Origin of the sequence: Sinorhizobium sp. CB7 (assembly GCF_041357635.1) — a bacterium.
GTDB lineage: Bacteria > Pseudomonadota > Alphaproteobacteria > Rhizobiales > Rhizobiaceae > Rhizobium.
In genome coordinates this window covers 1-55,701 of sequence record NZ_JAULLL010000029.1, presented here as the reverse complement: position 1 = coordinate 55,701, position 55,701 = coordinate 1, and the positions used below count along the sequence as shown (strand labels likewise).

The 55,701-nt window shown below is 59.7% G+C and carries 53 protein-coding genes and 1 pseudogene (1 of these 54 only partly in view); 28 read left to right on the top strand and 26 right to left on the bottom strand.

The features are described 5' to 3' along the window. Together AAE029_RS33775 and AAE029_RS33770 are read left to right on the top strand one after the other, a co-directional pair. Window positions 1-1,295: the 3' portion of an aldehyde dehydrogenase (NADP(+)) gene (locus tag AAE029_RS33775; protein ID WP_371077301.1), read on the top strand. It extends 289 nt beyond the left edge of the window; 1,295 of the gene's 1,584 nt are visible here — the last part of the coding sequence; the start codon falls outside the window, past its left edge; the stop codon is at window positions 1,293-1,295. Window positions 1,296-1,812: 517 nt separating this feature from the next. Further along, a complete protein-coding gene (locus AAE029_RS33770; RefSeq protein ID WP_371077300.1) occupies window positions 1,813-2,796 on the top strand; it encodes a LacI family DNA-binding transcriptional regulator in 984 nt (327 codons plus the stop codon). A 57-nt stretch (window positions 2,797-2,853) separates the two neighbouring features. Here AAE029_RS33770 and cysN read toward each other — a convergent pair whose 3' ends face one another. From cysN to AAE029_RS33755, 3 genes are all read right to left on the bottom strand, one after another. Next, window positions 2,854-4,338 carry a sulfate adenylyltransferase subunit CysN gene (gene cysN / locus AAE029_RS33765; RefSeq protein WP_371077299.1) on the bottom strand — a complete coding sequence of 495 codons (1,485 nt, stop codon included), beginning with the start codon at window positions 4,336-4,338 and terminating at the stop codon, window positions 2,854-2,856. A 1-nt stretch (window position 4,339) separates the two neighbouring features. Beyond that, window positions 4,340-5,293, bottom strand: coding sequence for a sulfate adenylyltransferase subunit CysD (gene cysD / locus AAE029_RS33760; protein ID WP_371077298.1), 954 nt, complete (start codon window positions 5,291-5,293; stop codon window positions 4,340-4,342). A gap of 127 nt (window positions 5,294-5,420) precedes the next feature. Then, complete coding sequence (locus AAE029_RS33755) at window positions 5,421-6,161, bottom strand: phosphoadenylyl-sulfate reductase (protein ID WP_371077297.1); 741 nt, start codon at window positions 6,159-6,161, stop codon at window positions 5,421-5,423. Window positions 6,162-6,632: 471 nt separating this feature from the next. Here AAE029_RS33755 and AAE029_RS33750 point away from each other — a divergent pair, with 471 nt between their 5' ends. After that, complete coding sequence (locus AAE029_RS33750) at window positions 6,633-7,079, top strand: Rrf2 family transcriptional regulator (protein ID WP_371077296.1); 447 nt, start codon at window positions 6,633-6,635, stop codon at window positions 7,077-7,079. A 32-nt stretch (window positions 7,080-7,111) separates the two neighbouring features. Here the strand turns inward: AAE029_RS33750 and AAE029_RS33745 are convergent, their stop codons facing one another. Then, complete coding sequence (locus AAE029_RS33745; RefSeq protein WP_371077295.1) at window positions 7,112-8,464, bottom strand: chloride channel protein; 1,353 nt, start codon at window positions 8,462-8,464, stop codon at window positions 7,112-7,114. A 175-nt stretch (window positions 8,465-8,639) separates the two neighbouring features. Between AAE029_RS33745 and AAE029_RS33740 the strand changes: the two genes are divergently transcribed. The 4 genes and pseudogenes from AAE029_RS33740 (at window position 8,640) to AAE029_RS33725 (ending at window position 10,125) form a co-directional block, all read left to right on the top strand. Continuing rightward, a complete protein-coding gene (locus tag AAE029_RS33740; RefSeq protein WP_371077294.1) occupies window positions 8,640-9,023 on the top strand; it encodes a DUF6152 family protein in 384 nt (127 codons plus the stop codon). A 10-nt stretch (window positions 9,024-9,033) separates the two neighbouring features. After that, window positions 9,034-9,504, top strand: coding sequence for a DUF6644 family protein (locus AAE029_RS33735; RefSeq protein ID WP_371077293.1), 471 nt, complete (start codon window positions 9,034-9,036; stop codon window positions 9,502-9,504). Window positions 9,505-9,550: 46 nt separating this feature from the next. Further along, window positions 9,551-9,766 (top strand): CopG family transcriptional regulator, encoded by a 216-nt coding sequence (locus AAE029_RS33730; protein WP_371077292.1) that lies wholly within the window; start codon window positions 9,551-9,553, stop codon window positions 9,764-9,766. Further along, window positions 9,760-10,125 (top strand): annotated as a pseudogene (locus AAE029_RS33725) (type II toxin-antitoxin system VapC family toxin). The gene AAE029_RS33730 and the pseudogene AAE029_RS33725 overlap by 7 nt, the downstream one beginning before the upstream one ends. 118 nt (window positions 10,126-10,243) lie before the next feature. On the opposite strand, the gene betA reads toward AAE029_RS33725, so the two are convergent. From betA to betI, 4 genes are all read right to left on the bottom strand, one after another. Beyond that, on the bottom strand, window positions 10,244-11,896 hold the full coding sequence (gene betA / locus AAE029_RS33720) for a choline dehydrogenase (RefSeq protein ID WP_371077291.1): 1,653 nt from the start codon (window positions 11,894-11,896) through the stop codon (window positions 10,244-10,246). Between the two features lie 182 nt (window positions 11,897-12,078). Further along, on the bottom strand, window positions 12,079-13,542 hold the full coding sequence (betB, locus tag AAE029_RS33715) for a betaine-aldehyde dehydrogenase (RefSeq protein WP_371077290.1): 1,464 nt from the start codon (window positions 13,540-13,542) through the stop codon (window positions 12,079-12,081). Between the two features lie 4 nt (window positions 13,543-13,546). Further along, on the bottom strand, window positions 13,547-15,076 hold the full coding sequence (gene betC / locus AAE029_RS33710; protein ID WP_371077289.1) for a choline-sulfatase: 1,530 nt from the start codon (window positions 15,074-15,076) through the stop codon (window positions 13,547-13,549). Beyond that, a complete protein-coding gene (betI, locus tag AAE029_RS33705) occupies window positions 15,073-15,672 on the bottom strand; it encodes a transcriptional regulator BetI (RefSeq protein WP_371077288.1) in 600 nt (199 codons plus the stop codon). The genes betC and betI overlap by 4 nt, the downstream gene beginning before the upstream one ends. A gap of 156 nt (window positions 15,673-15,828) precedes the next feature. Between betI and AAE029_RS33700 the strand changes: the two genes are divergently transcribed. The 6 genes from AAE029_RS33700 (at window position 15,829) to AAE029_RS33675 (ending at window position 21,927) form a co-directional block, all read left to right on the top strand. Further along, entirely contained in the window at window positions 15,829-16,377 is a 549-nt protein-coding gene (locus AAE029_RS33700) for an HdeD family acid-resistance protein (protein ID WP_371077287.1), read from the top strand. Window positions 16,378-16,640: 263 nt separating this feature from the next. Then, window positions 16,641-16,889, top strand: a complete 249-nt coding sequence (locus AAE029_RS33695) for a type II toxin-antitoxin system ParD family antitoxin (protein WP_371077286.1) — start codon at window positions 16,641-16,643, stop codon at window positions 16,887-16,889. A 170-nt stretch (window positions 16,890-17,059) separates the two neighbouring features. Next, window positions 17,060-18,862: a bifunctional diguanylate cyclase/phosphodiesterase gene (locus AAE029_RS33690; protein ID WP_371077306.1), complete on the top strand. Its 1,803-nt coding sequence runs from the start codon at window positions 17,060-17,062 to the stop codon at window positions 18,860-18,862. A gap of 83 nt (window positions 18,863-18,945) precedes the next feature. After that, window positions 18,946-19,944: an NAD(P)H-quinone oxidoreductase gene (locus tag AAE029_RS33685; protein ID WP_371077285.1), complete on the top strand. Its 999-nt coding sequence runs from the start codon at window positions 18,946-18,948 to the stop codon at window positions 19,942-19,944. 192 nt (window positions 19,945-20,136) lie between these two features. Continuing rightward, window positions 20,137-21,144 carry an asparaginase gene (locus AAE029_RS33680; protein WP_371077284.1) on the top strand — a complete coding sequence of 336 codons (1,008 nt, stop codon included), beginning with the start codon at window positions 20,137-20,139 and terminating at the stop codon, window positions 21,142-21,144. A gap of 162 nt (window positions 21,145-21,306) precedes the next feature. Further along, window positions 21,307-21,927, top strand: a complete 621-nt coding sequence (locus tag AAE029_RS33675; RefSeq protein ID WP_371077283.1) for a glutathione S-transferase family protein — start codon at window positions 21,307-21,309, stop codon at window positions 21,925-21,927. A 29-nt stretch (window positions 21,928-21,956) separates the two neighbouring features. Here AAE029_RS33675 and AAE029_RS33670 read toward each other — a convergent pair whose 3' ends face one another. Continuing rightward, window positions 21,957-22,322 carry an MmcQ/YjbR family DNA-binding protein gene (locus AAE029_RS33670; RefSeq protein ID WP_371077282.1) on the bottom strand — a complete coding sequence of 122 codons (366 nt, stop codon included), beginning with the start codon at window positions 22,320-22,322 and terminating at the stop codon, window positions 21,957-21,959. Window positions 22,323-22,401: 79 nt separating this feature from the next. Continuing rightward, window positions 22,402-22,602: a hypothetical protein gene (locus AAE029_RS33665; RefSeq protein ID WP_371077281.1), complete on the bottom strand. Its 201-nt coding sequence runs from the start codon at window positions 22,600-22,602 to the stop codon at window positions 22,402-22,404. A 175-nt stretch (window positions 22,603-22,777) separates the two neighbouring features. Between AAE029_RS33665 and AAE029_RS33660 the strand changes: the two genes are divergently transcribed. Continuing rightward, window positions 22,778-23,695, top strand: coding sequence for a LysR substrate-binding domain-containing protein (locus tag AAE029_RS33660; RefSeq protein ID WP_371077280.1), 918 nt, complete (start codon window positions 22,778-22,780; stop codon window positions 23,693-23,695). A gap of 13 nt (window positions 23,696-23,708) precedes the next feature. On the opposite strand, the gene AAE029_RS33655 is transcribed toward AAE029_RS33660, so the two are convergent. Further along, a complete protein-coding gene (locus tag AAE029_RS33655) occupies window positions 23,709-24,374 on the bottom strand; it encodes a glutathione S-transferase family protein (protein ID WP_371077279.1) in 666 nt (221 codons plus the stop codon). 95 nt (window positions 24,375-24,469) lie between these two features. Further along, entirely contained in the window at window positions 24,470-25,843 is a 1,374-nt protein-coding gene (locus AAE029_RS33650; protein WP_371077278.1) for a TIGR03808 family TAT-translocated repetitive protein, read from the bottom strand. 226 nt (window positions 25,844-26,069) lie between these two features. On the opposite strand from AAE029_RS33650, the gene AAE029_RS33645 reads away from it, so the two are divergent. The 4 genes from AAE029_RS33645 to AAE029_RS33630 all read left to right on the top strand — a co-directional run bounded on the left by AAE029_RS33645 (window position 26,070) and on the right by AAE029_RS33630 (window position 32,493). Further along, a complete protein-coding gene (locus AAE029_RS33645; protein WP_371077277.1) occupies window positions 26,070-28,388 on the top strand; it encodes an EAL domain-containing protein in 2,319 nt (772 codons plus the stop codon). A gap of 184 nt (window positions 28,389-28,572) precedes the next feature. Then, window positions 28,573-29,583, top strand: a complete 1,011-nt coding sequence (locus AAE029_RS33640) for a ligase-associated DNA damage response exonuclease (protein WP_371077276.1) — start codon at window positions 28,573-28,575, stop codon at window positions 29,581-29,583. 256 nt (window positions 29,584-29,839) lie between these two features. Continuing rightward, window positions 29,840-31,480: a cisplatin damage response ATP-dependent DNA ligase gene (locus tag AAE029_RS33635; protein WP_371077275.1), complete on the top strand. Its 1,641-nt coding sequence runs from the start codon at window positions 29,840-29,842 to the stop codon at window positions 31,478-31,480. 92 nt (window positions 31,481-31,572) lie between these two features. After that, the gene (locus tag AAE029_RS33630; RefSeq protein WP_371077274.1) at window positions 31,573-32,493 is read left to right on the top strand and encodes an alpha/beta hydrolase family protein; all 921 of its coding nucleotides are present in this window, start codon (window positions 31,573-31,575) and stop codon (window positions 32,491-32,493) included. 54 nt (window positions 32,494-32,547) lie between these two features. Here AAE029_RS33630 and AAE029_RS33625 read toward each other — a convergent pair whose 3' ends face one another. Then, complete coding sequence (locus AAE029_RS33625) at window positions 32,548-32,970, bottom strand: cupin domain-containing protein (RefSeq protein WP_371077305.1); 423 nt, start codon at window positions 32,968-32,970, stop codon at window positions 32,548-32,550. A gap of 299 nt (window positions 32,971-33,269) precedes the next feature. On the opposite strand from AAE029_RS33625, the gene AAE029_RS33620 reads away from it, so the two are divergent. Then, entirely contained in the window at window positions 33,270-33,491 is a 222-nt protein-coding gene (locus tag AAE029_RS33620) for a hypothetical protein (protein WP_371077273.1), read from the top strand. A gap of 56 nt (window positions 33,492-33,547) precedes the next feature. Here AAE029_RS33620 and scpA read toward each other — a convergent pair whose 3' ends face one another. Next, window positions 33,548-35,692: a methylmalonyl-CoA mutase gene (gene scpA, locus AAE029_RS33615; protein WP_371077272.1), complete on the bottom strand. Its 2,145-nt coding sequence runs from the start codon at window positions 35,690-35,692 to the stop codon at window positions 33,548-33,550. Window positions 35,693-35,747: 55 nt separating this feature from the next. Continuing rightward, window positions 35,748-37,127 carry a methylmalonyl-CoA mutase family protein gene (locus tag AAE029_RS33610; RefSeq protein ID WP_371077271.1) on the bottom strand — a complete coding sequence of 460 codons (1,380 nt, stop codon included), beginning with the start codon at window positions 37,125-37,127 and terminating at the stop codon, window positions 35,748-35,750. A gap of 152 nt (window positions 37,128-37,279) precedes the next feature. Between AAE029_RS33610 and AAE029_RS33605 the strand changes: the two genes are divergently transcribed. Together AAE029_RS33605 and AAE029_RS33600 are read left to right on the top strand one after the other, a co-directional pair. Beyond that, a complete protein-coding gene (locus AAE029_RS33605; protein WP_371077270.1) occupies window positions 37,280-38,092 on the top strand; it encodes a L,D-transpeptidase in 813 nt (270 codons plus the stop codon). Between the two features lie 150 nt (window positions 38,093-38,242). Further along, window positions 38,243-38,989 carry a L,D-transpeptidase gene (locus AAE029_RS33600; RefSeq protein ID WP_371077269.1) on the top strand — a complete coding sequence of 249 codons (747 nt, stop codon included), beginning with the start codon at window positions 38,243-38,245 and terminating at the stop codon, window positions 38,987-38,989. A 167-nt stretch (window positions 38,990-39,156) separates the two neighbouring features. On the opposite strand, the gene AAE029_RS33595 is transcribed toward AAE029_RS33600, so the two are convergent. Further along, a complete protein-coding gene (locus AAE029_RS33595) occupies window positions 39,157-39,609 on the bottom strand; it encodes a MarR family winged helix-turn-helix transcriptional regulator (protein ID WP_371077268.1) in 453 nt (150 codons plus the stop codon). A 143-nt stretch (window positions 39,610-39,752) separates the two neighbouring features. Here AAE029_RS33595 and AAE029_RS33590 point away from each other — a divergent pair, with 143 nt between their 5' ends. Further along, entirely contained in the window at window positions 39,753-40,175 is a 423-nt protein-coding gene (locus tag AAE029_RS33590; protein ID WP_371077267.1) for an organic hydroperoxide resistance protein, read from the top strand. A 155-nt stretch (window positions 40,176-40,330) separates the two neighbouring features. On the opposite strand, the gene AAE029_RS33585 is transcribed toward AAE029_RS33590, so the two are convergent. The 3 genes from AAE029_RS33585 to AAE029_RS33575 all read right to left on the bottom strand — a co-directional run bounded on the left by AAE029_RS33585 (window position 40,331) and on the right by AAE029_RS33575 (window position 42,386). After that, on the bottom strand, window positions 40,331-40,768 hold the full coding sequence (locus tag AAE029_RS33585; RefSeq protein ID WP_371077266.1) for a response regulator: 438 nt from the start codon (window positions 40,766-40,768) through the stop codon (window positions 40,331-40,333). Beyond that, window positions 40,735-41,676 (bottom strand): sensor histidine kinase, encoded by a 942-nt coding sequence (locus AAE029_RS33580; protein WP_371077265.1) that lies wholly within the window; start codon window positions 41,674-41,676, stop codon window positions 40,735-40,737. Before AAE029_RS33580 ends, AAE029_RS33585 begins: the two co-directional genes overlap by 34 nt. A gap of 263 nt (window positions 41,677-41,939) precedes the next feature. Further along, window positions 41,940-42,386, bottom strand: a complete 447-nt coding sequence (locus tag AAE029_RS33575; protein WP_371077264.1) for a MarR family winged helix-turn-helix transcriptional regulator — start codon at window positions 42,384-42,386, stop codon at window positions 41,940-41,942. A gap of 70 nt (window positions 42,387-42,456) precedes the next feature. Between AAE029_RS33575 and AAE029_RS33570 the strand changes: the two genes are divergently transcribed. Genes AAE029_RS33570 through AAE029_RS33560 form a run of 3 tightly spaced genes read left to right on the top strand, consistent with a single transcriptional unit; the run spans window position 42,457 to window position 44,475 of the window. Then, window positions 42,457-43,182, top strand: a complete 726-nt coding sequence (locus tag AAE029_RS33570; RefSeq protein ID WP_371077263.1) for a DUF899 domain-containing protein — start codon at window positions 42,457-42,459, stop codon at window positions 43,180-43,182. A 34-nt stretch (window positions 43,183-43,216) separates the two neighbouring features. Continuing rightward, window positions 43,217-43,684 (top strand): DUF1579 domain-containing protein, encoded by a 468-nt coding sequence (locus AAE029_RS33565; protein ID WP_371077262.1) that lies wholly within the window; start codon window positions 43,217-43,219, stop codon window positions 43,682-43,684. Window positions 43,685-43,698: 14 nt separating this feature from the next. After that, entirely contained in the window at window positions 43,699-44,475 is a 777-nt protein-coding gene (locus AAE029_RS33560; RefSeq protein WP_371077261.1) for a VOC family protein, read from the top strand. 46 nt (window positions 44,476-44,521) lie between these two features. On the opposite strand, the gene AAE029_RS33555 is transcribed toward AAE029_RS33560, so the two are convergent. Further along, entirely contained in the window at window positions 44,522-46,051 is a 1,530-nt protein-coding gene (locus AAE029_RS33555) for an ABC-F family ATP-binding cassette domain-containing protein (RefSeq protein ID WP_371077260.1), read from the bottom strand. A 353-nt stretch (window positions 46,052-46,404) separates the two neighbouring features. Next, window positions 46,405-47,970: a helicase HerA-like C-terminal domain-containing protein gene (locus AAE029_RS33550; RefSeq protein ID WP_371077259.1), complete on the bottom strand. Its 1,566-nt coding sequence runs from the start codon at window positions 47,968-47,970 to the stop codon at window positions 46,405-46,407. A 218-nt stretch (window positions 47,971-48,188) separates the two neighbouring features. Here AAE029_RS33550 and AAE029_RS33545 point away from each other — a divergent pair, with 218 nt between their 5' ends. Further along, window positions 48,189-48,584 (top strand): hypothetical protein, encoded by a 396-nt coding sequence (locus tag AAE029_RS33545; RefSeq protein ID WP_371077258.1) that lies wholly within the window; start codon window positions 48,189-48,191, stop codon window positions 48,582-48,584. Window positions 48,585-48,606: 22 nt separating this feature from the next. Here the strand turns inward: AAE029_RS33545 and zwf are convergent, their stop codons facing one another. The 4 genes from zwf to AAE029_RS33525 all read right to left on the bottom strand — a co-directional run bounded on the left by zwf (window position 48,607) and on the right by AAE029_RS33525 (window position 52,777). Beyond that, a complete protein-coding gene (zwf, locus tag AAE029_RS33540) occupies window positions 48,607-50,109 on the bottom strand; it encodes a glucose-6-phosphate dehydrogenase (RefSeq protein WP_371077257.1) in 1,503 nt (500 codons plus the stop codon). A gap of 116 nt (window positions 50,110-50,225) precedes the next feature. Continuing rightward, complete coding sequence (gene tam, locus AAE029_RS33535; RefSeq protein WP_371077256.1) at window positions 50,226-50,996, bottom strand: trans-aconitate 2-methyltransferase; 771 nt, start codon at window positions 50,994-50,996, stop codon at window positions 50,226-50,228. Window positions 50,997-51,011: 15 nt separating this feature from the next. Then, complete coding sequence (locus AAE029_RS33530; protein ID WP_371077255.1) at window positions 51,012-51,683, bottom strand: haloacid dehalogenase type II; 672 nt, start codon at window positions 51,681-51,683, stop codon at window positions 51,012-51,014. A gap of 53 nt (window positions 51,684-51,736) precedes the next feature. Next, window positions 51,737-52,777, bottom strand: coding sequence for a zinc-dependent alcohol dehydrogenase family protein (locus tag AAE029_RS33525; protein ID WP_371077254.1), 1,041 nt, complete (start codon window positions 52,775-52,777; stop codon window positions 51,737-51,739). 248 nt (window positions 52,778-53,025) lie between these two features. Here AAE029_RS33525 and AAE029_RS33520 point away from each other — a divergent pair, with 248 nt between their 5' ends. Further along, a complete protein-coding gene (locus tag AAE029_RS33520; RefSeq protein ID WP_371077253.1) occupies window positions 53,026-53,907 on the top strand; it encodes a branched-chain amino acid aminotransferase in 882 nt (293 codons plus the stop codon). A gap of 206 nt (window positions 53,908-54,113) precedes the next feature. Here AAE029_RS33520 and AAE029_RS33515 read toward each other — a convergent pair whose 3' ends face one another. After that, window positions 54,114-54,797, bottom strand: coding sequence for a glutathione S-transferase N-terminal domain-containing protein (locus AAE029_RS33515; RefSeq protein WP_371077252.1), 684 nt, complete (start codon window positions 54,795-54,797; stop codon window positions 54,114-54,116). 116 nt (window positions 54,798-54,913) lie between these two features. Between AAE029_RS33515 and AAE029_RS33510 the strand changes: the two genes are divergently transcribed. Then, window positions 54,914-55,534 (top strand): TetR/AcrR family transcriptional regulator, encoded by a 621-nt coding sequence (locus tag AAE029_RS33510; RefSeq protein WP_371077251.1) that lies wholly within the window; start codon window positions 54,914-54,916, stop codon window positions 55,532-55,534. Window positions 55,535-55,701 lie beyond the last annotated feature (167 nt).

Sequence of the window (55,701 nt, the reverse complement as noted above, 5' to 3'; positions counted from 1 at the left end):
TTCCGATCGCGCGCCTCGAAGGCGAGCGCGGCCGTACCGTCGGTCAGCTCCGCCTTTTCGCCCAGGTTGTGCGTGCGGGTGAATGGCTCGACCTGCGCGTCGATCCGGCATTGCCGGAGCGCAAGCCGCTTCCGCGACCGGATTTGCGCCTGCGCCAGATCCCGCTCGGCCCCGTCGCCGTCTTCGGTGCCAGCAACTTCCCGCTTGCCTTCTCGGTTGCCGGCGGCGATACGGCATCGGCGCTTGCGGCCGGTTGCCCGGTCGTCGTCAAGGGTCATCTTGCCCATCCGGGTACTGGCGAACTGGTCGGTCGCGCCATCCGCGCCGCGGTTTCTGCCTGCGGCCTGCCGGAAGGCGTGTTCTCGCTGCTGACCGGTGCCAACGAAACCGGCGCCGCCCTGGTGCGCAATCCGCATATCAAGGCCGTCGGTTTCACGGGCTCGCGTGGTGGCGGCCTTGCGCTCGGCGCGATCGCTGCAGCCCGACCGGAGCCGATCCCGGTCTATGCCGAGATGAGCAGCGTCAATCCGGTCTTTCTCTTCCCCGGTGCGCTGGCTGCGCGCGCCGAGGCGCTCGGCAATGCCTTCGTGGATTCGCTGACGCTTGGCGCCGGCCAGTTCTGCACCAATCCCGGATTGCTGTTTGCGATCGATAGCCCCGATCTTTCAAAATTCATATCGGCTGCGGGCGCCGCATTGGCTGCCCGTGCACCGGCCCCGATGCTGACACCCGGCATCCACGCCGCCTTCGACAAGGGGGTTGCAGAGCTGACCGGACATGATGCCGTGAAGACGGTGGCGCGCGGCCTTGCCCCGGAAGGCGTCAACCGCAGCTCGGGGGTCTTTTTCGAGACTGATGTCGAGCACTTCCTGGCGGATGAGAAACTCTCCCATGAGGTCTTCGGCGCCAGCAGTCTCCTCGTGCGCTGCAAGGATATCGGTGAAATGATCGCGATTGCCGAGAAGCTCGAGGGACAGCTGACGGCGACGTTGCATCTGGAAAGCTCCGATTATGCCACGGCTGCAAAGCTGCTGCCGGTCCTGGAGCGCAAGGTCGGCCGCATCCTCGCCAATGGCTGGCCGACGGGTGTCGAGGTCTGCCATGCGATGGTCCATGGTGGTCCGTTCCCGGCGACCTCCGACAGCCGCACGACCTCGGTCGGAACGCTGGCGATCCGCCGTTTCCTGCGGCCCGTATCTTACCAGGATCTGCCGGAAGGTCTGCTTCCGCCGGAACTGAAGAATGATGGCCTCAAGGATCTGCCGCATCTCATCGACGGCAAACGCAAGAGCTAATGCATCTCGCGCAAAAGTGTGCAGCGGTTTTGCGGCAACGACATGCGTGAAAACAATAGCCTAAAGGCTGTCGCGTGAATCACTTTTCATGCGACAGGCTTTAGCCCCGAAAATCGGCATCGATTTTTGGCAAGATTTATGCGCCGGCTAAAAGCTGGCAGCGCGACTCGGCGCGTCCCGTTGAACGCGTCGATCTCTGCCGAATCTCATCCAAAAGTAGTGTTTATGCGGGGTGACGGCCGCTAAAAGCTGTCTAAAGCATCCTTAAGCGGCCGTTACCGGCTGCATTCTCCGGGCCCTATAGTGCGGATTATTATTCAACGATAGGTTTTTAGATCGATTGAATTGTAACGATTAAAATGTAACGTGTTCCTAAAGATTAGAATCATTCCAGGGCGGGGATGTACTAGAGCAGGAGTAAAGGGCCGAACATTGGCCGCTTCACTCTTCGGATGGGGGCAGGCAATTGGTTGGGCGCCGTTGGAGAAATCGCAGGCCGAGGGTCAGGCTTAGCGATGTGGCTAAGAAGGCGGGCGTCAGCCCCATTACAGTCTCGCGCGCGCTGCGCAATCCGGAGATCGTGTCTGAAGAATTGCGGGAGGTGATCCTGCCGCTCATCGAGGAGATGGGCTATGTGCCGGATCTCGCCGCTCGTGCGCTTGCCAGCCGGCACAGCGGCATCATTGGCGTTGTCGTTCCCGCATTGAACCAGCAAGTATTCATGAACGTCATGCTCGGTATCGAGGAGCGCGTACGCTCGACCGACCTGCATATCCAATACGCCAATACGCTTTACGATCCGAACGAGGAGATTCATCAGCTTAGATCCTTCCTCGCGCAGAAGCCGGCCGGCATCATTCTGGCAGGTGCAGAATCCTATGACGATCTCTCCCCGCTGATCGAGGAGGCTCCCTGCCCAATCGCGCATATCATCGATCTCGCCCAGAAACCGAGCAGGATGGCGGTCGGCCTGAAGCATCATGCCGCCGGTGCTGTTGCAACCCGCTTCATGCTTGAGAGAGGTTACCGGCGCATCGGGCTGTTGAGCGGGCGGATGGATATCCGCTCCAAGCGCCGTCGGGACGGCTATGTCGAAGCAATGCATGAAGCCGGGCTCCTCGATCCGGCACTGATGGTCAGCGAGGAAGTTCCGACGAGTGCCGCTCTTGGCTGCCGATTATTTGCGGCCTTGGTCGAAAGGGCTCCGGACCTTGATTCCGTCTTTTGCCAGAACGACGATCTGGCACTCGGCGTCCTCTTCGAATGTCGGCGGCGCGGCGTTCGCGTGCCGGAGGATTTCGGCATCTGCGGCTTCAACGACCTCGATTTTGCCGAGTTTACTGAGCCGGCGCTGACGACCGTTCACGTGCCTCGTTATGACATTGGCTATCTTGCGGCGGATATGCTCATCCGCGCCGTCCAGGAGGAAAATCTCTCGGACGAAAAGCTCGACCTAGGCTTCACCGTCGTGGAACGAGGAACGACGCGACAGATCGTTTAAGGCCACGAAAAAGGGGCCGGACGGCCCCTTCTTTAGTTCAAGCTGTTCAATAAAAGGTCAGATATCGGCTGATGCGCCAGACCAGAGCTCGGCGGCCTCGGCTGCGGTCATACGGCGCACCTCGGCCTCGTGGCGGCGGCTGGCGAAGAGTTCGCTTGCCATGATCTGATCCGCGAGATCCGCCGGAAGAGACAGGATCACGCGAGCCTCGTCCTTGTGCACGCCACCGATATCCGAACGCTTGCCGGTGACCATGCCGCCCGCGACCGTATTGTTGGTCTCCGGATCGATGAGGATGAAGGAGCCGGTCGAACGGTTCTGCTCATAGGGATCGAAGATCGCCGCTTCGTCGAAGGCAAGGCGAACCTTGCCGATCGCATTCATCGGCAATGCCTGCGCCGCATCCCATCTGCCGCTCTTGAGCTCGAGCTGACTGACCGGCACCGCCTGAACGCGCTGGCGCCGGCTGCCGCTCTTCAGCCAGTAGCGCCTGCCCGGCTCGATACCTTCCGGCTGCAGCGCTACGATCTGCGCGTCGAAGGAAAGGCCGACCTGCGGCTGACTGTCGATTGAGACGATCATGTCGCCGCGCGCGACGTCCACCTGCCTGTCGAGCACCAGGGTGATCGCGTCACCGGCAACAGCGGCATTGCGCACGAGATCAAAGGTGACGATCTTGGAGACGTTTGCAACCATGCCTGACGGCAGGATCATGACGCTGTCGCCCGGTTTAACCGAGCCGCCGGCGACCGTGCCCTGATAGCCGCGGAAACTTTCTCCTGGACGGGAGACGCGCTGGACCGAAAGGCGAAAGCCGACCGTTTGCGACGAGCGCACGGTCGCAAGCTCGAGCGTCTCGACCAGTGTCGGGCCGTTGTACCAGGGCATTGCAGCCTGACCGGAATAGACGACGTTTTCGCCCTTGAGAGCCGACATCGGAATGGCGGTGATCTGCTTGACGCCGAGCGACAGCGCGAACTCCTTGAATTCGTGGGCGATCTTTTCGAAGCCGGCGCGATCGTAATTCGTCAGGTCGATCTTGTTGACGGCAAGCACGAACTGTTTGATCCCGAGCAGCGAAGCGATCGTCGCATGACGGCGGGTCTGTTCCAGAATGCCCATGCGCGCATCGACCAGCAGGACGGCGAGGTCAGCGGTCGAAGCGCCCGTTGCCATGTTGCGGGTGTACTGCTCGTGACCGGGCGTATCCGCGACGATGAAGGAGCGCTTGTCGGTCGAGAAATAGCGGTAGGCGACATCGATGGTGATGCCCTGTTCGCGCTCGGCCTGCAGCCCGTCGAGCAGCAGGGCGAAATCGGGCAGTCCGAGATCGTTCTGCTTGCCGGTGGAATCGCGCTGCAGCGTCGCTGCCTGGTCTTCCTTGACCGCCTTCGTGTCCCAGAGCAGACGGCCGATCAGCGTCGATTTGCCGTCATCAACACTGCCGCAGGTAATGAGGCGCAGCGGTCGCGAATCGCGCGAGGCCTTCAGCGGCTCGGCGGCGGGCAGGGCGACGGCTTGTGCGGTTACGGCTGCATTCATCTCAGAAATATCCTTCACGCTTTTTCTTTTCCATGGAGCCGGACTGGTCGCGGTCGATGGCGCGGCCCTGCCGCTCGGAAACCGTGGCAATTTCCAGCTCCGCAATAATCTCTTCGAGGGTGGTGGCGTTGGAACGGATCGCACCCGTCAATGGGAAGCAGCCGAGGGTGCGGAAACGGATCGTTTCTTCGCGCTTCGTCTCACCGGGCAAAAGCTCCAGACGCGGATCGGATGCCATGATCATCATGCCGTCGCGCTCGACGATCGGACGCTTGGCGGCGAAATAGAGCGGCACGATCGGGATCTCTTCCGCCTGGATGTAGCGCCAGATGTCGACTTCGGTCCAGTTGGACAGCGGGAAAACGCGAACGCTCTCGCCCTTGCGTATCTGGCCGTTATAGATGTTCCAGAGTTCCGGCCGCTGGTTGCGCGGATCCCAGCGGTGGTCGGGCGTGCGGAAGGAATAGATGCGCTCCTTGGCGCGCGAAGCTTCCTCGTCACGGCGCGCGCCGCCAAAGGCCGCATCGAACTGACCGGCGTCGAGCGCCTGGCGGAGCGCCTCGGTCTTCATGATATCGGTATAGCGCGCGGAGCCATGGGTGAATGGCGTGACGTTCTCGGCCTTGCCGCGCGGGTTGATATGCTCGATCAGGTCGAGATCGTATTTCTTTACGATCTCATCACGAAACGCGATCATCTCGGCGAATTTCCAGCCGGTGTTCACGTGCAGCAGCGGAAAGGGCACGCGGCCGGGATAAAAGGCCTTGCGCGCGAGATGCAGCAGAACCGAAGAATCCTTGCCGATCGAATAGAGCATCACCGGGCGCTCGAATTCGGCGGCCACTTCGCGGAAGATGTGGATGGATTCGTTTTCCAGCGCCTTCAAATGCGGGTCGAGCGGCGGCTTGCCACTCTGCGGATTATGCAGTTCCGTATCCGGACGGCTATCGGGCATTTCTAACTCCAGACTTGTCATTCGCGGCGGGAGGCATCCGGAATGAATTCTTTGTGGATTCCCGGAAGGCTGGTGGCGGGTGGGACCGCACCTACATGCCTTGGATCCGGAAACCGATGGGATTGGTTCACTGGGCGGCGATCGCTGAGGCTTCCTCGGCCACGTGCAGGCCGCATTCACGCTTCTCGTCGTTTTCCCACCACCAACGGCCGGCCCGCTCGGGCTCGCCCGGCTTGATGGCGCGGGTGCAGGGCTCACAGCCGATCGAGGGATAGCCCCGGGCATGCAGCGGGTTCACCGGCACGCCGTTGGCGCTCACATAGGCTTTGATTGCATCGATATCCCAGTCGGCGAGCGGATTGACCTTCAGGAGATGGCGCTCGGCGTCATATTCAGCGAAAGGCGTGTCAGCGCGATTGGCCGATTGCCCACGGCGAAGGCCGGTGATCCAGATAGTTGCGCCAGCCAAGGCCCGAGCAAGGGGCTTGAGCTTGCGCACGCCACAACAGGCATGTCTGGCTTCGACGCTCTCGTAGAAGCCGTTCATGCCGTACTTTGCGATATAGGCGTCGATGTCGGCATTCTCCGGTTCATACCGGGCCATGCGGATGTCGTACTGGCTTTCCGTTTCGTCGATCAGCGCCAGCGTCTCGGGAAAGAGACGGCCGGTCTGAAGCGTCACCACGTCGATCGGCAGGCGATGCGTTCCGATTTCGGCGGTGATGACCTGATCTTCAATGCCGAGACTGGTCGTAAAGACCACGCGGCCACCGAGGCCGGCGACCAGCGAAAGACGGCCGGCAAGGTCCAGAGCGGCCAACTGGCTGTTCAGAGACTCGGCATCTCCGATAGAATTGATGGCAGTCATGAAGTGATCCTGTCCTGATGGTGCCCGAAGTATCGCAGCTTGAGGGCAATGCGGACAGAAAAACGGATTTCGAAAGCCGTACTTTGAAGAGCAAATATCTCTCTGAAGGCGCTCCAAGGCAGAAAAGCAGACGCCCGATCAATAATCGGGACGTTTAAGGAGCCGGGTGTCCGATGCTGGCGCCGACATGCCGACGTCGCTTCGATGCTGTATTCTCCATAAAAATAGTAGAGTTACACGGTGGTTGTCAAATGGAAATCTGAAGTGATGGCTGGAAAGCGTGCGAAATGCCAAATTTTGCCCTAAACTGAAAGCAGGTTTGGGGCATGAAAAACAAGGTTGAGTTGCCTGCGTTTTCAACGCTTTTCCCGATCGTTCAAATTACGTTCATATGGGATATGCGATAGAGACGCAGTCACTTCCGAAACGGTGCGCCGGGGCGCATCGGGGTGTGTGTGTAGACGGTTCGAAATGATCACCCAGAAAGCGAAATATGCGCTGCGGGCGCTGACGGCTTTGGCACAGGCCGATCCTGCCGAGCCGATGATGATTTCCGACATTGCCGCGCAACAGAAGATCCCGAAGAAGTTTCTGGAGCAGATCCTTCTCGACCTCAAGCATCAGGGCATTGTCGTCAGCCGACGTGGCAAGCAGGGCGGCTATCTGTTGCTGAAGCCCGCCGACATGATCACCTTTGGTGAGGTCCTGCGGATCATCGATGGGCCGATCGCGCCTCTGCCGTGTCTGTCGATCACGGCCTACCGCAAATGCGACGATTGTGACGGCGAGCAAAATTGCGAAATCCGCCATGTCTTCGCCAAGGTCGCAGATGCGACCCGCAAGGTCCTCTTCTCCACGACCATCGCGGATGCGATCGCCGTGCCGGAAAGCGCACAGGTCCAGCGGCTTCTGGCCTGAGACAAGAACGCCATCCAATCGGATGCGCGGCGCTATCCTTGCGCAGTTGCGTCTTTTTCCATGGACCTCCGCGTGCGGATCGCGGCCGCGATGAAGACGCGTGACAGCCCGTGGTAGAGCGGCTCGCGCGAAAGAATGCGTGACGTCACATAGCCGATCATCGATACTGCCATGATGGAGATGACGGCCTCATGGTCCCCGGTCATTTCGAGAATGATGACGAAGGCTGTCATCGGTGCCTGCACGACGCCGGCAAAATAGCCCGCCATGCCGAGGATCGCGGCAAGCGCAATGCTGCTTCCCGTGAGATATCCCATCGTGCTGCCGAAACCTGCGCCGACGGAAAGAGACGGCGCAAAGATTCCGCCCGGAATGCCGGAAATCATCGACAGGAAACTTGCGAGCAGCTTTTCGAGGAAGAAGAAGAGAGGCAACGGCTCGCCTTCCACCGCGCCCTTGGCCTGCTCGTATCCGGTTCCGAAGGTCAAGCCGCCGGATAAGACTCCGATCAGCGCGATGGCGAGACCGCAGGCTCCGGCAAGCAAAAGCATTCGCTGCAGGGGAGCCGGTTGCGTCCAGCGACGGATATGCTTGCCAAAATGCAGCGCAAAGCCGCTGAAGGCGGCACCCAGCGCACCGCCGCCAATGCCACAGATAAGCACCAGGCCCCAGTCGGCAGCGCTCGCCGGCGCCACCGATGTCGAGCCGAAATAGTTATAGCTGCCGGCAAGCCCGAGGGCCGCAAGGCCGGAAAGAATGACCGCCGTGAGCACCAGTCCGTTGGCACGCGACTCGTAGGTGCGGCTCATCTCTTCGATGGCGAAGACGATGCCGGCAAGCGGCGTGTTGAAGGCGGCGGCGATGCCGGCGGCAGATCCTGCAAGAATTAGGCCGCGCGCCTGTGCCATGCCGCCGATGCGGGCGACCGCAAGCATGATGGATGCACCAACCTGCACGGTCGGTCCTTCGCGGCCGATCGAGGCGCCGCAAAGAAGACCGAGAACGGTCAGCACGATCTTGCCGAAGGCGAGGCGCAGCGAGAGCAACCGTGTGCGGTCTTCCTCGTCGCGCAGATGCCGCGCCGCAATCGCTTGCGGAATGCCGCTTCCCTGTGAATTCGGAAATAGCGTCGAGGCGAGATAGGCCGAGAGCACAAAACCGAGCGGTGTGACGACGAGTGGGAGCAGATAAGTCCATTCGCCTGCGGTGGTCACGCCTGCAAAGGCGCGCTGCGCCAGATCCGCGAGTTTGGCGAAGGCGACGCTGATCGCCCCGATTGCAAGAGCGCCGCACCAGAAAACCAGCCGCGGTCGCCACAACTGCAGTGAGCCCCAGAAGACGCGAGAGCGGCGAAGCAATTTCGATTTCTTAGAGGCAGAGGGCATCGGCGGAATCAGGCTTGGGGGAACTGAAGGCGTCCACGAACAGGCGGGTGCAGTCCCGTTAAACCCCATTCGACCGTGCAGGGCCACTCCTTTCTTCAAGAATCAGTGAAATGCCTTCCAATCCGTCGTTCGCGCTCCAATTGTGGTCTCATTGGCAAAAGGGGGAGATACAACCATGCACGCCATATCAAAACCTGTGCTTGCCGCCGCGGCATTGGTGGCGATCCTTGCAAGCAGCGCTGCCGCCCATCATGGCTGGTCCTGGGCGGAGGCCGAGCAAATCGAGCTCAGGGGTACGATCCAGCGGATTTCCATGGGCGCGCCGCATCCGACGCTCGACGTTGCGACGGCGGACGACGGCGTCTGGCGGGTCGAACTCGGCAATCCGCGACAGACCGAGCGCGCGGGCTTTGTCGAGGGTTCGGCCAAGGCCGGCGATCCCATTATTGCGCTCGGAAACCGTTCGCTTGACCGGAACGAGAAGCGCATGAAGGCGGTGCGGATCACTGTCGGCGAGAAGCGCTACGATATCTACCCAGAACGCATTCAGACCAACTGACCGAAGCGCAATGGAGATTCTGGAGTGGCTGGCCACGTCGCTGGTTGCGGATCATCTGAAGCGGTCCGCGACGCTCTACATGTTTGTCAACGCGGCACATATCCTGGCAATCGGTCTCGTCGTCGGGGCCATCCTGCCGCTCGACCTCCGTCTCCTTGGCTTCTTCAAATCCTTTCCGCTTGAAGTCCTCGGCCCGTTTCTCTCACGCGCCGCGGCAATCGGCGTTCTCATCGCAATCGTCACTGGCCTTTGTCTCTTCACGGTTCGGCCGATCGAATATGCCGGCAACATTGCCTTTCTAAGTAAGATTGGGCTGGTCGCGCTTGCGGTGCTGAATGCGCTGTTGCTGCATGTGAGGCCGGCATGGGGCGCGGTCATATCGCGCGGCAAAACGGATGCGATGGTGCGGCTGTCGGCAGCGGCCTCGCTCCTCCTGTGGATCAGCGCAATCGTCGCGGGACGATGGATCGGATTTTTGTAGCTGTCTGAATATATATATTACGATATTATATATCGGAGCCACTGACATGCGAACGCTTATAGATATCGGTGAGGCTGAGTTGAAGGCGCTGGATCGAATGGCCAAGGCTGAAAATGTTTCGCGCGCCGCACTTGTGCGTAAGGCGGTCAGGGACTTCCTCGATCGCCATAAGCGCGGTAGCGAAGCGGAGGCTTTCGGCCTTTGGGGAGATCGGGTCGTGAATGGGCTTGCCTATCAGGAAGAAGTCAGAAGCGAATGGTAAAGGCGCTTTTCGACAGGAATATCCTGATTGATTATCTCAATGCGGTTCCGCAGGCGCGCGACGAGCTCCGGCTCTACGAGCAGCGCGCCATCAGTATCGTCACCTAGATGGACGTCTTGGTTGGCGCCAGACCGGAGGTGGCGGCAGCGACTCGCGGCTTCCTTGGAGGCTTTCAGATCATCGCTGTGGGTGATGTTGTCGCTGAAGCTGCCGTGCGATTGCGGCAGCTTCATCGCATCAGGCTGCCGGACGCTATCATCTGGGCGACGGCAGATAGCCGGTCGATGCTGCTCGTGACACGAAACACGAAGGACTTTCCGGATAAAATGCCGGGCATTCGAGTTCCTTATAGCCTTTAGAGCCGGATGATTTCAGGTCGAATCGACCTGAAATCTGAATCCGTCTCTAAATCAAAGAAGTTGGAGCGGGATGTGTCCGAAAACCGCACACACTTTTCGGCATCCCGCTCTCGGCAATTCAGCGATCGCTCACCTGCCACCGCGGATTGATCCACGGCTCCTGGTTGGACCGCGCCAGCGGCTGCCGACCGAGAATATGATCCGACGCCTTTTCGCCCGTCATGATCGAAGGGCCGTTCAGGTTGCCGTAGGTTACATGCGGGAAGATCGAGCTGTCGGCGACCCGCAGGCCGTCGATACCGATGACACGGGTTTCCGGATCGACGACGGCCATCGGATCGTCGGCCGCACCCATCCTGCAGGTGCCGCAGGGATGATAGGCGCTCTCCAGATGCTCCCGCAGGAACTCGTCGATCTCCTCATCTGTCTGGATGTTTTTGCCCGGCTGGATCTCCGGTCCGCGGTACTCGTCGAAAGCCTTCTGGCCGAAGATTTCACGCGTCAGCCGCACGCAATGGCGGAATTTCTCCCAGTCCTCCGGGTGGCTCATATAGTTGAAGCGGATCACGGGATCCGCCTTGGGATCGGATGAGCGCAGCGTCACGGTGCCGCGCGACTTCGAGAGATTGTAGCCGACATGCGCCTGGAAGCCGTGGCTTTTGGCTGCCGCCTTCCCGTCATAGCTGATGGCAACCGGCAGGAAATGATATTGGATATCCGGCTGCTTGACGCCCGGAGCCGAGCGCAGGAAGGCGCAGGCCTCGAACTGGTTGGAGGCGCCAAGGCCCGATTTGAAGAACAGCCATTGCGCGCCGACGACGCCCTGCATGTACCAGGGCAGCCACGAATAGAGCGAGACCGGCTTGAGGCTCGTCTGCTGGAAATAGAATTCCATGTGATCCTGCAGGTTGGCGCCGACGCCCGGCCGATCCAACTTCACTTCGACGCCCATCTCCTTCAGGTGGCTTGCCGGCCCGATGCCCGAAACCATGAGGATCTTCGGCGAATTGAACGCAGATGCGGAGACGATCACCTCGCGATTTGCTCTGATGATCTCGATCCTGCCGTCGCGTTCGATCTCGACGCCGGTGGCCCGCCCGTTCTCGATCACGATCCTTCGCGCGAAGCAGCGGATGAGTTCGACGTTCGGCCGCTTCAGCGCGGGCTTCAGGTAGGCTGTTGCGGCGGACCAACGCCGGCCCTGCCAGATCGTCTGCTCCATCAGGCCGAAGCCTTCCTGCTTGCCGCCATTATAGTCTTCAGTCGTTTCGAAACCCGCCTGCTTGCCGGCCTCGACGAAGGCATGAAAGAGCGGATTGGTGACGGCACCGCGCTGGACATGCAACGGTCCGTCAGTCCCGCGCCAGCCGTCTTCGCCGCCATGGGAATGCTCCATCCGCTTGAAATACGGCAGAACGTCCGCATAAGCCCAGCCGCGAGCGCCGAGCTCCTCCCAGCGATTGAAGTCCCCGGCATGGCCGCGGACATAGACCATGCCGTTGATCGACGACGAGCCGCCGATCACCTTGCCGCGCGGGGCGGTGATGCGCCGGTTGTTGAGATTGGGCTCGGGTTCCGAAAGGTAGCCCCAGTTATAGCGTTCCATGCTCATCGGCCAGGCGAGCGCGGCCGGCATCTGAATGAAGGGGCCGAAATCGCTGCCGCCGAATTCCAGCACGATGACGGAATGCCTGCCATCCTCCGACAGACGGTAGGCCATGGCGGAACCTGCCGAACCTGAACCAACGATGACGAAATCTGCTTGCTGCATGGACTTGATCTTCCTGTTTGGCGAATGCCCCTCATCCGCCCTAACGGGCACCTTCTCCCCGCAGGCGGGCGAAGAGGGAGTCGCATCCTCCATCGTCCCTAACCACTTGCTCGATCGTCCCCTCTCCCCGCGAGCGGGGAGAGGGCTAGGGTGAGGGGGCTTCCTGGGCGAGGGCCCACAAGTTAATAAGGCGCCGCCACCGGCCCCATGCCGACATAAACCGTCTTCAGCTCGGAATAGTGCTCGAGGGCGGCAAGCGAGTTCTCACGGCCGAAGCCGGATTGCTTGGAGCCGCCGAAAGGTATTTCCACCGGGCAGAGGTTATAGGTGTTGATCCAGAGCGTGCCGGCCTCGAGCTGGTCGACGACACGGTGCGCCCGTGTCAGGTCGGCCGTGAAGACGCCACCGGCAAGGCCGAATTCACTTCCGTTGGCGCGACCGATCACCTCCGCCTCGTCGTCGAAATCCAGCACGCACATGACAGGGCCAAAGATTTCCTCGCGTGCGATCGTCATGTTGTCGGTAACATCGGCAAACACCGTCGGCTGCACATAATAGCCTTCGCCTGAGACGTTGTTCGGAATGCCGCCGCCGGTCACAAGCGTCGCACCTTCCGCCTTGCCCTTCTCGATATAGGAGAGGACCTTCTCCCGTTGCGCCCAGGATACCATCGGCCCGATCTGCGTTGCCTCGTCCATCGGATCGCCGATCAGCATCGCTTCGGTACGCGCCTTCAGCCGCTTCAGGAACTCACTCTTGATCTTCCTCTGCACGAAGACACGGGTGCCGTTCGAGCAGACCTGTCCCGTCGAATAGAAATTGCCGAGCATCGCCCCGCCGATGGCACTGTCGACATCGGCGTCGTCGAAGACGATCAGAGGAGACTTGCCGCCAAGCTCCATTGTGACATGGCGCAGTCCTGCTGCCGCAGCGGCATAGACCTTGCGGCCGGTCGGCACGGAACCGGTGAGCGACACTTTCGCGACATCCGGGTGGTTGACGAGGAGGGGGCCGGTATCGCGGTCGCCCTGAATGACGTTGTAGAGGCCCTTTGGCAGACCCGCTTCGTACAGGATTTCCGCGATCTTCAGCGCGCCGAGCGGCGTGTTCTCCGACGGCTTGAAGACCATGGCATTGCCGGCGACCAGCGCCGGCGCGCCCTTCCAGCACGCGATCTGCTGCGGATAGTTCCAGGCGCCGATGCCGACGCAGACGCCAAGCGGCACGCGCTTGGTATAGGCGAAATCCTGCCCGAGCGGGATATAGGCGCCATTGAGGCCGGCGGCTGCAACGCCCCCGAAGAATTCGAAGGCATCCGCGCCCGAGGTCGGATCGGCGACGATCGTCTCCTGGATCGGCTTGCCGGTATCGAGCGTCTCGAGCTCCGAAAGCTCGCGGTTGCGTTCGCGCATGATCTCGGCGGCTCGCTTCAGGATGCGCCCGCGCGCGGTCGGGCTCATGGCCGCCCATTCGGGCTGCGCGCGCTTGGCCGCCGCGATCGCCTGTTCGACGATTGCCGGTGTTGCAGCGTGGAGGCGAGCAATCACCTCGCCGGTTGCGGGATATATGCTCTCGATAACGGTGCCATCGGTGTCTTCGACATATTCGCCGTCGATGAAATGAGAGGCTTTCGGTTGGGCGCGCATTTGATCATTCTCCCCGCGGATAGCGTTTGGACTCTTCAAGGATGTTGAGATCCATATGGTTGCGCATATAGCGCTCGGAGGCCTTCTGCAGAGGCTGGTGGTCCCAGGGATAATAGGCGCCGTTGCGCAATGCCTCGTAGACCACCCAGCGTCGAGCCTGGCTCTCGCGTACGGCGGCATCGAAGGCGCCCATGTCCCAGCGCCCTTCCCGTTTACTCCGGAAATGTGCGACGATATCTGCAAGTTCCGGATCGCCGGCAAGGTTGTTTAGCTCCAGCGGGTCCGCGTCGAGGTCGAAAAGCTGATCCGGATCGAGCGTGCAATGGATGTATTTCCATTTGTCCTCGCGGATTGCAACGAGCGGCGCGTAAGAGGCTTCCGCCGCATATTCCATCAGCACCGGTTCGGTGCGGGGCGTGCCGTTCATCATCGGCACGAGGCTGACGCCGTCGGTCCAGGGCTTTACCTCGTTCATCGAGATGCCGGCGAGATCGGCGAGTGTCGGTGTCACATCGAGATTCGAAGTCGGTGCCAGATGCAGCCCGGGCTGTATACCGGGACCGGCGATCATCAGCGGTACCCGCGCGGAGCCTTCGAAGAAGTTCATCTTGAACCAGAGGCCGCGCTCGCCCAGCATGTCGCCGTGATCGGAGCAGAAGAGAACATAGGTGTTGTCCAGCATCCGCGTGCGCGCCAGCGTATCGACCAGTTCGCCGATCTTTTCGTCGATATAGGAGATGTTGCCGAAATAGGCCCTGCGTGAGCGGCGGATGTCCTCTTCGGTCACGTTGAAGTTCTGGTAGTCGCAGGAATGGATGATGCGCTTGGAGTGGGGGTCCTGTTCCTCCTCCGGCAGAGCGCCGATTTCCGGAAGCAGGTATTCGCAATTCTCGTAGAGATCCCAGAACTTCCTGCGTGCCACATAGGGATCGTGCGGATGCGTGAAGGAGACGGTGAGGCACCAGGGGCGGCGGCCCTGGTCGTCGTTCTCGCGCGAAAGCTGATAGAGCTTCTGGTTGGCAAGAAAGGCGACCTCGTCGTCATATTCCATCTGGTTGGTGATTTCCGCCACACCGGCGCCAGTAACCGAGCCGAGATTGTGGTACCACCAGTCGATCCGCTCGCCTGGTTTGCGATAATCCGGCGTCCAGCCGAAATCGGCCGGGTAGATATCGGTTGTCAGCCGTTCCTCAAAACCGTGGAGCTGATCCGGCCCGACAAAATGCATCTTGCCCGAAAGTGCCGTGTAATAGCCGGCGCGGCGTAGATGATGCGCATAGGTCGGGATTGAGGAGACATATTCGGCGGCGTTGTCATAGACGCGCGTTCGGCTGGGCAGCTGGCCCGCCATGAAGGAGGCGCGGGCAGGGGCGCAAAGCGGCGAGGATGTATAATTGTTGCGGAAGCGCGCCGAGAGCGCGGCAAGGTTCTTGAGATGCGGCGCATGCAGGAAGTCCGCCGGACCGTCAGGAAAGAACTTCCCGTTCAGCTGGTCGACCATGATGATCAGGATATTGGGTCTTTTCTGCATCATGGCGTCGATCCTTTTGCAAAGGGCTGGAGATGCGCGTTCAGATAGTCTTCCGTCAATGCAATCGATGCCTCGATGCTGATCGGCGCTGATTTCAGACTTTGGCGGATATAGAGTCCGTCGATCATCGCGGCCGCGCCTTCGGCTAGGCGTTCCGCGTCATCGGCGGGACAGAGGGCTTTGAGGTTGGCGAGGATGTTCGAGCGCAGCCGCCGGGCATAGATGACGAGAAATCGCCGTGTCTCTTCGGAGCGCTGTGCTTCCGCGTAGAAGGCCAGCCAGGCGGCGATGGTTTCCGGCGTAAACTGGTTCGCCTGGAAGCTGACGCGGATGATCGCGGAGAGCTTTTCGCGCGGCGAGAGGGCGGATCGGAGTGCTGTCACCGCATCGTCGCGCAGCTGCCGTAGAAGGCTTCGGACCGTCTCGATCAGCAACTGTTCCTTGCTGCCGAAATAGTGATGCGCCAGTGCCGGGGAAACGCCGGCCCGTTTGGCGATTTCGGACATGGTCACGGTCAACGAGCCGTGATCGCCGATCACCTGCAGCGCGGCATCCACAAGCGCCTTGCGACGCACCGGTTCCATCCCGACTCTCGGCATTCCTGATCCCCTTATACGATAAGCTTATTTTTGATTGACTGTTCAATCAATAAAAAAATGACCACAGATCATTGATCATGTCAGCGACGAGCAAGCCCTTTCCGATTGCATTTTCTGCAGCATATTGACCACTGAGGGAAAGGGAGGGTCGTCGTCATGGTCAATGTGTTCAATGAAGCGCCGTCGCCCAGCCTGCAATCAAAGTGGATCTGGTTCGTCGTGCTTGGCGTTTTACTGCTGCTTTGCGGCGGCATCGCCTTCGGCAACCTGCTGCTCGCGACGGTCGCTTCGGTTTATTATGTCGGCATTCTGATGCTGTTTGGCGGCATCATGTATCTTGTACATGCCTTCCAGGTAAAAGGTTGGGATAATATTCTCTTTTGGGCGTTGAGCGGCGTGCTCTATACGCTCGCTGGCGTCTTCGCTTTCGTTAATCCCATCCTCGCCTCGGCGGCTTTGACCCTGTTCCTTGCCGTGGCGCTGGTCATTGCAGGCGTGTTCCGGGTCTGGGTTGGGAATCGACTGAAACCGACGAAGGGATGGGGATGGATTGTCATAGGCGGTGTCGTGACGGCATTGGCCGGCTTCGTCATCGCGCTCGGCTGGCCGGTTAACAGTCTCTGGGTTCTCGGCATCTTCCTTGCCGTCGACCTCGTGATCCAGGGTTGGACGCTGATAGCATTCGGACTCGGAATCCGTAGCTGACCGATTTCGGCCAGAGACGGACGCTTAAGCGTTTCCTTTTTGACAAGGAGGAAACATATGGCTAATCTTTTTGGCCGTGACGTGTGTGATCGATACCTCGTTGGGATGAGCCGGCGTACTGGACAAGTCGAGGTTTTCGAAGACAAAGCACCGCAGGCAACGGCGCAGGGAAGAACGGCGTACGGAGAAAAGACGCCGGGATGCCGCAATTGATCGCGTTCCAAGAGGTCAGCTTTTGGCCCTAGCCAAAAGGGAGGAATGTCATGCCAATGGTCACCGTTTCCCTTTCCCCACAACAGGCAGCGGGTATCCGCGCTGCCGTCGATAACGGGACTTACGCTTCGAGCAGCGAAGTTGTCCGTGAAGCGCTCAGACTGTGGGACGCTGCCCATAAGCGCGGAAAATTCCCGAATGATGGTTGCTACGGTGCCGACGAGATTGGGTCCGGCAGCAGCAAATGCGTAGCCGAAATGTTTGCGGATTATGAGGCAGAACGGCGCAGAAGCGTCTGAAACGCCTGCCATCATGCACGCTGAAATATATGTCGAGCGCAGGATAAATCCTGAGGCTGCGATTGTCATGAAATATTCATGAAACCTTCATGCAAGATAAAGGTTTCATTGACCGTTCCCCGCCATCTTCGCGTCGTAAAAAAACAAAAGCAGTGGAGATCGGCGTGTCGATGACAGCCCCAATATTAGAGCCGGGTGTCCTGCGCCGGTATGCAAGCGATCAGATCGTCACTCTGGCCAAGCTCGTGGTCGAAAACGCCTTTCAGCCGATCGTGGAAGCTGGAACGGGTGCGGTCTTTGGTTATGAATCTCTGATGCGCGGCCAGGACAAGATCGGCTTCGATACGCCGATGGAGATCCTGGATGAGGCTTTTAAGACCGGTCAGCTTCTGCCGCTGGAACAGATGATGGCGAGCCGCGCGCTGGCCAAGTTCGCCACTCTTGATGATTTTTCGACGACCACACTCTTCCTCAATCTCGATGTGCGTCTGATCCCGCATGGCGACCGCCTCGTCGAAAATCTGCTGCACCATCTGAAGACGGCCAACATCGCTCCGTCCTCCGTTTGCTTCGAGCTCTCCGAACGCTTTGACAATACCAGCGTGCCGGAATTTGCGGCTCTCGTCTCGCGGCTGCGCAAGGCCGGGTTCAAACTTGCGATCGACGATTTCGGCGTCGGCCACGGTGAAATGAAGCTGCTCTGCGACTATCCCCTTGATTACCTCAAGGTAGACAGGCATTTCGTCGCCGACATCGATCGCAACGCGCGCAAGCGCCATCTTCTGAAGAGCATCGTCAACATTGCCCACGTTCTTGGCACCCGTGTCATCGCCGAAGGCATTGAGACGGAAGCCGAATTCCTCGCCTGCCGCGAATATGGCGTCGATCTGGTGCAGGGCTGGTTCATCTCCCGGCCGACGACCCACATTTCCGAGCTGATGCCGTCCTTTCCGCATCTGCAGGACCTTGGCAAGATGAAAAGCAGTACCCAGACCCTTGATGAAATACTCATACGTAAGCAGATCGAGCGTCTGCCGACCGTCTATGAGAATGACAGCATCGACACGGTTTTCGAGCTTTTCCGACGTAATCCGCGCCAGGGCTTCTTTCCGGTCCTCAACGCCAACGGCGAGCCTCGCGGCATCATTCACGAGCATCATCTGAAGGAATATATCTACCAGCCCTTCGGCCGCGATCTTCTGAAGAACAAGGTTTATGAGCGCACGATGTCGCATTTCGTCGAAAGAGCGCCGATCGTCGGCCTCGATTGCGATGCCGAGCAACTGATGTCGATCTTTGCTAGCGTGGAAGGCAGCAATTGCCTGATTCTGACCGACAATATGCGCTATGCTGGCGTCGTCTCCGCCGCATCTCTCATCAAGGTGATCAACGAGAAGCAGCTTAAGACGGCACAGGACCAGAACCCGCTGACGGGGCTGCCTGGCAATCACGCCATCCGCGATTTCATGCGCCAATCCGGCCGGGACGATGACGAGATCCGGCATTTCTGCTACTGCGACTTCGACAATTTCAAACCCTTCAACGATGCCTACGGTTTCCACGTCGGCGACCAGGCGATTTCGCTCTTTGCGGCGCTTTTGCGCCGCTATTTCTTTGCCGAGCGCCATTTCCTCGGCCATGTCGGTGGCGATGATTTCTTCGTCGGAGTGACCGGCTGGACCGCCGAGGAACTGACGGAAATCCTTGACCGCCTGATCAGCGATTTCCATGAGGATGTTCTCGATCTCTATTCCGACGAGGACCGTGCGGCGGGGCGGATTCATGGTCATGACCGCAACGGCGTCGAAAGCTACTTCCCGTTGATGCGATGCTCGATCGGCGTGCTGGAACTGCCGAAGGGACTTGTGATTGACGATACCCGGCGGGTCAGTGCCGCGATTGCGGACATCAAGGCAGAAGCCAAAGACAGCGAAGACGGCCTCGTGTTTCACAACTTGGCCGAGACGAATTGACGCCCTGAGGCTGAGGCGTCTTCCCAAGTTGCCGCACCTAAACTATGTCGATCTCTTCATTCGGAAATGAGGAGAGCCGGATCATGTCCTTGCCTGCAGAAATGCGATATGTCGAATTGACATCCTTCGGCGCCCCCGAAGTGATGACCATCGCAAAGAAACCGCTGCCGGTGCTGAAAGATGGCGAGGTCCTCGTGCGCGTCGCAGCCGTCGGGGTCAACCGACCGGATGTATCGCAGCGCCAGGGATCTTATCCCCCGCCGAAGGATGCGAGTCCGATCCTCGGGTTGGAGGTCGCCGGCGAGATCGTGGCCGTGGCGCCCGGTGTTTCCGGTCATTCCGTCGGTGACAGGATCTGTGCGCTGGCCAATGGCGGAGCTTATGCGGAATATTGCGCCGTACCAGCCGGCCAGGCTCTCCCTTTCCCGAAGGGCTATGATGCCGTCCGCGCTGCCGCTCTTCCCGAAACCTTCTTCACGGTCTGGGCGAACCTCTTCCAGATGGCAGGGCTGACGGAAGGTGAGAGCGTGCTCATTCATGGCGGCTCCAGCGGCATCGGCACGACTGCAATCCAGCTTGCCCGTGCGTTCGGTGCTGAGGTCTACGTGACCGCCGGCTCGTCGGAAAAATGCGAAGCCTGCGTGAAGCTCGGCGCCAAGCGCGCGATCAACTACAAGGAAGAAGACTTTGTTGAGGTCATCAAGGCCGAGACGGGTCAAGGTGTCGATATCGTGCTCGATATGATCGGCGCAGCCTATTTCGAGCAGAACCTCGCATCCCTTGCCAAGGACGGCTGCCTCTCGATCATAGCCTTTCTCGGAGGAGCGATCGCGGAGAAGGCAAACCTTACACCAATCATGGTCAAGCGGCTGACGGTGACCGGGTCGACGATGCGACCGCGCACGGCCGAGGAGAAGCGCGCGATCCGGGACGATCTTGTGGCCCAGGTCTGGCCGCTTCTGGACGAAGGTAAAGCCGCTCCAGTCATTTACAGGACCTTTGCCTTCGAAGATGTCGTCGAGGCACATAAGCTCATGGAGACCGGCAGCCATATCGGCAAGATCATGCTGAAGTTGGCCTGATCGTCTTTGGATGCGTCCTTCTTTGCTGAATGCCTTGCGTATAGGGCATAAAAAGGTCGCTGTAACGCTTTGAATTGTTGGATGGTTCCTTAAATCGGAAGCGATTTGAGAACCATGCAGAAAGCCGATTGGCTTTAGCCGGGCGAGGCGATATGCCTGTAAATACCCCCACCTGCTATCCGGAAAAGCCTCATGTCCAATCCCGTCATCGTTGAAGTCACCCGTGGTTCCCTCGTCGAAAGCCGCCACCGCGGCATGGTCGCCGTGGTTGACGGCGATGGCAAGCTGGTGTTCTCGCTCGGCGATATCGAGGCTGGCGTCTTTCCGCGCTCGGCCTGCAAGGCAATGCAGGCATTGCCACTGGTTGAAAGCGGTGCTGCGGATGCCTACGGCTTCGGCGACAAGGAACTGGCGCTTGCCTGTGCCTCGCATAGTGGCGAGGATGAGCATGTGGCACTGGCCGCCTCGATGCTGGCGCGCGCCGGACATGACGTCGAGGCTCTCGAGTGCGGCGCGCATTGGTCGTCGAGCCAGAAGACGCTCATCCATCAGGCCCGCACCCTCGACAAGCCGACCGCGCTCCATAACAACTGCTCCGGAAAGCATGCCGGCTTCATCTGCTCCTGCTGCCATCAGAGCATCGATCCCAAGGGCTATGTCGGCTATGAGCACCCGCTGCAACGGGAAATCCGCGCGACGATGGCAAGCCTGACCGGTGCCGTCCTCGCCCATGACAATTGCGGCACGGATGGCTGCTCGATCCCGACCTATGCGGTGCCGCTGCGGAGCCTGGCGCTTGGCTTTGCCAAAATGACGACCGGCGTGGGGCTGGAGCCGGCTCGCGCCAGCGCGTCTCGGCGGCTCATCGATGCCTGCATGGCTGAACCTTTCTTTGTCGCCGGGACCGGCCGCAGTTGCACGGCACTGATGCGCGTCGCACCCGGCCGAATTTTCAGCAAGACCGGCGCCGAGGGCGTCTTCTGCGCCGCCGTTCCGGAAAAAGGTATTGCTATCGCGCTGAAATGCGAGGACGGCACGACCCGCGCTGCCGAGGCGATGGTGGCTGCAACGCTCGCCCGTTTCTTCAGGGATGAGCCAGAGATCCATTTTGGCCTGATGGCCATGGCGAACAAGGCGCTCCACAATTGGAATGGAATTCATGTGGGCGATATCAGGGTCTCGGAGACCCTGACGGCCTGACTGGCCTGGGGACGTAATATTCAACCGATACTAAATAAACCGCCTGGGCAAAGATCGGATGCGGTTCGCAGCGTCGAATTTCTACAACCACCTTGATTTCTCCTTGTTCCGACGCCTGCGCCGACACGCTATAACGCATCGCAGAAGGGGAGCACCCATATTATGCTGACATTGTATTTTGCACCGAAAACCTGTGCTCTTGCGAGCCTGATAGCACTCGAAGAAGCGGGGCTGCCCTACGAGACGAAGCGCCTCGATTTCTCCACAACCGAGCAGCGGTCGCCGGCCTATTTGGAGATCAATCCTAAAGGTCGCGTGCCGGCGTTGGCGACGGACAAGGGGATCATCACCGAGACGCCCGCGATCCTTGCCTATATCGCCCAGGTCGCCCAGCAGGCGCGGCTGGCTCCCCTTGATGATTTTTTCGAATTCGCTCGCCTTCAGTCGTTCAACAACTATCTTTGCTCGACGGTGCATGTGAACCACGCTCATAATCGCCGCGGTAGTCGCTGGACCGATGATGCCGCTGCTATCGAGACGATGAAGGCGAAGGTGCCACAAAACATGAGCGACAGTTTCGCTCTGATCGAGGAAAAGCTATTCGTCGGGCCGTGGGTCATGGGCGCGGCCTACAGCGTTGCCGATCCTTACCTCTTTACAATCGGCAACTGGCTGAATGGCGACGGCGTCGATCGCTCCCGCTTCGAAAAGGTTGCGGAACACCATGCCCGCATGCTGGATCGTCCGGCCGTTCAACGTGCGCTCGCCATCGAGAATGCTTAACGCATGTCGCGCGGTTTCGCGGCAATGCTTTAGGATTGTCGAGCGTCGAAAGCGGCGATTACCTTTCGTGGCGCACGGAAGCGCCATGCTTCGACAAGCCGCTGCTGAAGTTCGTCATCACCAATCGCGGCTGCCCATAGCGGCAGCGACGGCCAGCCGCGATAGTGGTCGGTCTGATAATAGATGTCCGGCGCCATTTCGATGAGGTGCTCCTTGTCCTCGATCGGGAGCGAGAGCACGATTGTCTCGCCATTCCTGACGGACACAAAGGCCCTGCCGCCCACTTTCAGCGCAGGTCTGCCATAGGACGTACTCTCCTCCACGCCAGGCAGGCCTGCCTTGGCGACAAGCGCCAGCAGGCGCCGCAAAATCGCATCCATATCGCTGTCGGTCATAGGGTCTTCCTGCAGTCCGCATGGCGCGGGCCATCATAGCGGAGGCAGGCCGGGATGCATCAAGAAAGCGGCTATCCTATCAGGCGCATTTCGCGAGCTTCGGCTTACGTGTCTTGTCATCATCCGGCATTTTCGCCACCGACAGCGGGAGATCGCTCAGCTCCCGCGGCGACATCGTCATCAGGGCCGGATGGCGCAACGGATCGTCGATCCAGATCGGCGTAGTCGCTCCGTCATCACTGGAAAGGAGTCTATTCAAGAAAAACTTGAGCACTGACATGGCAAACCTCATCGTGCTTGCAAATGCCGAAGCTGGCCTTGAGAATGGATTAATCGCCAGGATCAGAATCTAATTGCGTGAAATCAGCTCGGGCATCTGCAATTCGAGATGATTATCCCCGGGGTGTCGGTTGTTTTCAATTGAGAATACCGGCAGGCCATTGTAGAAAATCTATATGCGAAACCTCAACCTCGTGCACCTCAACGGTCTTCGTGCGCTGGAAGCCGTCGGGCGCCTCGGTTCGCTGCAGGCGGCTGCCGAAGAGCTGGGAGTGTCGATCGGCGCTGTCAGCCAACAGGTGATAAAGGCAGAAGCGCAGCTCGGTCGCGTTATTTTCGAACGCACTCCCAAGGGCATGCTTGCCACTGACGTCGGGAGGCCGCTCCTCGCACAGCTCAGCGAAGGCTTCCGATATCTATCGGAAGCCGTGACATCCGCGCAGCGACGGGATGATGACATCCTCACCATTTCGGTCGCACCCGTCTTTGCCGCGCGCTGGCTGGTCCACCGGCTTGATCGCTTCGCCGCCCGTCATCCGCAGGTCAGTCTTCGGATTGACGCGACGACCCAACTGGTGGATCCCGCGACCTGCGATATCGACATCGGCATCCGTGTCGGCAATGGCCGGTGGCCGGGTGTCAAAGCGGAGTTGATTTTGGCGCAGGAAGTTTTTCCCGTCTGCACGCCGGCGCTCGCGTGCACCCTGAAGCAGCCCGCCGATATTCTGAAGCTTCCTGCCGTCATCGACGCGCGCGCGATGTTCGATTGGGAAGTGTGGCTGCGCGAAGCCGGCCTTTCCGGCGCAAGTCTTGCGATACGCCATACTTTCAACGACGCGTCGCTTTGCCTTGACGCCGTTATTGCCGGCCAGGGCGTCATGCTCGCCTGGCAGACGCTCGCCGGCTACGCGCTCGCTCATGGACAACTGGTCGATCCCTTCGGCATCAGAGCCAGGACCGGCGATGGTCATTATTTCATTACCGCCGAAGGCGTCCGCGAACCGGCGAAGGTGACCGCTTTCAAGGATTGGATACGGGAGGAGATGGCGGAAACGATACGCTCGTTTCTTAAAGCAATTCCGGGAAAAGTGTGAAGCGGTTTTCCGGCTAAAGCGAAGCGGCTTCCTTTGACCGTGTCTCCCACATCCTCCTGAAAGCAGGACGTTCCTGGCATCGTTGCATCCATGCCTTGACCCTGGGATGGCTGTCGAAGAGGGCCGTTTGGCTCTGAGCATATCGCAGGACTTCGGCTATATTCAGATCTGCGACGGTGAAGCGGTCAGCAGCGATATATCCCGTCTTTTCAAGATGCTTCTCGAGTACGCTCAACGGGCGCTTCAGCGCGCGCCGGCAGACGTCGAGCGTTGCCTTGCCGGGCTCGGTCTCTTCCTGCCTAAGATCGTAGGTCATCACGACGCGAACCGTATGCGGCTCGACTTCCGTTGCGGCCCACATCGTCCACATGGTGATGAGCCCTTCCTCTTCGACCGTCTGGCCGGCAAGAGGCCCCCCATGCTTGCGTGCCAGATAGAGGTTGATCGCCAGCGACTCGTGGAGAATGAGTCCATCGTCATCGATGGTCGGAATGAGCCCCATCGGATTGATGGCAAGAAAGTCCGGCGACAGCGTGTTGATACGGGCGTCCGCGGCGAGCGGATTTTCGAGTTCGCGTGCCTGAATGACCGGCACGGATTTGAATTCCAGCGCGAGTTCTTCCGCCATCCAGTAGTTGCGCGATGCGCGCGAGCAATAAACGCCGTAGATGGTCAGCATGCCTATCCCCCGAATCTATTCCAGAAGCGTTATGCACTGCGCCCGGCAAACGGAAGACCGCGTGCGTGATAGACCCATGAAAGCTTTTGATGGCCTCAGATCAGCCGGTTGCGTTCGAGCGTCAGATGCGTGAAGGCTGACGCGCCAGAGGTCGCCAGTTCGCCGGTTGCGCGATCGTCCCAGCGGTAGCCGATGATGGCGCCATCCGTCATCGCCTCGAAGATATTCTCCGTGATGACGGCCGCACCCGCACCTTCGACCACCGAGACGGCGCAGCCGACCGGCGCCTTGCGAATAATGTTGCCGTTGACAATGAGATTGCGCATATAGGGGCCCCAGCCGAGCTGCAGCCCCCAGCGCGGCGCGTTCTCGATGACGTTGCCCGAGACCAGAGTGTCGGCCTCCGCCGCTATCCCGATGCCGAAGCCGCTCTCGTGCTTGTAAGGGCCGTTCAATGAGAGATTGCGCACGACATTGCCGGTAACGCTCGCCAGCCGTCCGCCTTCGTTGAAGTTCGCGATGGAAATGCCGTTTGCCGCGCCATCGATCAGGTTGCCGGAAACCACGGCGCCTTCGAAGGAGAACTCGCAGTAGATCGCCGTTTCACCGGACCGGTGACATTGATTGCCGCTGATCTGCACGTCGGAAGCCGAATTGGCGCGTATGGCGGTGAAGGCGCAGTCCGAGACATGATTGTCCGTGACCATGACATTGCCTGCCCTGAAAACGTTGATGCCGTTGCCGTTTTGGCCAGTACCGCCGTCGCTGGCGCCGATCCGCGCAATACGGTTGCGCGAAACGATAGTCCCGTCTTCGCCCGTTTCCCAGCGGTGCACGAGAATGCCGCCATTGTCGCAATCGGTCACCGTGTTATCCGATATTGACAACCCGGCGGAGTCGATGACGTAGACTGCGGCCTGGCTCGCGCCTGAAATCCGGCTGCGCTCGATCCGCCCGCCGCAGCGCTCCATCTGAATGCCGTATTTGCGGCTGCCGACGACCTCGCAATTGTCGATCAGCACTTCGTCGGCCGCGGAAAATTGCAGAAGCGCACTGGCATTCTCGCCGAGCGGTCGATTGCCTCCATCAATTACGATATCGGAAAGCTCGATGCGTTTGGCGTTCTCGGCAGCAAACAGATAGCCCCCGCCCGTATACACGATGCGTGAGGCGCCGGCGACGCCGGTGATCCGGGCATTGTCCGGCAGGGTCAAGTTGGAGACCGGATAGGTGCCGGGGGGCAGGAAGACCCGAGCGTTCTCGCGTGACGCCTGCTCGATCATTCTCTGCAGCGCCTGGCTCTGATTGCGGGCCACGCCGGGAACGGCCCGATAGTCGCCGGCATCGATGGCGCCTCGCAGATCGGGTTGGGCGGTCGCGGAACGAGGCGCTGCGAAAACGCGGGATCCGAGCATCACCGACGAGGCCGATAGGACAAGAAGATTGAGCACGTCGCGGCGGGAAGCCATCGGTTCACTCCATGTTTAACATCGCGTGAAGCAGGAACCGTGCCACGCCGCCTTGTCCTGTTTTGGCACGTCTTTATGAAAATTCCGGATGCAATACCTCAAGTTATCGACGCTTTATGGTGTTTCTGTTCACCTTTCCGCTTAAACAACCCGTAGGTAATCGCGGATAGTATTTCGGCATTTCACACTTTGTCACGACGGTGAGCCTACCGGGAGAATTGCGGCGATGAACGACACGGCTGTCTGGCGCCTGTCTCCGGACGATGAACGCTCATCGCTGGAAATCGAAACCCGACGGTTGGTCGCGGCTACCCAATCGCTGATGGCGGCGAACGCACATCACATCGCGGACGGCATAGAGGAACTCCGGCTGAAAGCGATCGTCCACGAGCTTCCGGATTTTCTCTACGTCAAGGATCGTGAAAGCCGCTTCGTCTTCGCCAATGCAGCGACGGCGAGGAGCATGGGTCTGGAGAACGCCAGTGCGCTTGCCGGCAAGACCGATTTCGATCTGTTGTCCCATGACGCCGCGAAGGAATTCTTCGCTATCGAGCAGGAGATTCTCGTAACCGGGCAGCCAAGGCTGGACATGGAAGAGCGCGTGCCGTCCGTGACGGGCGTAAGACCCACCCACCGATTGACATCGAAGATTCCGCTGCGCAATACTCAGGGCGAGGTGATCGGCCTGATCGGCATCTCGCGTGACATCACGGAGCGCAAGCGTCAGGAGCAGTTGCGTCGCGGCCAGGCCGCACTTCTGGAAATGATCGCCAAGAGCGAACCTCTGGAATCGATCCTCCAGGCACTTGTACTTCTCGTCGAGGACGAATTTTCCGGCATCAGCGGCTCCATCCTTCTGCTCGATCCTGAAGGCCTCCACCTTTATCATGGCGCAGCCCCAAACCTGCCGGCCGCCTACAGCAAGCTGATCGACGGTCTGGCCATCGGCCCCAAGGTTGGCTCCTGCGGCACTGCCGCCTGGCGCGGGAGGCAGGTGATCGTCAGCGACACACAGAGCGATCCTCTTTGGGAGGAGTTCCGCCAGCTTGCCAGCCAGTTCCATCTGCGCTCCTGCTGGTCCACACCGATCATGACGCCCCAGCGCAATGTTCTTGGCACTCTTGCGCTCTACTCGCCCGAGATCCGTACGCCGACGCCGCGAGAGATGGAGGTGGTTGCCATGGCGACCCACATCGCCGGCATTGCCGTCGAGCGTAAGCGCGCCGAGGATCGTATCTATTTCATGGCACATCACGACGATCTGACGGGGCTTCCGAACAGGGCCTTTCTCAAGGATCAGATGGCCAGGATCCTGTTCCAGGCGCGCCACAGTAATCGCCAGGTGACGGTCGCCTATATCGATCTCGACAATTTCAAGGAGGTCAATGACAACCGTGGTCATCGGGCAGGCGATGAATTGCTGAAGGAGCTTGCCGCGCGCATGGTCAATTGCGTGCGCGCTTCCGATGTGGTCGTCCGCCTGGGCGGGGATGAATTCCTGATCGTCCTCGTGCACCAGGCACGCCATGACGTCGGCATCATGCGCCGCTTGCGCGAGCTGCAGAGGGCAATTTCCAAGCCTATGCGGATAGGGGAGGCCGACCTGGTCGTCACCTGCAGCATGGGTGTCGCATCCTTCCCCTTCGATGGCCAGACGTCGGAGGAACTGATCGCGAATGCGGATGCCGCCATGTACAGGTCGAAGGACCTTGGCCGAAACACGGTGCAGTATTACGGCGAACAGCCTGACAAGACTGGCACTCTGCCGCTGAGTGAGGAGGAGGAGCTTCGATACGCCATCGGCGCCAATCAGCTTTTCGTCGAATACCAGCCTCAGGTCGAGGTGGCGACGGGCAGGATTGCCGGACTGGAAGCCTTGGTGCGCTGGCGCTGTCCGAAGAGGGGTGTCCTGCCGCCCGGCGAATTCATTCCGCTGGCAGAAAGGACGGAGCTTATTATCCCTCTTGGCCTCTTCGTGCTGAATGAGGCCTGCCGCCAGAACAAGACCTGGCAGGATAGGGGCCTGCCGCCCGTAACGGTTGCCGTTAACGTCTCCGCAAAGCAATTCAACGATCCCGCGTTTGCCGATCACGTGGCCGAGGCGCTCGAGCAGAGTGGGCTGGAACCGCGCTGGCTGGAGCTCGAACTGACGGAAAGCACGCTAATGCAGGATGTCCCGCGGGCGCTTTCCATCATGCGGGCGCTGGAGGCGCTCGGCGTGGGCCTTTCCATCGACGATTTCGGCACAGGCTATTCCAGCCTTTCGGCGCTGAAAACCTTTCCCTTCGACCGGCTGAAGATGGACCGGTCCCTCGTCGAAGCGCTGCCCGCCGATCACACGTCGGTCGCAATCGCTTCCGCCGTCATCTCGCTTGCCCAGAAACTGAAGCTTTCAGTCGTCGCCGAGGGCGTGGAGACCGACGAGCAATTGGACTTCCTGCGCAGGACCGCATGTGACGAGGCTCAAGGCTATCGTTTCTCGAGACCCGTTTCGGCGGATGAGATCGAGCGAATCTTGAGAAACGGATTGCCGTCTACTGGATAACTTCTTTAAATCGAGATCGATTTGGCTTAAAATTATGCAGCATTTTTAAAGTGTTACAGCGTCGTTTGCGCGTCACATATGACGCGTGCCTGTGCGGCAGAGTAAGGGCCTCCGCAGCCGCGCAAAGTCCTGCGGATCTCGATAGCCTCTGGCCCTCAATGCATTTCCCGCTATCTTGCTGTCCATGAGGCCTGATGCATTGCTCTATCCTGCCCCTGAAGGATTGTATTGCCCGGAGGGCGGCTTCTATATCGATCCCGTGCGCCCCGTAGAATGGGCGCTCATCACGCATGGCCATTCCGATCATGCCCGGCCCGGGCATGTCCATGTTCTTGCGACCCGGCAGACGCTCGACATCATGCGGTTGCGCTACGGCGACGGCTTTTGCGCGACCGAACAGGCGATCGGCTTCAGCGAGGAAGTTGTGATGAACGGCGTCACCATTACCTTTCATCCCGCAGGGCATGTGCTTGGTTCGGCTCAGATCGCGATCGAGAAAGATGGGCTGCGCATTGTCGTATCAGGTGATTACAAACGGCGCCCGGATCCGACCTGCGCAGCCTATGTGCCCGTGCCCTGCGACGTCTTCATTACGGAGGCGACATTCGGGCTGCCTGTCTTCCATCATCCTGATCCGATGAACGAGATGGGCAAGCTGCTCTCCTCGCTTGGCCAGTTTCCGGAGCGTACGCATCTCATCGGGGCCTATGCACTTGGCAAGGCGCAGCGCGTCATCCGCTTATTGCGCGATGCCGGCTATGACCGGCCCATCTATATCCATGGTGCCCTCGAACGGCTCTGCGATTATTATGCCGGGCAGGGCATTGATCTCGGCGATCTGCGGCCGGCGACGCTCGAAAGCCGTGACCAGTCGATATTCAAGGGCGCGATCGTCGTCGGTCCGCCATCGGCCTTTTCCGATCGCTGGGCCCGCCGCTTCCACGAACCTCTGCCGGCCTTTGCTTCCGGCTGGATGATGGTGCGCCAGCGCGCCAAGCAGTTGGGCGTGGAATTGCCGCTCGTCATCTCAGACCACTGCGACTGGCCGGAGCTGACGGAAACGATTACCGAACTCGACCCCGCCGAAGTCTGGGTGACGCATGGCCGCGAGGAAGCGCTGGTGCGCTGGTGCGAGTTGCAGGGCATCAAGGCGAAGCCGCTGCATCTGGTCGGCTATGAAGACGAGGGGGATTAAGGGGAGCTCAAATGATTTCGAACGCCGACTGTCATGATGAGCAGACCGCGAACTCCCTCTTCTCCCCTCGGGGAGAAGATGCCCGAAGGGCAGATGAGGGGGGCAAGGAGCGAAGCGACGAGCGTTCTGAGCGCAAGCGAAGGACAGGCCGTGCTGTGAAACCCCCTCATCCGACCCTTCGGGCCCCCTTCTCCCCGCCGGGGAGAAGGGGAGACGGCGCCTCTGCTCGTCCTTCACCAGTCCAAGGAGGAGAGGAATGAAACCCTTTGCCGACCTCCTCGATCGTCTGCTGCTGACGCCAAGCCGCAACGGCAAGCTGAAGCTGCTGACCGACTATTTTTGCAACACACCCGATCCCGATCGCGGCTACGGCCTTGCCGCCATAGCAGGCACTCTGGAGGTCAGGAATGTGAAACCGGCCATGCTGCGCGACCTGGTGCTCGAGCGCATGGACGGGGTGCTGTTTCGATACTCCTACGACTACATCGGCGACCTCGCAGAAACGATCTCGCTCGTATGGGACAGGGAAAGTGATGTCGAGCGACCGCCATCGGCCCAGCCGCGCCTTGGCGAGGTCGTCCGCAAGATGAATTCGCTGGGCCGGACGGAGGTGCGCAGTTTCGTGCGCGATCTTCTGGATCAGCTCGATTCCTCCGGACGCTTCGCCTTCCTGAAGCTTGCGACCGGCGCGCTTCGCATCGGCGTTTCCGCACGTTTGGCCAAGCAGGCGCTGGCGGATCTGGCGGGTAAGGATGTGACCGAGATAGAAACGCTCTGGCACGGGATGCAGCCGCCCTATGAGACGCTGTTCGCGTGGTTGGAAGGCAGAGGCGAAAAGCCGGTTCTGGCAACGCCCGCCATTTTCCATTCCGTCATGCTCGCCAATGCGGTGGAGGATGGCGATCTCACTAGTCTCGATCCGGCGGATTTCGCTGCCGAATGGAAATGGGATGGCATCCGCGTCCAGCTCTCCCGCTCCGGGGAGACGCGCAAGCTCTATTCCCGGTCCGGCGACGACATCTCCGGCGCCTTTCCCGATGTCGTCGATGCCCTGAGCTTCGAAGGGGTCGTCGATGGCGAGCTGCTGATTGGCGGCACGGTGCGGTCCAACAATCCGACGCGTACCTTCTCCGACCTCCAGCAGCGGCTGAATCGCAAGACTGTGACATCGAAGATGTTGGATGAGTTTCCGGCCTTCATTCGCGCCTATGATCTGCTTTTCGATGGCGAGGAGGATGTGCGTGGTCGCGGCTTCCTCGATCGCCGCGATCGATTGTCGGAAATCATCGAGGCCGCGCCCCACGATCGTTTCGACCTTTCGCCGCTCGTCGAGTTTTCCTCCTGGGAGGAACTCGACCGTCTGCGGTCCATGCCGCCCGATCCGGTGATCGAGGGGGTGATGATCAAGCGACGTGACAGCACCTATCAGGCCGGCCGCGTGAAGGGGCCGTGGTTCAAATGGAAGCGCAATCCCTATAATGTCGATGCGGTGTTGATGTATGCCCAGCGCGGGCACGGCAAGCGCTCGAGCTATTATTCCGATTTCACCTTCGGCGTCTGGGCCGAAATGCCCGAGGGCGAGCAACTCGTCCCGGTCGGCAAGGCCTATTTCGGCTTCACCGATGCCGAGCTCGAACTGCTCGACAAATTCGTGCGCAATAATACCGTCGAGCGCTTCGGTCCGGTGCGCGCCGTGCGCGCCGACCGCGACTTCGGCTTCGTCGTCGAAGTCGCCTTCGAAGGCATTGCCCGCTCGACCAGGCATAAGTCCGGCGTCGCCATGCGCTTTCCGCGCATCGCTCGCCTTCGCCCGGATAAGCCGCCCTATGAGGCGGACCGGCTTCAGACGCTCATTGCGATGATCGACGGCAAGACATCCGCTTCTGTGGAAGACTGACACGGTCTCTCACATTTTCACCACAATGTGTATTGGCGACGCGCCTGTCCCCGTGCATTTTTACCGGGCCGGGGGGCACACGGACGAAACGCATGATATTGCCTGACGGAAAACAGGTTCTTCTCCATCGCCGCAGCCTTCTTGCCGGCTTTGCCGCACTGCTCCTGCCATCCGCGTCCAGCGCCTTTGAGGTTCCGGATCATCTGCCGCTGATCAAGGCGGACTATGCCAAGGAACGCGCGCATTTCCGCACTCGGCTGCTGCGCAAGGGGCCAGCGCCCGACAAATACGAACCCCTGGCGCCGCCGGCAGGCGCCGATAGGATCTTCTATCGCTCCGGCTATGGCGGTGAGCTGGAGCTGGTGGCCTGGGTGTCGAAATACAAACGGACACCGGCGCCGAAACCTGCCGTCCTGTTCCTGCATGGCGGCAACGCCATGGGCATTGGGCATTGGGAGCTGGTAAAGCCCTATATCGATGCTGGCTACGTCGTCATGATGCCGAGTGTTCGCGGCGAAAACGGCCAGCGAGGGAATTTCTCGGGCTTTTACGACGAGGTGGATGATGTCCTGGCAGCGGCAGATCGCCTGGCGCATCTGCCGGGTGTCGACAACGAACGCATGTTTATTGCAGGTCACAGCATCGGCGGCACGCTGACCATGCTGGCGGCGATGTCATCGAAGCGATTCCGCGCGGCGACACCGATCTCCGGAAATCCCGATGCCTATCGGTTCTTCAACCGCTATCCGCAGGATATCCGTTTTGACGATAACGATCCGCGCGAATTTCAAATGCGCTCTGCGCTCTGCTATGCCAACAGCTTCAAGTGTCCCTTGCTTCTGATGCATGGTGCCGAAGAGGATCATTTCCATGATCGTACGGGACGGCTGGTAAATCGTGTCCGCGCCGCCGGCGTTAGCATCGAGGCTACGACCTTACCCGGTGGCCACACTTCCGCCCTTCCGGCCGAAATCGAACGCAGCTTGCACTTCTTCCACGGAATTGCAGCATAAGGGGGAAGCGTTTCAATTACGCGCACTCGCCGGAATTGCTGCGATTTCCGTAACCTAGAACTTGCGCTCCGGAGAGTGGATAACATACATCTTGGTGTAGCCCTGTGTATCGAACGTACCTGTCCATCCTTTTGGAAGCGTCACAGCCTCGCCGGCATTGACAACGACGACGGAACCATCGGATGAGGTCAAAGTCACGCTCCCAGAAATAAAGTACAAAAACTCATCGTCCGGATAGCCGTCCGGGGCTTTTATCTCCTCATGGAAGGGACCGGATTTGTAAAATCCGGTCTGAAACGTGGAATCCTTGGATGTGTAGGTGACGACGTCGGTGTAGCTGTTACCATCCCGTATTTCCTGATCGGCATCCTTGCGCTGAAAAATCTCGCCTGCGATGTCCGGCCTTGAGATTTTCAGTGGTGTGACCGTTTCGGCATGAGCTGCCACTGCGGTGATGATGCAGATGATCCCGATCACCGAGCTCAAAGTCCCTCGCATCTCAAATACTCCTCGTAAAGGCCAAGCGATATGACAGGAGACTCGCGCGCTGCTGTTATTGAAGCATTTCAGCGGCGAGGCGCAGGACTACGAATGAAATGGATGATGTGCAGATTCAATATGTTAGAATGTCATTTTGTTTGTTTTGGACGCTCCGCCGGTTAAAGTAATCCCAGGAAAGATGTTAAGCGGTTCGGCGCTTCCATGAAAAGCTGAGCCGCTCTACCCGACCAGCTGAACTTTAATTCGGTCCGGGGCGGCGCTATAATGCCGACGTTATGACCGAGGAGCCTGCCACCATTGTTCCCGCGGATTATCCGGAGCTGAAATCGCTCATCGGGAACCATGATCTGTCGCATTCGATCGCTGCGAAGGAAGCCTTTGCGATCTATGAGCGCAACTGGCGTTTCGTGGACGTAGAAAAATTGACTGAAAGGGAAGCCCAACTCATTCGGGAACTGGCGCATACCTACGGCAACGGCGTTTTGCTTCTTTCCTGAGTTGGCGTTCTTACCGCATGATTTAAAACGAAAATTCGAATCTGTTGCGGCGCTGGTCAGGCTCCCGCGCTCAGTCTGTCCATCAGGGCGCTCGCTGCTTCAGCGATCACTGTCCCCGGCGGGAAGATGGCATCAGCGCCTGCCGCTTCGAGAGCGGGAAAGTCCTGCGGAGGAATGACACCGCCGACAGCGATGAGGATGTCGCGACCACCGCGACGCGCAAGCGCCTCCTTCAACTCCGGCACCAGCGTCAGGTGACCGGCGGCAAGCGAGGAGGCGCCGACGATATCGACCCCTTCACGCACTGCGAGATCCGCCACTTCCTCCGGCGTCTGGAACATGGTGCCGACCACCACATCGAAACCGAGATCGGTGAAGGCCGTGGCAATCACCTTCTGGCCGCGGTCGTGACCGTCCTGGCCCATCTTGGCGACAAGGATGCGCGGGCTTTCACCGCGCCGCTTGCGAAATGCTTCGACCTTGGCTGTCGCCCTGTTGAAGGCCGGATCTGCATCGCCGACCTCTTCGCGGTAGACGCCAGAGATCGTCTTCACCTGGGCGACATGCCTGCCGAAGGCTTTTTCCAGGGCCAGCGAGATTTCCCCGACCGTCGCCCTCGCGCGTGCCGCCTTGACGGCCAGATCGAGCAGGTTTCCGCTGCCGCTGCGCCCGGCTTCGGTCAGAGCATCGAGCGCCGTCTCCACCGCTGCCGTCTCGCGCGTACCCTTCAACTGCTGCAGCTTCGAAAGCTGCCGGGCGCGCACCTCGGAATTGTCGACCTTCAGCACATCCACCTCGATGTCCTGCTGAGGCCGCGAGAAATTGACTCCGACAACCGTCTGGTGGCCGCTATCGATGCGCGCCTGCGTCTTAGCTGCGGCCTCCTCGATCCTGAGCTTCGGAATACCCTTCTCGATGGCCTTCGCCATGCCACCCAGCTTTTCGACCTCTTCTATGTGGCCCAAGGCCCGCGCCGCCAGATCATGCGTCAGTCGCTCGACATACGCAGAGCCGCCCCAGGGATCGATGATCCGTGTCGTGCCGGATTCCTTCTGCAGCAGGATCTGTGTGTTGCGCGCAATGCGCGCCGAATGATCCGTCGGGAGCGCCAGCGCCTCGTCGAAGGAATTCGTATGCAGCGACTGGGTGTGTCCCTGCGTCGCTGCCATGGCTTCGATCATGGTGCGGATGATGTTGTTCATCGGATCCTGCGCCGTCAGCGACCAGCCGGATGTCTGGCTGTGGGTCCTGAGCGCCAGCGATTTCTCGTCCTTCGGCGAAAAGTTCTTCTGGACGAGCGCCGCCCAAAGCAGCCGCGCCGCCCGCATCTTGGCGACTTCCATGAAGAAGTTCATGCCGACCGCCCAGAAGAAGGAGAGGCGAGGGGCGAAGGTGTCGATATCGAGCCCTGCCGCCACACCGGCGCGGGCATATTCGATGCCATCCGCTATCGTATAGGCGAGTTCGAGGTCCGCCGTGGCACCCGCCTCCTGCATGTGATAGCCGGAGATCGAAATCGAGTTGAATTTCGGCATCCTCTGGCTGGTATAGCTGAAGATGTCGGAAACGATCCGCATCGACGGCTGCGGCGGATAGATATAGGTGTTGCGGACCATGAACTCCTTGAGGATGTCGTTCTGGATGGTCCCGGACATCTTCTCCTCGGAAACGCCCTGCTCTTCGGCCGCGACGATATAGAGCGCCATGACCGGGAGCACTGCGCCGTTCATCGTCATTGATACGCTCATCTCACCGAGCGGAATTCCGTCGAAGAGCTGACGCATGTCGAGAATGCTGTCGATCGCCACACCCGCCATGCCGACATCGCCAGCGACACGCGGATGGTCGCTGTCGTAACCGCGATGGGTGGCGAGATCGAAGGCAACCGAAAGTCCCTTCTGTCCGGCGGCGAGATTGCGGCGATAGAAGGCGTTCGATTCCTCGGCCGTTGAAAAGCCCGCATATTGCCGGATCGTCCAGGGCTGCTGGACATACATCGTGGGATAGGGTCCGCGGATGAACGGGGCAGCACCGGGCCAGGTGTTGAGGAAGGGCAGGCCGGCGAGATCGGCTTCTTGATAGGCGCGCTTAACGTCTATGCCTTCGGGCGTCTGCCAGATCTGGCCCTTAATTGCCTCGGGCTTTGCTTTTGTTTCAGGGCGGGACCAGCGGATATCGGCGAAGGAGGGAATGCGGGTCATGCCGTTGCTCCTCTTCGATATGCCACCTTCGGGTAAACTCTCCGCTTGGCAGCCGTCATCCCCGATTCTCCTCAGCCAACCGTATCGGCCTTAGACACACGTGATCGGCAATCGGTCTAAGCTCCCCGAGTACTGCAACCGGGCGTTCTGCCTTCATCGGAAACAGCGCTGTGCCAACAATCGGTCTGTCCGGACGGTTTCGACGTGCTTCGGCCACCATCGACCGTATGCGCCCGTCGCTGATCGCCTTCGCCAGACCACCGGCACGCTCGATATCGGTGAAGATCTCCCACGCCTTTTCCGCCAGATCATCTGTCAGCGTTTCGATCCCGCCGGCACCTGCGGCAGGGTCGGCAACGTGATCGAGATGACTTTCAGCTATAAGGATGGTCTGCGTGTTGCGGGCAAGCCGCCGGGCAGCGGCATCGGGAATGCCGTGGACAAGCGTATGCGGCAGCACCGAAATCTCGTCGGCGCCGCCAGTCCCGGCCGCGAAGACGGCGATCGTGTTGCGCAGCAGATTCGTTTCCGGATCGAGCCGCGTCAGCATGCGGTGGCTCGTCTCCATGAAGAGATGGGCCTTGATCGCCGCATCTATGCCGCAGGCTTCAGCCATTCGTGCAAAGATCAGGCGGGCGGCACGCGCCTTTGCCATCGTCAGAAATTGGTCCTGATCGGCTGCCAGGCAAAGACCCGTGGCAGCCAGGACCGCATCGCAAGACACATTCGCCTGATCCAGAAGGCGAAGATATTCAGCCAGGGCCGCAGCCATGAAGGCCAGTTCCTGCGCTTCCGTTCCGCCGGCATTGTGTACCGGCCGGCCGTCGGCATTCAAGATCGTGCCTTCGAGACGCGATGGAAGAAGATCCTTGAAGGTGTGGGCAAGCGTGGTGAGATCCGCTGCGGTTGCCCCATAGGCGCGTGTCCCAAGGGGATCGATGCCAAAGTGAGGACAGGCGGCCCCGTTCGCCTCCAAGGCTTCGGCCAGTATTTTCGCTGCCTGGCCGCCCTGAGCTCCACCTTCGAGGCGGATCGAAAAGCTTTTCTCCGCACCCGCGCCAACTAGTGCAGAAAAAACGTCTTCCCGGATGGTTTCCATTCCAAGGCCGAAGGCGGAGGGGCTGTCTCGGAAAACAAGGCTGATTCCGTTCGCTCCATTGGCAAGATCATCTGCCATCTGACTCTCGGCGCGCTGCTGGTCGGGATCATCCATTCGCTGGGTCACGGCCCAGGGCTTTTCCGGCGCGCGTCGGGGAATGGGGGCAGCATTTGCCCGACGGGGGTAAAGTGGTTCCACTTTCAGCCCGTCATCCGTGCGGGACGTCAGCGTCTGCTCGATATCGGCGCCCTTCAGGGCCTTTTCCACCAGTTTCAGCCAAAGGTCGCGATCCGCCGTCGGAAAGGCGACCGCCTTCAGAACGCTTGCATCCATCATCGCACTCCTCTCGGTATCTTCTTACCCTCCCCGTGCCTCGGGGAAAACAAAACTTTGGTCGGTCGCGCCGCAAAAGATGTCCGGACGCCAGCCTCGCGCCAGCCGCAATCGCCATCATGCGGAAAGGATCACAGCATCGAACGGGTTCACTGATGGCCGAATATGTCAATCTCTCCAGTCGCCTGCTGCTTGCCGGGGGCCTGCTTTCAGCCTCGGCGCTCGGCGGTTGCAGCATCGTCCCCGATGTCGAAGCCGATTCTCCTCCGCGTTTCGTCCAGGAAATCTCACCCGTCTTCTATCAACCGCCCGGCGTCGATCCGCTGAAGGTGCGCCCGGCGCCGGTGCAGCCTGTTCCGCAGGTTCGTGATCTCTATCAGACCCAGTTCAATCAGACTTATGGCCTACCGGTCTCGAACCCGGTCAACGGAGCGATGTATGGGCAGTTGCCGGATGATGGCTTTGTGCTGCCCGCCATTCCCTATGGGCGCATTGAAAGGCGCTTTCTCCGTCAGGAGGTCGACTACCCGACCACGGAACGTCCGGGCACCATCGTCGTCGATACCAAGGACCGCTATCTCTATCTCGTCGAGCCGAACGGCAGGGCCATGCGTTATGGCGTCGGGCTTGGGCGCGAAGGCTTCGCCTGGTCCGGTCGCGGCGTGATCCAGTGGAAGCAGAAATGGCCGCGCTGGACGCCGCCGGCGGAGATGGTCTCGCGCGACCCGGCGATAAAGCCCTTCTCCGCCGAAAACGGCGGCATGAATCCCGGGCTCAACAATCCTCTCGGCGCACGTGCGCTCTATATCTTTCAGGACGGCAAGGACACGCTCTACCGCATACACGGCACGCCGGACTGGCAGTCGATCGGCAAGGCGGTATCATCCGGTTGTGTGCGTATGCTGAACCAGGATGTTGTCGACCTTTACAATCGTGTGCCGCCAAAAGCACAGATCGTCGTTCTGTAGTGCCAACGGGCGACAAATCGCCGACAAATTTGCGTGATGTTGCAGATGCGTGATAGCCGCGCTGGTCGCCGCGCTCTAGGTTACGATTCCTATGGGGCGATTGCTCGTCGCAGGCGCCTCTACTGTCAAAAAGGAATGATGCTGTAGATCATGAGTTCGTCCGATCCTCTGTCTCGTCGTAGTTTTCTTACATTTGCCGGGCTCGGCACGGTCTCGGTGCTTGCATCCTGTGCTTCCTCGGGTACGTCGCAGCGGTTCGGTGGCCAGATCATTGAATATCGCCCCCCCAGCTTCGGCGGCATGTTCGGCAGTGGCGCGCTTGGCAATGGTCCCGACGTCGGAGCGGTCGACGCGGCTGCAACGTACGGACCGATCGAAGACAATGGTTTTCTCATTCCTGCTGTTCCCTATGAACAGATCGATCCGCGCTACTACCGCCAACGGGTGATTGACCCCACCGGCGAACCGCCGGGAACAGTGGTCGTCGACACGCCTTCCCGCTTTCTCTATCTCGTAGAGCCAGGCGGAAGCGCGATGCGCTATGGCATTGGCGTCGGTCGCGAAGGCTTCGCCTGGCAGGGTGAGGGCGTCATTCAGTGGCGTCAGAGATGGCCCCGCTGGAAGCCGCCGAACGAGATGGTGGCGCGTCAGCCCGAGCTTGCCAAATATTCAATCGAGCGAGGCGGCATGGAGCCTGGCCTGAAAAACCCGCTCGGCGCCCGCGCTCTCTATATCTTCCAGAACGGGCAGGACACGCTCTACCGCCTGCACGGTTCCCCCGAATGGCAGTCGATCGGCAAGGCGGTATCATCCGGCTGCGTCCGGCTAATGAACCAGGATATCATCGACCTCTACAATCGCGTGCCTACAAAGGCGCGAATCGTCGTATACCAATAGTTCGCTCTCCCCGCGCTAAGACAATGCGCAGGTAACTGCGGATGAAGGGGCTCCGCAAGTCGCCCCCTCGTTCTGTGGTTCCCGGCTAAGCGGCGCGGTTTTGATTGAGTAGTCTCAACCGGAAGGGTGCTGAAGATCAGCGATTCCGAGTGACCAAATGACGGGCGCTATGAAACTGCGGAGGTCAGATTTGACCGCAGTTCCTTCAGCTTGTCACGCAGGGCCGCGACTTCCTCGAGACTGCAGCCAGCGGCTTGGCCGATTGCCGCCATGATGGTATCGGTTTCGTCCTTCATCGCTCGGCCCTTTGGCGTCAAGGACACGATCACTTGCCGTTCATCACGGGCATCTCGCGACCGTTTGATCAGGCCGTTCTGCTCCAGCCGTTTCAGCAGCGGCGACAGCGTGCCGGAATCGAGGTCGAGTTGTTCGCCGATCGTCTTCACCGGCAGTTCGTTTCTCTCCCAGAGCACAAGCATCACCAGGTATTGCGGATAGGTGAGCCCGACGCGCTCGAGGATCGGCTTATAGGCGCGGGTGAAAGCATGGGCGGTCGAATAGACCGCGAAGCAAAGCTGGCGTTCCAGTCGCTTTTCCTCTTCCGGTATGTTCGGTTTCATGCGCTTCCTGCCATCGCGAATTTGTCATTTCTCTGAGAAGCCATTTTCACAGCTTCAGGTTCCCATTGCAAATTACGAAATTCTATTGTACACAATTAAATTGTGCGATATATAAAGTGGCCAACCTAGAAAGGGATCACGACATGGCTATTCTCTACACCACCAAAGCTTCCGCCACCGGCGGCCGTGCAGGCCGCGCCGTTTCTGAAAATGGCGTTCTCGATGTCACCTTGACCGTTCCGAAGGAACTCGGAGGCGATGGAGCCACTGGCACAAACCCCGAACAACTCTTCGCTGCCGGCTATTCCGCCTGCTTCCTGGGTGCTCTGAAATTCGTCGCCGGACAGCAGAAGGTCAAGATTCCCGAAGATGCCAAGGTCACGGCGACAGTCGGCATCGGCCCTCGCGCGGATGGCGGCGGCTTCGGCATCGATGTGGCACTTTCCGTCCATATTCCGGGCATGGACAAGGCAGAGGCTGAGAAACTTGCCGCCGCCGCTCATATCGTCTGCCCTTATAGCCACGCTATGCGCACCTCGACAGAAGTGCCGGTAACGGTCGCCTGACGGATTTAAGAGCAATTGTCCAAAGCCTGTCGCGTGACTCTCTTTTCACGTGGCAGGCAGCAATTCCAAGAAAGCGCAAATGCATTTTCCGTCAAGAATTGGGTAAAACAAAAGGGCTAACTCGGTTCTGCTCTTCCGAGAAAAGCTGAACTACTCTACCTGCGTTTCTCTTCTGTCGGCTGAGACAGGTGGGATGCCGGAATCGACGGGGGCTGAATGGCAACAATCAGTGCCCGCTCGAGGTCGCGGCTGTGAAACGGCTTTGTCAGGACGGTGCGCGAGACGTGATTGCCTTCAAGCCCTTGCTGCCCATAGCCAGTCGCAAAAACGAAAGGAATCCCTTTCTTTTCCAGGGCTTCTGCGACAGGAAAGGATTTCTCGCCGGCGAGATTGACATCGAGGATGGCAAGATCCGGCGCGGTAGTGATGATAAGTGAAAGGGCAGATTCGACCCGGGTTGCTATGCCGACGACAGCATGGCCGAGGTCCGTCAGCATATCCTCGAGCAGCATCGCGACGAGCATTTCGTCTTCAACGATTAGAACCCGGCGGGCCGGGCTCATGTGGCGGGTAGTGGAAATTTGATCAGGCATGTCAGGCCCTCGGGCCGCTGTTCAAAGCTCGCGTCGCCGCCGATATCGCTGGGCAGCATTGTCTTGATGAGCCGCCAGCCGAGACCGCTCCTGGCATTCGCTGCGACCGGGGGACCTCCATTTTCATTCCAGCGCAGCTCGAGCCATTGGCCGGATCCGCGCCATGAAATATGGACCTGCCCCTGCGCGGCGAGAGCTCCGTGTTCGATGGCGTTGAGAAAGAGTTCATTCAACGCCATGGCCAGGGATTGCGCCGAAGCGGCGGAAATCATGGCATCATTGCCGCTTATTTCAATCCTGGGCCGGAAAGTCTTGTGGACATCCGCGATGCGATTGACGAGAGCTTTCAGAGGAACATCCCGCCATGCATATGCGGAGATTGCTTCATGAGCCTGTGCAATTGCCATTATTCGGCTGGTGAGGTGCTCCTTCGCCTCTTCGATCGTTGCGCTGCCGCGAAGGGTCAGTGAAACAAGGGACTGCACCGTGGAAAGCGTATTCTTCACACGGTGATTGAGTTCGGCGATCAGGCGATTGTGTGCCTCTTCCGCCTCCTTGTGCTCGGTAATGTCGAGGCAGGAACCGAAATATCCGGCGAACTGTCCATCGCGGTAGAACGGCTTGCCGTTGTCGAGAATCCAGCGATAGGTCCCGTCGTGCCGACGGAGCCTGTATTCCATTGAAAATTCCTTATTTGCATCGAATGCGGCCGTATAGGTGCTGAGGCATCGATCGAAGTCGTCCGGATGGACACCTTCGGCCCAACCCATCCCGAATTCTTCTTCCTGCGTTCTGCCCCGGAAGTCGAGCCACGGCTTGTTGAAGAAGTCGCACAGCTTATCGAGGCGCGAGCGCCAGATCATGACTGGTGCGTTATCGGCGAGTTCTTCGAACAGCTCGGTCGTCACGTGGAGATTCCTCTGGCTCGTATCTGTGACGCCGAATGTTCTCGTCAAGAGGAGCTCGCCCGTCTCTCTCGCAGCCGCGAACACGCAGCGTCGAGCGGCAACTTAAATCCCTGCCTATTGCGTGAGCAATCGATGAAATCGTTTATCTTTTGTTAACTTTAACGTGGAGAATTTTACTGAAAAAGCGAGACACCCGCCGTCCGCCGCCCGGCCGGTTGTGCCATTTCGGTGCAAGCAGAGTATCGGGAGGAGCGCGGGGGATGTCAGGCGAGCGCCTGCAGGTCCCGCCGCAGCCGATTGGCGTTGCCATCAGGCAGCTTTCCTTCGAGGAGAGCATGCGTTCTTTCCCAGATCGGCAATGCCGAGGCCAAGACTGTTTTCCCCGCACCAGTAAGGCTAAGGAGGCGCTCCCGCTTGTCCCTGGGATTGGGAGTAACCGTCACCCATCCTTTACGCACCAAAGGTTTGAGCGCCGCGGTCAGCGTCGTCTGATCCATGGCAAGGAGGGCGGCGACGGGACCCATCGCTGGCGGTTCCGGACGATTCAGCGACATCATCAGCGAAAACTGCCCATTGGTCAGACCCACCGGCCGCAATGACTCATCGAAAAGCCGGGCAAGCGCCCGCGCTGCGCGTTGAACATGCAGGCAGAGGCAGGTGTCGCGCACCAGCAATGTCGTCGAAAAGGGTATTTCCATCATGTTTGACATGATTAATTAATATTGATATCAATATAATTGTCAAGAAAAAGGAGAAGACAGCGCCGGAGGAGGGCGTGAAATGAATCGGATCGTGTCCCGTAAAGAATGGATTGAAGCTCGTCGCGCCTTGCTCTTGAAGGAAAAGGAAGCGACGCATCTGCGTGATCGGATAAATGCCGAGCGGCTGGCATTACCTTGGGTAAAAGTCGACAAAGACTACGTCTTCGATACGCCGCGGGGAAAGAAAAAGCTGGCGGATCTCTTCGATGGCCGCAGCCAATTGATCGTCTATCATTTCATGTTTGGCCCTGAGTGGAAGGCCGGCTGCTCTGGTTGCTCTTTCCTGGCGGACCACATCGACGGCACGCTGCCCCATCTCAATCACCACGATGTCACCCTGGTTGCCGTCTCCCGCGCGCCTCTGGCCAAGATCGAGTCGTACAAGAAGCGCATGGGTTGGCGGTTCCCCTGGGTCTCTTCCCACGGCAGTGATTTCAACTACGACTATCACGTCTCTTTTAGCGCCGACGACCTTGCCAAGGACCGGATCCTCTATAACTTCACCGCTATCGAGGCGTCAGAAGGCAATGACGAGCTTCCCGGCCTGAGCGCTTTTTATCAGGACGGGAAGGGTGATGTTTTCCACACCTATTCCAGCTATGCCAGAGGTCCGGAGGAACTGATCGGCACGCTGATGATCCTCGACCGCGCCCCGAAGGGTCGCAATGAAGACAGCACCATGGATTTTGTACGTCGCCATGACGAATACGAGGATGCTGCGCAATCGCAATCCAGCCGTCATTGAACTTGGTTAAAGTCAGCTAAGCGGAGGAGAAACGATGCAATATGCTGTAGCCGGCAAGGAACAGGAATTCCTGCAGAAGCTTGTCGGTGTTTGGGATGTGGAGGCAGAAAATCCTGAGCACCAGTCGAGCGGATGGACGGAAACAGTTCGGTCCCTGCATGGAATCTGGTTCGTTGCCGAGGGCCACGGCGAGATGCCGGGCGGCGGTGCCGCCTCGACGGTCATGACACTCGGTTACGATCCGGCGAAAGACAAATATGTCGGCACTTGGATCGGTAGCATGATGAACCACATGTGGGTCTACGAAGGTTTCGTCGACGAGACCGGCAAGGTGCTCAATCTCGACACAACCGGACCCGATTTCGAGAAGGAAGGGGAGACGGCGACCTATCGGGAAGCCATCACGCTTCTGGACGATGATAATCGTACTTTCACCTCGAGCATCCGGACTGCGGATGGCAGCTGGAAAGAGTTCATGAAGGCGAAGTATCGCCGCAAATAGAACAGGAGATTCGCATGTCGGATACGCATGGAAAATTCGTCTGGTACGAACTGATGACGACTGATATGACGGCCGCGGAAGCTTTCTATCGCGACGTTGTCGGCTGGGGCACGCAGGATGCCGGAATGACGGACATGAAATACATCATGTTCACCGCCGATGACCGGCCCGTTGGCGGCCTCATGACCATTCCGGAAGAGGCGAAAAAGATGTCCGCTCGGCCGGGCTGGATCGGCTATATCCATGTCGACGATGTCGATACGACGGCTGCCGAACTTGTCTCGGCCGGCGGCGTGGTGCATCGGCCGGCGGATGATATTCCGGGCGTTGGTCGCTTTTCGGTCGTCGCCGATTCACAGGGAGCGATATTCGCGATCTTCAAGAGCGCCATGACCGAGGCGCCCCCGCCGCCCGTTGATCCCATGAGCCCAGGCCATGTCGGCTGGCATGAACTTTATGCCGCCGACGGCGCGGCCGCCTTCTCCTTCTACTCAAAGCTCTTCGGCTGGCAGAAGGACGAGGCCATGGACATGGGCGAGATGGGTGTCTACCAGGTATTCGCCCATGAGGGTCGCCAGATCGGCGGCATGATGACCAAACCGGCTCAGATGCCCGCTCCGGCCTGGACCTATTATTTTGTCGTGCCGGCCATCGACGCAGCCGTCGACCGCGTCAAGGCGGGTGGGGGACAGGTCCTCAACGGTCCGATGGAAGTGCCTGGCGGAAGCTGGATTATCCAAGGGCTCGATCCGCAGGGTGCCATGTTCGCCCTGGTAGCGTCAAAGCGGTAGGCCGAATTGCCCCTTCCCGCTGAAGGGAAGGGGCGTCCCGCCAGCGTCAGCCTTGTGTTCCGGTGACGGATGAGAAGAAGCCTTCAGGCCCTTCGAGTTCAGTCAACCGCCGGTTTTCAATCAGCCAGAAACGATTGCCGACGGTTCTGACGAAGCTGCGGTCGTGCGAGACCAACAGGCAGCTCGCCTGCTGGTGCAGCAATTCACTTTCCAGCGCTTCCTGTCCTTCGATATCCAGATGGTTGGTCGGTTCGTCGAGCAGGTAGAAATTCGGATTGGTGAGCCGCAGCACCAGCATCGCCAGTCGCGCCTTCTGTCCGCCAGACAGCAGGCCGATGGCCTTGCCCTGCATCTCGATACTCAGTCCTGCGCCCGCAAGCAGCGCGCGGGCGCGCTGATCACCGACGTCGAACCTGCGGATGATGGTGCCGAGCGGTGTCTCATCGTCAGCAAATTCGCCAAGCGCCTGATCGCCATATCCAAGCACCAGCGACGGAGTAACCTTGATCGCTTCCGGCGCCTTGTCCGGTGCGTCGATCGCTTGTCTGAGCATGTTCATGAGGCGCGATTTCCCGGCGCCGTTCCGCCCGAGCAGGACGATACGGTCACCCTGGCAAATGAAGCGTTTGCCGGTCTTGAACAGAAGCGTGCCGTCCGGCGTTTCCACGCACGCGTCTTCAAGCGTGACCAGCACCTTGGCATGTGTGCCGCGACTGGTAAGTTTGATTTTGCCCGCCGATCGCTCCAGATGCGCCGGCTTTGCCGCATCCTCCAGCTTTTCGGCCCGCTGCTTCAACTGTTTCGTTTTCACCACCAGCAGATCGCTACCGGAGTTGATGCCGATATTGTTGAGCTTCGCCGCCTGTTGCCGGAGCTGCTGGGCGGACCTCATGTCGCGCTGGTAGCGCCGCTCGTCGGAAGCGTCCATCTCGTCCAGCGCCGCCCGCGCCCGCGCATAGGGCAGGGAAAATATCTGGGACTGCTCCGGGCGAAGAAACAGCGTCCGGTTGGTCGTGGCATTGAGGAAAGCGCGGTCGTGGCTGGAAACAATCACCGGCACTTCGCGCGGCAGCGCATTCAGCCACATTTCGAGCTGCGCGATCTTGGCGAGATCGAGATGGTTGGTCGGCTCGTCGAGCAACAGCACGTCCGGCTCGGTCACCCAGACACGGGCAAGCATGGCCAGCCGTTGCCAGCCGCCGCTCAATTGCGAAAGTGGCTGCTCGCGCATCGTGTCCGGCACTTCAAGCGATTCCAGCACGACATCGGCACGCCAGCCCTCGCTTGCTCGCTGCTCGGCGGGCAGCGCTTCGAGCACAGCGTGATGAAGTGAGGCGGGAAAAAGGGCAGGCGGAACATTCTGCTGGACATAGCCGACCGTCAGGCCACGGGATTTCGTGATCTCGCCTTCCGTGGCCTCCAGCATGCCTGCGATGCAGGCAAGCAGCGTGGATTTTCCGCGTCCATTTGCGGCTACCAGCCCGATACGGTCGCCGGCATTAATGACGAGATTGAGTTTGGAAAAGAGCGGAGCATTCAGCGTAACGCCGAGATTGCGAATATTGATGAGGGTCATGATCGTTCTCTGGTCTTCCGAGCGATCGCCGCATCGAGGGCGTCCAGCCTTCATCGGATGCGCGCGTCAGCTTGGCAGTTGAATGAGCGCAGTTTCTCAAGCCATAGGCTTGTACTGCGATGCCACGAAGGGCAGACCAGGAGGAGATTTTCGAGAAACGGTCTCTGGTCAGCCCTGCAAACGCATTTGCAGGGCGTTGACGGGGCCACGCTGGCGATGGTGCCGGAAATAGGTATTCACGCGCAGCCCTCCTTTCTCGATCGATTGCAATCCAGCGATAACATTACGCGCAGAAAGAGGCAACACCTCGGTTGTACATTGCCTCATCCCGGATCGGGTTCAGGTATTGCAGTTTATCGCTTCAAGCTTCCCAGGATACCGCGCACCAGCGCGCGCCCGACCTGGGTAGCTACAGTCCGCGCGACGCTCTTCATCGAGGCCTCCACGACCGTCTCACGCTGATAGCCGGAACGTCCGCGGGATTGTCCCCGTGCGGCCGGTCGATCGTCATTGCTGTCGCCGAAGCCCGGCAGCGTCCAGCCGGACGTGCTGCTTTCCGTCGATTGCTGCTGCGCCTCTTCCTGTGCGCGTTTGGCAGCCTCGGCATCCGCAACCTTCCTGGCGCGGGCGGCCAATATTTCGAAAGCCGATTCGCGGTCGAGGTCCTCGTCGTAGACGCCAAGCACAGGGCTCCTGTCCATGATCTGCTGCCGTTCGGCATCCGTGATCGGGCCGACACGACCTGAGGGCGGGCGGATCAGCGTGCGCTCGACTATGGAAGGTGCACCCTTGCCCTCCAACGTCGAGACCAGCGCCTCGCCGGTCCCGAGATTGGTAATGGTGCTGGCGCAATCGAAGGCAGGGTTTGGACGGAAGGTATCCGCCGCCGTCTTCACCGCCTTCTGTTCGCGCGGCGTATAAGCGCGAAGCGCATGCTGGACGCGATTGCCGAGCTGCGCAAGCACGGTTTCCGGCACATCGAGCGGGTTCTGCGTTACAAAATAGACGCCGACGCCCTTCGAGCGGATAAGGCGCACTACCTGTTCCACTCGTTCGATCAAGACCTTCGGTGCATCGTTGAAGAGCAGATGCGCCTCGTCGAAGAAGAAGACGAGCTTCGGCTTGTCCGGGTCGCCGACTTCCGGCAGTTCCTCGAAGAGTTCCGAAAGCAGCCAGAGCAGGAAGGTCGCATAGAGCCGCGGGTTCATCATCAGCTTGTCGGCGGCGAGCACCGAGATCTGGCCGTAGCCATTATTGCTGGTGCGCATGATGTCCGAAATCTTCAACGCCGGCTCGCCGAAGAAATGCTCGGCACCCTGCTGTTCGAGGACGAGCATGGCACGCTGAATCGAGCCGACCGAAGCCTTGGAGATCAGGCCGAACTGGGTGGAGAGCTCGGAAGCATTCTCGGCCATGTAATTGAGCAGCGACGTGAAATCCTTGAGGTCCAGCAGCGGCAATCCGGCTCGATCGGCGATCTTGAAAGCGATGTTGATCACGCCTTCCTGGGGTTCTGAGGCATCCATCAGGCGAGCAAGAAGCAGCGGACCCATCTCGGCGACTGTGGTGCGCACGCGATGGCCCTTTTCGCCGAAAAGATCCCAAAAGATCACCGGGAACTGCTCGAACTCATAGGGTGAAAGACCGATCTGCTCAGCGCGCGTCAGCAGGAAATCCTTGGCTTCGCCCTTGGCGGCAATGCCCGAGAGGTCGCCCTTGATATCGGCGCAGAAGACAGGAACGCCGGCCTTGGAAAAACCTTCCGCGAGGATTTGCAGCGTGACCGTTTTGCCGGTACCGGTGGCGCCAGTGACGAGGCCGTGCCGGTTGCCGAATTTGAGCTCCAGGAATTCCGGCTTGTTGATGCTGTCGTCCGGATTACGGCTGGCGCCGACAAAGAGTTTGCTGTCTTCGAGCATGCCATGTCCTCTCCTGTTGGGACGCCCGCCGCGGCAATTGCCGCACGTGCATTCGTTCGTTGAACTATTGATGACTGTTATAAGCAGGGATCGGAATGCGGACAACTGTCCGCATCATGGGGAGCGGCGAGCAAAAAGGCCGCCGTGCATGAAGGCGGCTTGAGTTGCGGCTGAAGCTTAAATAGGTTGACGCCATTGCAGCAATCAGGAGGACGACCATGAATGAAATCATTTCCCAGATCGCCGAGAAGGTCGGGATCTCCTCGGAGCTTGCCGAAAGGTCTATGGGGATGATGCTGGGCTTTCTCCAGCGCGAAGCCGATGACGGCGCGGTCGCCCGCATGATCGAGGCAATCCCCGGTGCCGCCGATCTGGTCGCCCGGTTCAACGGCGAAGGCGCTGCTGGTAATGGCGGTCTTCTTGGCGGTCTGATGAGTGCTCTCGGCGGCGGTGGCATCATGGGCCTCGGTCAGCAGCTCATGGCGGAGGGCCTTGGCATGGGCGAGATTACGACACTCGCCAAGGAAACGATCGCAGTCGCCAGGCAATATGCTGGCGATGAGGTGGTGGATCAGGTCGTCGCCTCCGTTCCGGGGCTGAGCCAGTTCGTTTGAGCCGTAACACCGCCGACTGGGGTCACGCCGGGTCCGACTTGTAGGTCGTTCCCAGTTCGTGCCAGCACCGTCCGTCGCGTTCGATGAGCTTGTCAGCGGACGCCGGTCCGGCGCTGCCCGGTGCGTAAGGGTCGGGCTGCCCTCCTTTGGACCAAAGGTCGAGGAAAGGCTGCACAGCCGCCCAACCGGCCTCGATGCCGTCGGCCCGCTGGAACAGCGTCTGATCGCCGATGAAAAGATCGTAGAGCAAAGATTCATAGCCGGTCATCTTGCTGATGTCGAACCGGTCGCCATAACGGAAATCGAGCGAAACCGGGACCGTGTCCACCGACAATCCAGGCGATTTGATTGAAATCTCCATGCTCAGCCCTTCATCCGGCTGAACCTGAATAATCAGGCGATTGGGCGGAAGATGGCGTGGAACGTCCGTTTCGCGGAACTGTGCGAAGGGCACCTGTCGGAACGTCACGACGATCTCTGTGTCCCGCGCTTTCAGAGCCTTGCCGGTTCTGACGTAAAAGGGGACGCCGGCCCAGCGCCAGGTATCGGCATAGAGCTTGAGGGCCACATAAGTCTCGGTGGTGCTGTCGGGAGAAACGTCCTTTGTTTGCATATAGCCCGGAATTTCAGCGCCGTTGAGCTTACCCGCGGTGTAAACCCCGCGCACGGAATGTTCGGCCGCCTCGTCCGGCGTGTAAACCCGCAACGCCTGGAGCAGCTTGCTTTTCTCGTTGCGAATTGCTTCGGCATCGAAACTGTTCGGCGGCTCCATCGCGATCATCGCCAGAAGCTGGAAGAGATGATTGGGCACCATGTCCCTTAGCGCGCCTGTGGCGTCGAAGAACTTGCCGCGGGTGCCGACATCGACGATTTCCGCGGCCGTCACCTGGATATTGTCGATATAGTTGTTGTTCCACAGCGCCTCGATCATCATGTTGGCGAAGCGCGCCGTCATAATATTTTGAACAGTTTCCTTGCCCAGGAAGTGATCGAGCCGGAACACCTGGCTTTCCGACACCCGGCACAGGATCTGTGCATTAAGGGCACGCGCCGAGGCGAGATCTGTTCCGAATGGCTTCTCGATTGCAATCCGGCGGAAAACCGCATCGTTTTCGATGGTCAGCTTATGCTCCGCGAGCTTTTCGACAATGCTGCCGAAGAAGCGGGGCGGGACGGCCAGATAGAACGCGGCATTGCCGCTCGACCTTTGCGAAAGGTGGCGCTCGATCTCGGCATATATCTCATCCCGGGTGAAGTCGCCCGAAATGTAGGAGATGCGCTGGCGCAGCCTCAGCCAAGCCTCATCCTGAGCAATAGCTCCCAATCCGGTCAGGAAGCTGTCGAGATGCCCAAGGAGCATTCCCGTATCGCCTGGCTCGATGCCGATGCCGAGAATCTCGAGATCGTCGCCGACCAGGCCACTGCGCATCAGGTTGACGAGTGCGGGTACCAGCAGGCGGCGTGTCAGATCCCCCGTGGCGCCAAAAATGACAAGGGTGACTGGCGGTGTCGGCGCGGCGTCCATGGTGGTCCTCTTAGATCCTCACGCAATCGGGTTGAATATAGCCTCCGAGGATTTTGCGGCAAGTTCCGGAGTCACATCTCGCTTGCAAGATATCGAAGCGATATCTCTCGGAGGTCCTATTTTCTTACTGCCACGATGAAGATCCGGGGAAAACGCAACAGCACCCGGTCATCGACCATCGGCGGATAGACCTTCTCGATACGGGACAGGTAGTCCGCGGTAAAGGCATCGCGATGCTCGTTTCCGGCATTGTCGAGGTAGGGCCTGAGGCCGGTTCCCTTGACCCATTCGACGATTGCCGCCGCATTTTCCATCGGATGATTGTAAATGATATGCCAGATGTCGAGGCGAGCCGATTTCGGCGCGAGCCGCTCGTAGTAGACGGAGGGCGAGGGCAGGGGAGCGCGCCGCACGTTCCTGCTTGCGAAGGCGTCGCGCCAGGGGCCGTTATGGGCTGTTTCTTCCATCATCAGATGGCTCGGTTCGCCGAGATTGTCCGGCATCTGCACCGCAAGCACGCCGCCGGGCTTCAGCCCGTCCATCAGGCGGTCGAAAATGTCAAGGTGGTTCGGCAACCACTGGAACACGGCATTGGCAAAGAGCAGGTCGGCCGGCTCAGCCGGCTGCCACGTGGCGAGATCGGCTTCCACGAAGGCGGTGCCCGGCAAGCGCTTCCTTGCAGCTGCCAGCATGTCCATGTCGCTGTCGAGGCCCGAAACTCCGGCCGCGCCGAAGCGCTCGACGATAAGTTCCGTGGAGTTGCCGGGACCGCAACCAAGATCAACGGCATGGCTGACGCCATCAAGTGGTACCTGCGCCAGCAGGTCGCGTGCCGGACGCGTGCGTTCATCTTCGAATTTCACATATTGGCTGGCGGACCATGCCATGGTTCATCTCCTATCTCAAAAAGAGGAGCTGATAAGCCCGTCGAGCGACGGCAGTGTGACGGACGGTCCGAATTCGCCATATTCGTCGGGCGCATCGGTGCGGTTGATCCAGACGGTGCGGAAGCCGAATTTAGCTGCTCCCGCCACATCCCAGCGATTGGAGGACTGAAAGGAAACGGTCTCTGGCGCAATCCCATAGGCGTCCGTGACCATTCGATAGGTCGCAGAGGCAGTCTTGTAGATGCCGATATCGTCCGCCGAAAACAGATCATCAATAACGCTGCCGAGTGCTGCGCCTTCGACCGCCGCCTCGAGCATTGCAGGCGTCCCATTCGAGAGGATGGCGACGCGCCGGCCGCTTTCCTTCAGCGACTTCAGCACGCGCGGCACTTCGGGAAAACAGTCGAGCGTGCGATAGGCAGCGATGAGATCGCCTCTTAATCTGCGGTCGACGCTCGGAACACGGGCGAAGGCATAGTCGAGCGCCTCGGCTGTGAGTTTCTCAAAATCCTCATAGACGCCCATGAGCGAGCACACCCAGGTATATTCCAGCTGCTTTGCCCGCCAGATCTCGGAAAGCCGCTGCCCATCCGGCCCGGCGCGGTCCGCATAGCGCCGGACGGCGGCATGGACGTCGAACAGGGTGCCGTAGGCATCGAAGACATAGGCTGTATGGTCGCTCATCATTCCTCGTCCTCACAACGACGGACACAGGCCTCCGTCACAGCGCTGAAGCGTGTTCAGAAGCGCGTTATCACGCTGATCCCCGTTCCCTCGGCACGGTCCAGCGTCATGAGCGCCGGCACCGCTTCTTCCAGGCTGATGCGGCGGCCGATCAGCTTCTGCGGCGCGATCTTGCCGGAGGAGAGCATTTCCAGCATGGCGTCATAACGCCAGGCCTGCATGCCGTGGCTGCCATAGATTTCGAGTTCATGGCCGATCACTTGCGCCATAGGCACCTGTGGCGTCGCATGGTCGCCGAGCATCAGTCCGACCTGCACATGACGGCCACGGCGGCGGAGATTGCGGATCGAATTGAAGCAAGTGGCGGGATGGCCAAGCGCATCGATCGAGACCTGGGCCCCGCCTTTGGTTATCTCACGCACGGCTTCGGCGACATCGCCGACATTCGAGGCGTTGATGCTGGCGACAGCGCCGCACTCGCGGGCAAAGGCCAGTTTCTCCTCCGAAATGTCGATGGCGATGGCATTCGCGCCGAGCGCGCTGGCGATCATGATTGCCGACAGACCGACGCCGCCGCAACCGTGCACGGCAATCCATTCGCCGGGACGCGTTTTCGCCTGGTCGGCGACGGCACGGAAGGAGGTGGCAAAGCGGCAGCCGAGGCTTGCGGCCGTGGCATCATCAATACTCTCGGGCAAGTGCACGAGATTGGTATCGGCATAGTCGATCGCGACATATTCCGCGAAAGACCCCCAATGCGTAAAGCCCGGCTGGAACTGGTTGGGGCAGACCTGCTGGTTGCCGGAATGGCACTCTGCGCAGTGCCCGCAGCCGGAGACAAAGGGCACCGTGACACGGTCGCCGATCTTGAAGCGTACGACGCCCCTGCCGGCAGCCACGATCTCGCCGGCGAGCTCATGCCCCGGTACATGCGGCAGGCGGATATCGGGATCATGGCCCATCCAGCCATGCCAGTCGCTGCGGCACAGTCCCGTCGCACCGACCTTGATGACGACGCCATCCTCGCTGGGCGTCGGATCCGGCAGTGTTTTGATCTCCGGCGCTTTTTGGAAGGCGTCGTAGAACATGGCTTTCATGGGGAACCTCGTGGCGGTCTCTATGATTCACGCGTCATAATGGCATGGGCAATTTCGCAGCTCCAGCGGACAGACCATCACAATTTCTGATGTAGCCATCACCCAAACCATTGTTCCGGCGAATGAATATTACAAGTCTCGAGAGCGCGCCGGCATTTTCTTGCGTCTGTCAGTCTTGTCACAATTTCCGCTTGACCCCCCTGAACCACGGGGATTTCACTGTCTGCCGCTATTTTCAGGAGAACGCCATGGCCGTCGATACATCCCCTCGTACACCCACCTGGACCTATGTGGAAGGGGAATGGCTTTCCGGCAATCCGCCGCTGATCGGGCCGACCTCGCATGCCATGTGGCTTGGCTCAAGCGTATTCGACGGCGCCCGGTGGTTCGACGGTATTGCGCCTGATCTCGATCTCCATTGCGAACGCGTCAACCGCTCCGCCGTTGCCATGGGCCTGAAGCCGTTGAAGACGGCCGAGGAGATCGAGGCTCTCACCTGGGAAGGTGTCAGGAAATTCGACGGCAAGACCCCGATCTACGTCAAGCCGATGTATTGGGGTGAGCACAGCTCACCCGGCAGTGTCATCGCAGTGGATCCGGAATCCACTCGTTTCGCGCTATGCCTTTTTGAGGCGCCGATGGGCCGCCACGGCGGTTCCAGGTTGACCGTGTCGCCTTACCGTCGTCCGACGCCGGAAACCGCGACGACCGACGCCAAGACCGGTTCGCTCTATCCCAATAGCGGCAGGATGATCATCGAGGCGAAGAGCCGCGGCTTCGACAATGCGCTCGTACGCGATGTCAACGGCAACGTCGTCGAAACCGCATCCTCGAATATCTTCATGGTCAAGGACGGCGTCGTCCTCACCCCCGTCGCTAACCGTACTTTCCTTGCGGGCATCACCCGCGCCCGGGTCAAGGGCCTCCTGCGCCAAGCCGGTTTCGACGTCCGCGAGGCGACGCTTTCAGTCGAGGATTTCATGAACGCCGATGAGGTCTTCACCACGGGCAACTATTCCAAGGTCGTCTCCGTCAGCCGCCTGGACAGCCGCGAATTCCCGGAAGGCCCGATCGCCGGCAAGGCGCTGCAGCTTTACATGGATTGGGCTCGATCCGCCCATGAGGTCTGAAACGAGCTTTGAGCTCCGATCGCTCCCCCCGCCCCGCGCGCGGGATAGGGCAGGGGTGAGGGGCAAAACTCTGGCGAATCCGATGGTTGCGGATCAAAATTCGGGTGCGGTGAAAGCCCCTCATCCGCCCTTCGGGCACCTGCTCCCCGCTTGCGGGGAGAGGGCTAGGGCGAGGGGGAATCTCTCGGAGTAGAGACAGACTCCGTTTATGGCCGCACAGGCACGCCGGTACGCCCCGCCGACTCCAGATAGGCGCGGGACGCAAAGAAAGTGCCATCCTTCTCGAAGGCCTCGAGTTCTTCGGCCTGCAGCGCTTGGCGTACCCGGGGCCTCTCTCTGACTGCAGCCATGAATGCGTCAAGCGCCGGCCACTGGCGAAGATCGATGCCCATCCAGGGCGACCAATTCAGGCAGACAAAGAGATAGGCGTCGGCGACGGTGAAGCTGTCTCCGGTGAGATAGGGTCCAGCAAGGCGGCCGTTCAACCATTCCAGTCTTTTGGAAACAAGCGCGTGAACGGCATCGTGAGCACCGGCATAGGCCGGGCTGAGCAGCATTACCATCGGCTTGTGCAGTTCCGCGGTGACGAAGTTGAGATAGGATTGAACCTGGCTGCGCGCGAAGGTTCCGGTTTCCGGCAGCAAGCGTCTGCCTTCCGGCGCGCTTTCCGCGAGAAACTGTACAATCGCCGGTCCCTCCGTCAGCACCTTGCCATCGTCGAGCATGAGCGCCGGCACATAGCCCGCGCCGTTTATCGCCAGATAGTCGTCGCCGGTGACCGTCTTATGCGTTTTCAGTTGGACTTCGATCAGCTCGATATCGAGACCCAGTTCCCTGCAAACGATGTGCGCGGAAAGCGAACATGCAGCTGGATGCATATAAAGTTTCATGATGAATTTCCTCTCTCCTGGGCCGATCTCTGCGGCCCGCCTTTTGGTGTTGTACATTTGTACTATTTCGCATAAAATTCCTTGAGTCAATCATTTAATGCGAAACGGTACAAAAGATGAAAGACGAGAAAAAACGTGGCCGGCCGAGAGCCTTTGATGCAAAGGCGGCAATCGAGCGCGCACGTGAAGTTTTCTGGGAGAGGGGATTTGCGGCCGCGTCGCTCGATACGCTCAGCGCCGCGACCGGCCTTAATCGACCGAGTCTTTACGGGGCATTTGGCGACAAGGAAGATCTCTATCTGGATGCGCTGGAAAGTTATCGCGAGGCGAGCCTTGATGTCTTGTCGGACGCCCTCGATCCGGCATTGCCTCTGCGGGAAAATCTGGAGCGTGTCTATGCGCGGGCGTTAGAGGTCTATTTGCACGGAGAAACATCCGCGCGGGGCTGCTTCCTCATCAGCACGGCCACGGCGGAGGCGATCCAGCATTCCCGCGTGCGAGAAATGCTGGGACGCAGCCTGAACGATTTCGATGAAGCCATCAGAAAACGCATGGAGCTGGCTCTTGATCGCGGGGAACTTTCGACCGGTGCCGACCCAATGATCCTTGCAAGGCTTGCCTCCGCCGTCATGCATTCTCTTGCCGTCCGGGCGCGCGCCGGCGATACACGCGAAACACTTGAGGAAATCGCCCGATCGGGCATCGAGCTGATCTGCGGCAAGGCTCCCGCGACGTAGCGCGCGCCAATGGATGGACCGTAAGAGGCCTTACGGTCCATGGGAGTCTGCGAGGCAGGCTTAGATCACCGCTTGGAGATCAACGGCTGCGAGCGCGTCCTGTCCGAGCGTATCAAGCCTGGAGGAAAGCGAGAACGTCGGCGTTGAACTGGTCCGACTGCGTCTGG

Bases quoted from the DNA above. Each gene is read 5' to 3' on its own strand.
- AAE029_RS33595 (WP_371077268.1), bottom strand. From the start codon at position 39,609: ATGAAACCGAACATACCGGAAGAGGAAAAGCGACTGGAACGCCAGCTT.
- AAE029_RS33670 (WP_371077282.1), bottom strand. From the start codon at position 22,322: ATGACCGACAGCGATATGGATGCGATTTTGCGGCGCCTGCTGGCGCTT.
- AAE029_RS33520 (WP_371077253.1), top strand. From the start codon at position 53,026: ATGGCCGTCGATACATCCCCTCGTACACCCACCTGGACCTATGTGGAA.
- AAE029_RS33680 (WP_371077284.1), top strand. From the start codon at position 20,137: ATGTCCAATCCCGTCATCGTTGAAGTCACCCGTGGTTCCCTCGTCGAA.
- AAE029_RS33740 (WP_371077294.1), top strand. From the start codon at position 8,640: ATGCACGCCATATCAAAACCTGTGCTTGCCGCCGCGGCATTGGTGGCG.
- AAE029_RS33675 (WP_371077283.1), top strand. From the start codon at position 21,307: ATGCTGACATTGTATTTTGCACCGAAAACCTGTGCTCTTGCGAGCCTG.
- zwf (WP_371077257.1), bottom strand. From the start codon at position 50,109: ATGGACGCCGCGCCGACACCGCCAGTCACCCTTGTCATTTTTGGCGCC.
- AAE029_RS33700 (WP_371077287.1), top strand. From the start codon at position 15,829: ATGGTCAATGTGTTCAATGAAGCGCCGTCGCCCAGCCTGCAATCAAAG.
- AAE029_RS33605 (WP_371077270.1), top strand. From the start codon at position 37,280: ATGGCCGAATATGTCAATCTCTCCAGTCGCCTGCTGCTTGCCGGGGGC.
- AAE029_RS33575 (WP_371077264.1), bottom strand. From the start codon at position 42,386: ATGTCAAACATGATGGAAATACCCTTTTCGACGACATTGCTGGTGCGC.
- AAE029_RS33590 (WP_371077267.1), top strand. From the start codon at position 39,753: ATGGCTATTCTCTACACCACCAAAGCTTCCGCCACCGGCGGCCGTGCA.
- AAE029_RS33585 (WP_371077266.1), bottom strand. From the start codon at position 40,768: ATGCCTGATCAAATTTCCACTACCCGCCACATGAGCCCGGCCCGCCGG.
- AAE029_RS33570 (WP_371077263.1), top strand. From the start codon at position 42,457: ATGAATCGGATCGTGTCCCGTAAAGAATGGATTGAAGCTCGTCGCGCC.
- betA (WP_371077291.1), bottom strand. From the start codon at position 11,896: ATGCAGCAAGCAGATTTCGTCATCGTTGGTTCAGGTTCGGCAGGTTCC.
- AAE029_RS33530 (WP_371077255.1), bottom strand. From the start codon at position 51,683: ATGATGAGCGACCATACAGCCTATGTCTTCGATGCCTACGGCACCCTG.
- AAE029_RS33565 (WP_371077262.1), top strand. From the start codon at position 43,217: ATGCAATATGCTGTAGCCGGCAAGGAACAGGAATTCCTGCAGAAGCTT.
- AAE029_RS33555 (WP_371077260.1), bottom strand. From the start codon at position 46,051: ATGACCCTCATCAATATTCGCAATCTCGGCGTTACGCTGAATGCTCCG.
- AAE029_RS33620 (WP_371077273.1), top strand. From the start codon at position 33,270: ATGACCGAGGAGCCTGCCACCATTGTTCCCGCGGATTATCCGGAGCTG.
- AAE029_RS33660 (WP_371077280.1), top strand. From the start codon at position 22,778: ATGCGAAACCTCAACCTCGTGCACCTCAACGGTCTTCGTGCGCTGGAA.
- cysN (WP_371077299.1), bottom strand. From the start codon at position 4,338: ATGAATGCAGCCGTAACCGCACAAGCCGTCGCCCTGCCCGCCGCCGAG.
- AAE029_RS33750 (WP_371077296.1), top strand. From the start codon at position 6,633: ATGATCACCCAGAAAGCGAAATATGCGCTGCGGGCGCTGACGGCTTTG.
- betI (WP_371077288.1), bottom strand. From the start codon at position 15,672: ATGCCGAGAGTCGGGATGGAACCGGTGCGTCGCAAGGCGCTTGTGGAT.
- cysD (WP_371077298.1), bottom strand. From the start codon at position 5,293: ATGCCCGATAGCCGTCCGGATACGGAACTGCATAATCCGCAGAGTGGC.
- scpA (WP_371077272.1), bottom strand. From the start codon at position 35,692: ATGACCCGCATTCCCTCCTTCGCCGATATCCGCTGGTCCCGCCCTGAA.
- AAE029_RS33735 (WP_371077293.1), top strand. From the start codon at position 9,034: ATGGAGATTCTGGAGTGGCTGGCCACGTCGCTGGTTGCGGATCATCTG.
- AAE029_RS33695 (WP_371077286.1), top strand. From the start codon at position 16,641: ATGCCAATGGTCACCGTTTCCCTTTCCCCACAACAGGCAGCGGGTATC.
- AAE029_RS33650 (WP_371077278.1), bottom strand. From the start codon at position 25,843: ATGGCTTCCCGCCGCGACGTGCTCAATCTTCTTGTCCTATCGGCCTCG.
- AAE029_RS33550 (WP_371077259.1), bottom strand. From the start codon at position 47,970: ATGCTCGAAGACAGCAAACTCTTTGTCGGCGCCAGCCGTAATCCGGAC.
- AAE029_RS33685 (WP_371077285.1), top strand. From the start codon at position 18,946: ATGTCCTTGCCTGCAGAAATGCGATATGTCGAATTGACATCCTTCGGC.
- AAE029_RS33635 (WP_371077275.1), top strand. From the start codon at position 29,840: ATGAAACCCTTTGCCGACCTCCTCGATCGTCTGCTGCTGACGCCAAGC.
- AAE029_RS33610 (WP_371077271.1), bottom strand. From the start codon at position 37,127: ATGATGGATGCAAGCGTTCTGAAGGCGGTCGCCTTTCCGACGGCGGAT.
- AAE029_RS33645 (WP_371077277.1), top strand. From the start codon at position 26,070: ATGAACGACACGGCTGTCTGGCGCCTGTCTCCGGACGATGAACGCTCA.
- AAE029_RS33545 (WP_371077258.1), top strand. From the start codon at position 48,189: ATGAATGAAATCATTTCCCAGATCGCCGAGAAGGTCGGGATCTCCTCG.
- AAE029_RS33655 (WP_371077279.1), bottom strand. From the start codon at position 24,374: ATGCTGACCATCTACGGCGTTTATTGCTCGCGCGCATCGCGCAACTAC.
- AAE029_RS33515 (WP_371077252.1), bottom strand. From the start codon at position 54,797: ATGAAACTTTATATGCATCCAGCTGCATGTTCGCTTTCCGCGCACATC.
- betB (WP_371077290.1), bottom strand. From the start codon at position 13,542: ATGCGCGCCCAACCGAAAGCCTCTCATTTCATCGACGGCGAATATGTC.
- AAE029_RS33600 (WP_371077269.1), top strand. From the start codon at position 38,243: ATGAGTTCGTCCGATCCTCTGTCTCGTCGTAGTTTTCTTACATTTGCC.
- betC (WP_371077289.1), bottom strand. From the start codon at position 15,076: ATGATGCAGAAAAGACCCAATATCCTGATCATCATGGTCGACCAGCTG.
- AAE029_RS33510 (WP_371077251.1), top strand. From the start codon at position 54,914: ATGAAAGACGAGAAAAAACGTGGCCGGCCGAGAGCCTTTGATGCAAAG.
- AAE029_RS33665 (WP_371077281.1), bottom strand. From the start codon at position 22,602: ATGTCAGTGCTCAAGTTTTTCTTGAATAGACTCCTTTCCAGTGATGAC.
- tam (WP_371077256.1), bottom strand. From the start codon at position 50,996: ATGGCATGGTCCGCCAGCCAATATGTGAAATTCGAAGATGAACGCACG.
- AAE029_RS33640 (WP_371077276.1), top strand. From the start codon at position 28,573: ATGAGGCCTGATGCATTGCTCTATCCTGCCCCTGAAGGATTGTATTGC.
- AAE029_RS33525 (WP_371077254.1), bottom strand. From the start codon at position 52,777: ATGAAAGCCATGTTCTACGACGCCTTCCAAAAAGCGCCGGAGATCAAA.
- AAE029_RS33560 (WP_371077261.1), top strand. From the start codon at position 43,699: ATGTCGGATACGCATGGAAAATTCGTCTGGTACGAACTGATGACGACT.
- AAE029_RS33690 (WP_371077306.1), top strand. From the start codon at position 17,060: ATGACAGCCCCAATATTAGAGCCGGGTGTCCTGCGCCGGTATGCAAGC.
- AAE029_RS33745 (WP_371077295.1), bottom strand. From the start codon at position 8,464: ATGCCCTCTGCCTCTAAGAAATCGAAATTGCTTCGCCGCTCTCGCGTC.
- AAE029_RS33630 (WP_371077274.1), top strand. From the start codon at position 31,573: ATGATATTGCCTGACGGAAAACAGGTTCTTCTCCATCGCCGCAGCCTT.
- AAE029_RS33755 (WP_371077297.1), bottom strand. From the start codon at position 6,161: ATGACTGCCATCAATTCTATCGGAGATGCCGAGTCTCTGAACAGCCAG.
- AAE029_RS33730 (WP_371077292.1), top strand. From the start codon at position 9,551: ATGCGAACGCTTATAGATATCGGTGAGGCTGAGTTGAAGGCGCTGGAT.